General features: G+C 68.7%; 48 protein-coding genes (2 of these 48 running past the window's edge). 25 read left to right on the plus strand and 23 right to left on the minus strand.

What is annotated here, in order from left to right; translation table 11 throughout:
* Positions 1-630, minus strand: partial view of a pyruvate dehydrogenase (acetyl-transferring), homodimeric type gene (aceE, locus tag A6B37_RS07075; protein WP_102770875.1) — the beginning only. The gene continues 2,079 nt to the left of window position 1, outside the view; only the first 630 of its 2,709 coding nucleotides appear in the window; the start codon lies at positions 628-630; its stop codon lies off the left edge, out of view.
* A gap of 355 nt (positions 631-985) precedes the next feature.
* Here aceE and A6B37_RS07080 point away from each other — a divergent pair, with 355 nt between their 5' ends.
* The 6 genes from A6B37_RS07080 to A6B37_RS07105 all read left to right on the plus strand — a co-directional run bounded on the left by A6B37_RS07080 (position 986) and on the right by A6B37_RS07105 (position 7,497).
* Positions 986-2,740, plus strand: coding sequence for a PAS domain S-box protein (locus A6B37_RS07080; protein ID WP_043545732.1), 1,755 nt, complete (start codon positions 986-988; stop codon positions 2,738-2,740).
* Entirely contained in the window at positions 2,737-3,363 is a 627-nt protein-coding gene (locus A6B37_RS07085; protein WP_102770874.1) for a response regulator transcription factor, read from the plus strand. The genes A6B37_RS07080 and A6B37_RS07085 overlap by 4 nt, the downstream gene beginning before the upstream one ends.
* Positions 3,360-4,211 (plus strand): bifunctional methylenetetrahydrofolate dehydrogenase/methenyltetrahydrofolate cyclohydrolase FolD, encoded by an 852-nt coding sequence (gene folD, locus A6B37_RS07090; protein WP_102770873.1) that lies wholly within the window; start codon positions 3,360-3,362, stop codon positions 4,209-4,211. Before A6B37_RS07085 ends, folD begins: the two co-directional genes overlap by 4 nt.
* Positions 4,212-4,351: 140 nt before the next feature.
* On the plus strand, positions 4,352-6,418 hold the full coding sequence (locus tag A6B37_RS07095) for a M3 family metallopeptidase (protein ID WP_111825302.1): 2,067 nt from the start codon (positions 4,352-4,354) through the stop codon (positions 6,416-6,418).
* A 112-nt stretch (positions 6,419-6,530) separates the two neighbouring features.
* A complete protein-coding gene (locus tag A6B37_RS07100; RefSeq protein WP_102770871.1) occupies positions 6,531-7,145 on the plus strand; it encodes an SCO family protein in 615 nt (204 codons plus the stop codon).
* 100 nt (positions 7,146-7,245) lie between these two features.
* Positions 7,246-7,497, plus strand: a complete 252-nt coding sequence (locus A6B37_RS07105) for a GlsB/YeaQ/YmgE family stress response membrane protein (protein ID WP_102770870.1) — start codon at positions 7,246-7,248, stop codon at positions 7,495-7,497.
* Between the two features lie 230 nt (positions 7,498-7,727).
* Here the strand turns inward: A6B37_RS07105 and adeC are convergent, their stop codons facing one another.
* The 3 genes from adeC to A6B37_RS07120 are packed head-to-tail and all read right to left on the minus strand — an operon-like array spanning position 7,728 to position 13,559.
* A complete protein-coding gene (adeC, locus tag A6B37_RS07110) occupies positions 7,728-9,191 on the minus strand; it encodes an AdeC/AdeK/OprM family multidrug efflux complex outer membrane factor (RefSeq protein ID WP_111825303.1) in 1,464 nt (487 codons plus the stop codon).
* A complete protein-coding gene (locus A6B37_RS07115; protein ID WP_111825304.1) occupies positions 9,188-12,349 on the minus strand; it encodes an efflux RND transporter permease subunit in 3,162 nt (1,053 codons plus the stop codon). The genes adeC and A6B37_RS07115 overlap by 4 nt, the downstream gene beginning before the upstream one ends.
* A gap of 13 nt (positions 12,350-12,362) precedes the next feature.
* Positions 12,363-13,559 carry an efflux RND transporter periplasmic adaptor subunit gene (locus A6B37_RS07120; protein WP_111825305.1) on the minus strand — a complete coding sequence of 399 codons (1,197 nt, stop codon included), beginning with the start codon at positions 13,557-13,559 and terminating at the stop codon, positions 12,363-12,365.
* Between the two features lie 323 nt (positions 13,560-13,882).
* Between A6B37_RS07120 and A6B37_RS07125 the strand changes: the two genes are divergently transcribed.
* Positions 13,883-14,788 (plus strand): LysR family transcriptional regulator, encoded by a 906-nt coding sequence (locus A6B37_RS07125; protein WP_111825306.1) that lies wholly within the window; start codon positions 13,883-13,885, stop codon positions 14,786-14,788.
* A gap of 88 nt (positions 14,789-14,876) precedes the next feature.
* Here A6B37_RS07125 and A6B37_RS07130 read toward each other — a convergent pair whose 3' ends face one another.
* Positions 14,877-15,608: an rRNA pseudouridine synthase gene (locus A6B37_RS07130; protein ID WP_102771801.1), complete on the minus strand. Its 732-nt coding sequence runs from the start codon at positions 15,606-15,608 to the stop codon at positions 14,877-14,879.
* A 158-nt stretch (positions 15,609-15,766) separates the two neighbouring features.
* Between A6B37_RS07130 and A6B37_RS07135 the strand changes: the two genes are divergently transcribed.
* The 3 genes from A6B37_RS07135 to A6B37_RS07145 all read left to right on the plus strand — a co-directional run bounded on the left by A6B37_RS07135 (position 15,767) and on the right by A6B37_RS07145 (position 20,447).
* Complete coding sequence (locus A6B37_RS07135) at positions 15,767-16,930, plus strand: GGDEF domain-containing protein (protein WP_111825307.1); 1,164 nt, start codon at positions 15,767-15,769, stop codon at positions 16,928-16,930.
* A 107-nt stretch (positions 16,931-17,037) separates the two neighbouring features.
* Positions 17,038-19,752, plus strand: coding sequence for an autotransporter outer membrane beta-barrel domain-containing protein (locus tag A6B37_RS07140; RefSeq protein ID WP_246842431.1), 2,715 nt, complete (start codon positions 17,038-17,040; stop codon positions 19,750-19,752).
* 68 nt (positions 19,753-19,820) lie between these two features.
* Positions 19,821-20,447: a chorismate lyase gene (locus A6B37_RS07145; protein WP_102770864.1), complete on the plus strand. Its 627-nt coding sequence runs from the start codon at positions 19,821-19,823 to the stop codon at positions 20,445-20,447.
* A 13-nt stretch (positions 20,448-20,460) separates the two neighbouring features.
* Here A6B37_RS07145 and A6B37_RS07150 read toward each other — a convergent pair whose 3' ends face one another.
* Both A6B37_RS07150 and A6B37_RS07155 read right to left on the minus strand, forming a co-directional pair.
* Positions 20,461-22,191, minus strand: a complete 1,731-nt coding sequence (locus A6B37_RS07150; protein ID WP_246842391.1) for a sensor domain-containing diguanylate cyclase — start codon at positions 22,189-22,191, stop codon at positions 20,461-20,463.
* Positions 22,192-22,311: 120 nt separating this feature from the next.
* A complete protein-coding gene (locus A6B37_RS07155; RefSeq protein WP_102770862.1) occupies positions 22,312-22,848 on the minus strand; it encodes a YaeQ family protein in 537 nt (178 codons plus the stop codon).
* 128 nt (positions 22,849-22,976) lie between these two features.
* On the opposite strand from A6B37_RS07155, the gene A6B37_RS07160 reads away from it, so the two are divergent.
* Positions 22,977-23,627: a LysE family translocator gene (locus A6B37_RS07160; RefSeq protein WP_102771800.1), complete on the plus strand. Its 651-nt coding sequence runs from the start codon at positions 22,977-22,979 to the stop codon at positions 23,625-23,627.
* A gap of 9 nt (positions 23,628-23,636) precedes the next feature.
* On the opposite strand, the gene A6B37_RS07165 is transcribed toward A6B37_RS07160, so the two are convergent.
* The 6 genes from A6B37_RS07165 to ggt form a co-directional block, all read right to left on the minus strand.
* The gene (locus A6B37_RS07165; RefSeq protein ID WP_111825310.1) at positions 23,637-24,035 is read right to left on the minus strand and encodes a VOC family protein; all 399 of its coding nucleotides are present in this window, start codon (positions 24,033-24,035) and stop codon (positions 23,637-23,639) included.
* A gap of 37 nt (positions 24,036-24,072) precedes the next feature.
* On the minus strand, positions 24,073-25,929 hold the full coding sequence (locus A6B37_RS07170) for a dipeptide ABC transporter ATP-binding protein (RefSeq protein ID WP_111825311.1): 1,857 nt from the start codon (positions 25,927-25,929) through the stop codon (positions 24,073-24,075).
* A 14-nt stretch (positions 25,930-25,943) separates the two neighbouring features.
* Positions 25,944-26,822, minus strand: a complete 879-nt coding sequence (locus A6B37_RS07175) for an ABC transporter permease (RefSeq protein ID WP_111825312.1) — start codon at positions 26,820-26,822, stop codon at positions 25,944-25,946.
* On the minus strand, positions 26,819-27,763 hold the full coding sequence (locus tag A6B37_RS07180) for an ABC transporter permease (RefSeq protein WP_111825313.1): 945 nt from the start codon (positions 27,761-27,763) through the stop codon (positions 26,819-26,821). The genes A6B37_RS07175 and A6B37_RS07180 overlap by 4 nt, the downstream gene beginning before the upstream one ends.
* A 121-nt stretch (positions 27,764-27,884) precedes the next feature.
* A complete protein-coding gene (locus A6B37_RS07185) occupies positions 27,885-29,396 on the minus strand; it encodes an ABC transporter substrate-binding protein (protein WP_102770857.1) in 1,512 nt (503 codons plus the stop codon).
* 57 nt (positions 29,397-29,453) lie between these two features.
* Positions 29,454-31,082 (minus strand): gamma-glutamyltransferase, encoded by a 1,629-nt coding sequence (gene ggt / locus A6B37_RS07190; protein ID WP_102770856.1) that lies wholly within the window; start codon positions 31,080-31,082, stop codon positions 29,454-29,456.
* A 105-nt stretch (positions 31,083-31,187) separates the two neighbouring features.
* Here ggt and A6B37_RS07195 point away from each other — a divergent pair, with 105 nt between their 5' ends.
* Positions 31,188-32,090 carry a LysR family transcriptional regulator gene (locus tag A6B37_RS07195; RefSeq protein WP_102770855.1) on the plus strand — a complete coding sequence of 301 codons (903 nt, stop codon included), beginning with the start codon at positions 31,188-31,190 and terminating at the stop codon, positions 32,088-32,090.
* Between the two features lie 30 nt (positions 32,091-32,120).
* On the opposite strand, the gene A6B37_RS07200 is transcribed toward A6B37_RS07195, so the two are convergent.
* Genes A6B37_RS07200 through A6B37_RS07210 form a run of 3 tightly spaced genes read right to left on the minus strand, consistent with a single transcriptional unit; the run spans position 32,121 to position 36,545 of the window.
* Positions 32,121-34,292, minus strand: a complete 2,172-nt coding sequence (locus tag A6B37_RS07200) for a phospholipase C, phosphocholine-specific (RefSeq protein ID WP_168202087.1) — start codon at positions 34,290-34,292, stop codon at positions 32,121-32,123.
* Positions 34,293-34,329: 37 nt separating this feature from the next.
* A complete protein-coding gene (locus A6B37_RS07205) occupies positions 34,330-34,524 on the minus strand; it encodes a hypothetical protein (protein ID WP_102770853.1) in 195 nt (64 codons plus the stop codon).
* A 20-nt stretch (positions 34,525-34,544) separates the two neighbouring features.
* Positions 34,545-36,545: a LamG-like jellyroll fold domain-containing protein gene (locus tag A6B37_RS07210; protein ID WP_111825315.1), complete on the minus strand. Its 2,001-nt coding sequence runs from the start codon at positions 36,543-36,545 to the stop codon at positions 34,545-34,547.
* Positions 36,546-36,716: 171 nt separating this feature from the next.
* On the opposite strand from A6B37_RS07210, the gene A6B37_RS07215 reads away from it, so the two are divergent.
* From A6B37_RS07215 to gspN, 9 genes are all read left to right on the plus strand, one after another.
* Positions 36,717-37,166, plus strand: coding sequence for a general secretion pathway protein GspC (locus A6B37_RS07215; protein WP_111825316.1), 450 nt, complete (start codon positions 36,717-36,719; stop codon positions 37,164-37,166).
* 74 nt (positions 37,167-37,240) lie between these two features.
* A complete protein-coding gene (gene gspG, locus A6B37_RS07220; protein WP_102770851.1) occupies positions 37,241-37,669 on the plus strand; it encodes a type II secretion system major pseudopilin GspG in 429 nt (142 codons plus the stop codon).
* Positions 37,641-38,129: a type II secretion system minor pseudopilin GspH gene (gene gspH / locus A6B37_RS07225; protein ID WP_111825317.1), complete on the plus strand. Its 489-nt coding sequence runs from the start codon at positions 37,641-37,643 to the stop codon at positions 38,127-38,129. The genes gspG and gspH overlap by 29 nt, the downstream gene beginning before the upstream one ends.
* A complete protein-coding gene (gene gspI / locus A6B37_RS07230; protein ID WP_102770849.1) occupies positions 38,116-38,517 on the plus strand; it encodes a type II secretion system minor pseudopilin GspI in 402 nt (133 codons plus the stop codon). The genes gspH and gspI overlap by 14 nt, the downstream gene beginning before the upstream one ends.
* Before the next feature lie 2 nt (positions 38,518-38,519).
* The gene (locus A6B37_RS07235) at positions 38,520-39,125 is read left to right on the plus strand and encodes a type II secretion system protein GspJ (RefSeq protein WP_111825318.1); all 606 of its coding nucleotides are present in this window, start codon (positions 38,520-38,522) and stop codon (positions 39,123-39,125) included.
* The gene (gene gspK, locus A6B37_RS07240) at positions 39,122-40,057 is read left to right on the plus strand and encodes a type II secretion system minor pseudopilin GspK (protein WP_111825319.1); all 936 of its coding nucleotides are present in this window, start codon (positions 39,122-39,124) and stop codon (positions 40,055-40,057) included. Before A6B37_RS07235 ends, gspK begins: the two co-directional genes overlap by 4 nt.
* Entirely contained in the window at positions 40,036-41,043 is a 1,008-nt protein-coding gene (locus A6B37_RS07245; protein WP_168202126.1) for a type II secretion system protein GspL, read from the plus strand. The genes gspK and A6B37_RS07245 overlap by 22 nt, the downstream gene beginning before the upstream one ends.
* Positions 41,040-41,633: a type II secretion system protein GspM gene (gene gspM / locus A6B37_RS07250; protein WP_111825321.1), complete on the plus strand. Its 594-nt coding sequence runs from the start codon at positions 41,040-41,042 to the stop codon at positions 41,631-41,633. The genes A6B37_RS07245 and gspM overlap by 4 nt, the downstream gene beginning before the upstream one ends.
* A 1-nt stretch (position 41,634) precedes the next feature.
* The gene (gene gspN, locus A6B37_RS07255) at positions 41,635-42,384 is read left to right on the plus strand and encodes a type II secretion system protein N (RefSeq protein ID WP_111825322.1); all 750 of its coding nucleotides are present in this window, start codon (positions 41,635-41,637) and stop codon (positions 42,382-42,384) included.
* Positions 42,385-42,389: 5 nt separating this feature from the next.
* Here the strand turns inward: gspN and gspE are convergent, their stop codons facing one another.
* Positions 42,390-43,817 (minus strand): type II secretion system ATPase GspE, encoded by a 1,428-nt coding sequence (gspE, locus tag A6B37_RS07260; RefSeq protein WP_102770843.1) that lies wholly within the window; start codon positions 43,815-43,817, stop codon positions 42,390-42,392.
* The gene (gene gspD / locus A6B37_RS07265) at positions 43,814-46,393 is read right to left on the minus strand and encodes a type II secretion system secretin GspD (RefSeq protein WP_102770842.1); all 2,580 of its coding nucleotides are present in this window, start codon (positions 46,391-46,393) and stop codon (positions 43,814-43,816) included. Before gspD ends, gspE begins: the two co-directional genes overlap by 4 nt.
* A 179-nt stretch (positions 46,394-46,572) precedes the next feature.
* On the opposite strand from gspD, the gene gspF reads away from it, so the two are divergent.
* Positions 46,573-47,778, plus strand: coding sequence for a type II secretion system inner membrane protein GspF (gene gspF / locus A6B37_RS07270; RefSeq protein ID WP_111825323.1), 1,206 nt, complete (start codon positions 46,573-46,575; stop codon positions 47,776-47,778).
* Positions 47,779-47,801: 23 nt separating this feature from the next.
* Here the strand turns inward: gspF and A6B37_RS07275 are convergent, their stop codons facing one another.
* The 3 genes from A6B37_RS07275 to A6B37_RS07285 form a co-directional block, all read right to left on the minus strand.
* Complete coding sequence (locus tag A6B37_RS07275) at positions 47,802-48,140, minus strand: P-II family nitrogen regulator (RefSeq protein WP_102770840.1); 339 nt, start codon at positions 48,138-48,140, stop codon at positions 47,802-47,804.
* Between the two features lie 171 nt (positions 48,141-48,311).
* Positions 48,312-50,372 carry an NAD(+) synthase gene (locus A6B37_RS07280; protein ID WP_111825324.1) on the minus strand — a complete coding sequence of 687 codons (2,061 nt, stop codon included), beginning with the start codon at positions 50,370-50,372 and terminating at the stop codon, positions 48,312-48,314.
* 41 nt (positions 50,373-50,413) lie between these two features.
* Positions 50,414-51,739 carry a mechanosensitive ion channel domain-containing protein gene (locus tag A6B37_RS07285; protein ID WP_111825565.1) on the minus strand — a complete coding sequence of 442 codons (1,326 nt, stop codon included), beginning with the start codon at positions 51,737-51,739 and terminating at the stop codon, positions 50,414-50,416.
* Positions 51,740-51,868: 129 nt separating this feature from the next.
* Between A6B37_RS07285 and argH the strand changes: the two genes are divergently transcribed.
* Positions 51,869-53,290 carry an argininosuccinate lyase gene (gene argH, locus A6B37_RS07290; RefSeq protein ID WP_102770838.1) on the plus strand — a complete coding sequence of 474 codons (1,422 nt, stop codon included), beginning with the start codon at positions 51,869-51,871 and terminating at the stop codon, positions 53,288-53,290.
* A 67-nt stretch (positions 53,291-53,357) separates the two neighbouring features.
* On the opposite strand, the gene A6B37_RS07295 is transcribed toward argH, so the two are convergent.
* Complete coding sequence (locus tag A6B37_RS07295; RefSeq protein WP_111825325.1) at positions 53,358-53,822, minus strand: MaoC family dehydratase; 465 nt, start codon at positions 53,820-53,822, stop codon at positions 53,358-53,360.
* A 16-nt stretch (positions 53,823-53,838) separates the two neighbouring features.
* Positions 53,839-54,768, minus strand: coding sequence for a tripartite tricarboxylate transporter substrate binding protein (locus A6B37_RS07300; protein WP_102771797.1), 930 nt, complete (start codon positions 54,766-54,768; stop codon positions 53,839-53,841).
* 199 nt (positions 54,769-54,967) lie between these two features.
* Here A6B37_RS07300 and A6B37_RS07305 point away from each other — a divergent pair, with 199 nt between their 5' ends.
* Both A6B37_RS07305 and A6B37_RS07310 read left to right on the plus strand, forming a co-directional pair.
* A complete protein-coding gene (locus A6B37_RS07305; RefSeq protein WP_111825326.1) occupies positions 54,968-55,870 on the plus strand; it encodes a LysR family transcriptional regulator in 903 nt (300 codons plus the stop codon).
* A 114-nt stretch (positions 55,871-55,984) separates the two neighbouring features.
* Positions 55,985-57,010, plus strand: the 5' portion of a protein-coding gene (locus tag A6B37_RS07310) for a CaiB/BaiF CoA-transferase family protein (protein WP_111825327.1). 144 nt of this gene lie beyond the right edge of the window; the window shows 1,026 of its 1,170 coding nt (coding positions 1-1,026); the start codon lies at positions 55,985-55,987; its stop codon lies off the right edge, out of view.

A 57,010-nucleotide genomic window follows, 5' to 3' on the forward strand; every position in this document is an offset into this window, starting at 1 on the left:
CAGCGGGCCCAGGCCCATCGACACCGTCGGGAACTGCCAGAAGTCCGGCATCAGCTTGGGGTGCGGGTACGAGGACAGGCCCTTGCCGTCGACTTCCTGGCGGAAGTGGTTGAGCTGGTCTTCGGTCAGGCGGCCTTCGAGGTAGGCGCGGCCGTACATGCCGGGCGAGGTGTGGCCCTGGAAGTAGACCAGATCGCCGCCGTGGTTTTCGTCCTCGGCGTGCCAGAAGTGGTTCTGGCCGCAGCCGATCATGGTGGCCAGCGAGGCGAAGGAGGCGATGTGGCCGCCCAGGTCGCCGCCGTCGGGCGGATTGTGCTTGTTGGCCTTGACCACCATGGCCATGGCGTTCCAGCGCACGTACGAACGGATGCGGGCTTCCAGTTCCAGGTTGCCCGGATGCGCCGGCTCCAGGCCGGGCGGGATGGTGTTGACGTAGGCGGTGTTGGGCGAGAACGGGATGTGGGCGCCGGAACGGCGCGCCTCATCGATCAGGCGTTCGAGCAGGTAGTGGGCGCGCTGCGGTCCTTCGCGGTCGAGGACTGCCGCCAGGGCTTCGAGCCACTCCTGGGTTTCTAGGGTGTCTTCGTCGTTGGCGGCCTGCACGGCGCCAGCCTGGGCGAAAGAGGACATCGTGTGTCTCCTGTTGGGTTCGTTCGTGACCACACCCGCTTCTTGTCTGCTCGCGGACATGCCATGGTAGCCGGGATCATCCGGGCTACCATGTCATGCATGGGTCGGGGTGTACAGAGAGCTGCCAGGGGCCCGGTCAGGGGTTCCCTATCAGCCGGCATTCTAAGAAGGAAGGATAACCGGTCGCAAGGAAAATTTCATGTTGCGGTACGGCATTTCATAATATGGAAAATTGACCGGAAGCTGAACGCCATCTTTTCATCCCTTTGGATATGTCCTCCAAAAGGAGGTGTCGATTCCCGGCAATTCACCGCCAATAGGCACTAAAATGCCCGGTCTATCTGGCCCGAATTCCATGTCCAGCGCGCCCAAGTCCAATATACCCACGCCGTTCCACGACCACGCCCGCACGCGCCGACGCGGGGTGTACTGGGTCACGCCCGCCATGGTGCTGATCCTCTATATCTGCGTGATGGCGGTGTTCTTCTGGTTGCAGCGCATCCACGACGACAGCGTCATGTTCGTGACGATCGACCAGGAAATGCGCCAGCAGCGCCTGATCTGGGTGGTGCTGGCGCTGTCCTGCGTGATCGTCATCAGCCTGCTGATGCTGTGGCGCTATACGCGCTTTCGCTCGTCGGCCGAGGCCGCGCTGATCGCGGAAACGGGTTTTCGCCGGGCCATGGAAAACTCCATGTCCACCGGCATGCGCGTGCTCGACATGGAAGGCCGCATCGCCTATGTCAATCCGGCCTTCTGCCGCATGATCGGCTGGAACGAGGCCGACCTGATCGGCCGCAGCCCGCCCTTCCCCTACTGGGTGCCGGGCCGCCACGAGCAGCACCAGCACACGCTGGACGTGCTGATGTCGGGCAAGACGCCCAGCAGCGGCCTGGAAGTCGAGGCCCAGCGCCGCGACGGCTCGCGCTTCACCGCCCGCATGTACGTCTCGCCGCTGCTCGACCCCAACGGCAACCAGATCGGCTGGATGACCTCCATGACCGACATCACCGAACCCAAGCGCATCCGCGAGGCGCTGACCGCCGCGCATGAACGCTTCATGACGGTGCTGGAAGGCCTGGACGACGCCATCTCGGTCACCGCCGACACCCACGACGGCCTGGAGCTGCTGTTCGCCAACCGCACCTACCGCCGCGTCTTCGGCGCCCAGACCGGCGGCCACGACGAGCTGCTGGCCGGCCGCCGCGGCCGCTTCACCGACGAGTCGGTCGAAGTCTTCGCGCCTTCGGTGCAGCGCTGGTTCGAGGTGCACCACCGCATGCTGGCCTGGACCGACGGGCGCCGCGTGCGCATGCAGGTGGCGCGCGACATCACCGAGCGCCGCGTCCACGAAGAAGCCTCGCGCGTGCAGCAGGAGAAGATCCAGCTCACCAGCCGCCTGACCACCATGGGCGAAATGGCCTCCTCGCTGGCGCACGAACTGAACCAGCCGCTGACCGCCATCGCCAACTACAGCATGGGCGCGGTGGCCCTGGTCAAGGCCGGCCACACCAGCCCCAACATGCTGCTGCCGGCGCTGGAAAAGGCCGCCTCGCAGGCCGAACGCGCCGGCAAGATCATCAGCCGCATCCGCGAATTCGTGAAGCGCAGCGAGCCGCGCCGCCAGCGCGTGGCCATCGGCCGCATCGTCGACAACGCCATCGGCTTCGCCGAGATCGACGCGCGCAAGCGCCGCATCCGCATCGACAGCTTCGTGCCGTCGAACGCGCCGGACGTGCTGGCCGACCCCATCCTGATCGAGCAGGTGCTGCTGAACCTGCTGAAGAACGGGCTGGAGGCCATGGAAAAGAGCGAATCCGACGAGCTCAAGGTCGCCGTGATCCTGCACGACCAGCATATCGAAGTGGCCGTGGTCGACCGCGGCCACGGCCTGGCCGAGCCCGAGCGCCTGTTCGAACCCTTCTTCAGCACCAAGACCCAGGGCCTGGGCATGGGGCTGAATATCTGCCGTACCATTATCGAATCGCACCACGGCCGCCTGTGGGCAGACCCCAACCCCGCCGGCGGCACCATCTTCCGCTTTACCCTGCCCTGCGCTGCGACCCAGACGCAGGCCCAGAACGATCAGTCCGAGGAGTTGCACGCATGAACACGCCCCCCCTGTCGAGCACGGTATTCATTGTCGACGACGACGAAGCGGTACGCGATTCGCTGCGCTGGCTATTGGAGGCCAATGGCTACCGCGTTCGCGCCTACGCCAGCGGCGAATCGTTCCTGGAAGACTACGACGCCAGCCAGGTCGGCGTGCTGATCGCCGACGTGCGCATGCCCGGCATGAGCGGCCTCGAACTGCAGGAACAGCTGATCGCCCGCAATGCGCCGCTGCCCATCGTCTTCATCACCGGCCACGGCGACGTGCCCATGGCCGTGTCCACCATGAAGAAAGGCGCGGTCGACTTCCTGGAAAAGCCGTTCAACGAATCCGATCTGCGCGAAATCGTGGCGCGCATGCTGGAGCAGGCGACGCAGCGCGTCAGCAAGCACCAGGCCCAGAAGGACCACGAAGCCATGCTGGCGCGCCTGACCGCGCGCGAGCAACAGGTGCTGGAGCGCATCGTCGCCGGCCGCTTGAACAAGCAGATCGCCGACGACCTGGGCATCAGCATCAAGACCGTCGAGGCGCACCGCGCCAACATCATGGAAAAACTTGAAGTGACCACTGTTGCAGATTTGATGAAAGTGGCCTTGGCCAAACCCGAGGCTCATGCATGACAGCCAGGATTATTGACGGCGCCGCCCTGTCGCAGCGCATCCGCGAAGAAGTCGCCCAACGCGTCGCCGCCCTGGCCGCCAAGGGCACCCGCCCCGGCCTGGCCGTGGTGCTGGTGGGCGAAGACCCCGCCTCCCAGGTCTACGTGCGCAACAAGGTCGCCGCCTGCGAAAAGGCCGGCCTGCATTCCGTGAAAGAGCAGTATCCCGCCGACATGACCGAGGCCGAACTGCTGGCCCGCATCGGCGAACTGAACCGCGATCCGTCCATCCACGGCATCCTGGTGCAGCTGCCGCTGCCCAAGCACATGGACTCGCACAAGGTCATCGAGGCCATCGCGGCCGAGAAGGACGTGGACGGCTTCCACATCAGCAACGCCGGCCTGCTCATGACCGGCCAGCCGCTGTTCCGCCCGTGCACGCCCTACGGCGTGATGAAGATGCTGGAATCCGAAGGCGTGGCGCTGCGCGGCGCCGAGGCCGTGATCGTCGGCGCCAGCAACATCGTCGGCAAGCCGATGGCCATGCTGCTGTTGCAGGCCGGCGCCACCATCACCATCTGCAACTCCAAGACGCGCGACCTGGCGGCGCAGACCCGCCGCGCCGACGTGCTGGTGGTCGCCACCGGCAAGCCCGGCATGATCGACGGCTCGATGATCAAGCCCGGCGCCGTCGTCATCGACGTGGGCATCAACCGCGGCGCCGACGGCAAGCTCTGCGGCGACGTGGACTTCGCTTCCGCCAAGGAAGTGGCCGGCGCCATCACGCCCGTGCCGGGCGGCGTGGGCCCCATGACCATCGCGATGCTGCTGGTCAATACCGTCGAGGCGGCGGAACGGGCCGCGGCCTGACGGCCGGCGCGCCGGCGGCCGCCCTGGCCGCGGCGCCGGTCCTGCGATCTGCCCTTGCGTTCGGGCAGATCGCCCTCACCTGATTCTCATGCCCTTGCCGGCGCCCGGGCGCCGTTCACCCCTTTCCAGCCTGTAACACCATGACCCAGAATCCCCTGCTCGCCCCAGTCTCCGACCTCGTCGATTACGCGGCCGTCAAGCCCTCGCACATCGTGCCGGCCGTCGAGCAGCTGCTGGGCATCGCCCGCCAGGCCGTGGACGCGGCCGCCGACCCGCAACTGGCGCCGACCTGGGAAGCCGTGGTCGAGCCGCTGGACACCGCCTCGGAACGCCTGTGGCGCGCCTGGTCGGTGGCCGGCCACCTGAACGCCGTGGTCAATACGCCGGAGCTGCGCGAGGCCTACAACGCCGCCCTGCCCCTGGTCACCGAATTCTCCACCTGGGTCGGCCTGCACGAAGGCCTGTACAAGCAATACCAGCGCCTGGCCGCCGCCCCCGATTTCGCGTCCTGGACGCCGGTGCGCCGCCGCATCGTCGACATGGCGCTGCGCGACTTCCGCCTCAGCGGCGTGGAGCTGCAGGGCGCCGACCGGGAACGCTACGCCGCCATTTCCGACCGCGAGGCCCAGGCTTCGCAGAAGTTCTCCGAGAACGTGCTGGACGCGATCGACGCCTGGTCGCTGCTGGTCGAGGACGAATCGCGCCTGGCCGGCATCCCGGCCGACGTGCGGGCCGCGGCCCGCGCCGCCGCCGAGGAAGACGGCAAGCCGGGCTGGAAGCTGACGCTGAAGATGCCCTGCTACCTGCCCGTGATGCAGTACGCGCACGACCGCTCGCTGCGCGAGGCGCTGTACCGCGGCTACGGCACGGTGGCCTCCGAACAGGGCGACGCGCGCTACGACAATTCCCCGCTGATCGAAGAACTGCTGGCGCTGCGCGCCGAAGAGTCCGGCCTGCTGGGTCTGGGCACGTTCGCGGCGCTGCGCCTGCAGACCCGCATGGCGCGCGACGCGCGCGAAGTCACCGTGTTCCTGCGCGACCTGGCCGCGCGCGCCAAGCCGTTCGCCGAACGCGACCTGGCCGAACTCAAGGCCTACGCCAGCGCCGAACTGGGCCTGGACGAACTGCAGCCCTGGGACGTGCCCTTTGCCTCGGAACGCCTGCGCGAGTCGCGCTACGCCTATTCCGAGGACGAGGTGAAGCAGTATTTCACCGAACCGCGCGTGCTGGCCGGCCTGTTCGAGGTCATCGAAACGCTTTTCGACGTGCGCCTGCAGGAAACCCCGGTCTCGTCCTGGCATGCCGACGTGCGCGGCGTGCGCGTGGAAAGCCCGGACGGCAAGCTCATCGGCCATCTGTACCTGGACCTGTACGCGCGCGCCGGCAAGCAAAGCGGCGCCTGGGTCGACAGCGAGCGCACCCGCCGGGTCGTGGCCGGCCGTCTGCAGACGCCCATCGCCTATCTGACCTGCAATTTCTCGCGCCCCAACGGCGACAAGGCCGCGGTCCTGACCCACGACGACGTCATCACGCTGTTCCATGAAACCGGCCACGCGCTGCATGCCCTGCTGTCCGAGGTCGACGAGCCGGGCGCGTCCGCGTTCGCCAGCGTGGAATGGGACGCCATCGAACTGCCTTCGCAGTTCATGGAGAACTTCTGCTGGGAATGGGCCGTGGTGCAGAAGCTGTCTGCCCACGTCGACACCGGCGAGCCGCTGCCGCGCGCGCTCTACGACCGCCTGGTCGCCGCCCGCAACTACCAGAGCGGCATGCAGACGGTGCGCCAGATCGAGTTCGCCCTGTTCGACATGCTGATGCACGACCGCGCCACCGGCGCCTCGATCGCCGAGGTGATGGATCTGCTGCAGGAAGTGCGCAAGGAAGTGGCGGTGCTGTTCCCGCCGGCCTGGCACCGGTTCCCGCATGCCTTCTCGCACCTGTTCGCCGGCGGCTACGGCGCCGGCTACTACAGCTACAAGTGGGCCGAGGTGCTGTCGGCCGACGCCTACGAGGCCTTCGAGGAAGCCGCCGCCCTGCAGGCCGGCAACGCGCTGAGCACGCTGGACCCCGCCACCGGCGCGCGCTTCCGGCGCGAGGTGCTGGCGGTGGGCGGCTCGCGCCCGGCGGCGGAATCCTTCGCCGCCTTCCGCGGACGCGCCCCGCGCATCGACGCGCTGCTGCGCCACAGCGGCATGACGCCGGCCTGACCCCACGACGCCACGACGCCTGACGGCCCGCCGCGCGCGGGCCGTTTGTATTTTGCGGTCACGGCTTGCGGGTAGAATCCAGAGGTTTACCCTGCAACCGGCCTTTGGACTCATGCGACACCTTATTTCCGGCCGCGCCTGGCGTGGCCTGCTGCTGGCTTTCTGCGTATTCCTTGCCGCCTGCGGCGAAAGAAACGTCGACTGGACCCTCTACAACGTCAAGGGCCACCTGCCCGACCTGAAATTCTCGCTGTCCGGCGCCGGCGGCAAAACGGTCAGCAGCGACGACCTCAAGGGCAAGACCGTGCTGCTGTTTTTCGGCTACGCCAGCTGCCCCGACATCTGCCCCACCACCATGGCGCAACTGACGGCCGTGCTGCAGAACCTGGGCGACGAGGCCAAGGACGTGCGCATCCTGTTCGTCAGCGTGGACCCGCACCGCGACACGCCCGACATCCTGCAGGCCTACGTCAACGCCTTCAACAGCAACGCCATCGGCGTGACCGGCGACGAAAAGCAGATCGCCGACCTGGCGCGCCGCTACCGCGTGGCCTACCAGATCGAAAAGCCGCGCCCGGGCGACGACGCCGACATGTACGAGGTCACCCACAGCCGCGGCGTGTACATCTTCGACAAGGACGGCAAGGCCCGCCTGCTGGCCTCGGACACCGACAGCGTCGAGGCGCTGACCAAGGATGTGCGCCAGCTGATCGAGCTGACTTCCTGAGCCGGCGCGCGCCGCATACTTGTTGTTACAGCCGGCGCGACCCGGGCATGGGTATCATCTGTGCACACTGCCCCCTTTTACTCTAGTAAGGAGTACGCGCATGAGCATCATCATCATGATCATCGTCGGGTTCATCGTGGGCCTGATCGCCCGCGCCATCATGCCCGGAGACCAGAACATGGGGATCATCATGACCACGATTCTGGGTATCATCGGCGCCGTCGTCGCCGGCTTCCTCGGGCAATCGCTGGGCTGGTACGCCCCCGGCGAACCGGCCGGCTGGATCGGATCGGTCGTCGGCGCGATCATCGTGCTGTTCGTGGTGGGCCTGATCGCCAAGAAACGGGCTTGACGGTATGAATGGATGAAAAACGGGGCTGGTCTTTCGACCAGCCCCGTTTTTTTTGTAGAGGGTGTTGCCGGCTGGCGCCGGCTGACGGGTTTCGCGCGGTGGATGTCCGGGTTCTTGCTTAGCAGGTCTCGCGCTGCACCCATCCTACGCAGGTAGCGCCGCCAATCGTAGGATGGGTGCAGCGCGGCACCCTGCAGCCAAACCCCCCGGACTCGATCGCGCGAAACCCATCAGGACCCCGCCTGCGCGCTCGCGGTGCGTTCCGTCCAGCCCCCGCCCAGCACCTTGTACAAGGTGACCAGGTTGGACAGACGGGCCCGCCGGGTCTCCACCAGCGCCTGCTGCGCGCTGTAGAGCGAGCGCTGCGAGTCCAGCACGCTCAGGTAGTCGTCGATGCCCTGGCGGAAGCGCTGGTCGGACGCGTCATAGGCGCGCTGGTTGGCGGCCACCAGCAGGCGCTGGGCCTCGATCTGCTCGTCCAGCGTGCCGCGCCCGGCCAGGGCGTCGGCCACTTCGCGAAAGCCGGTCTGGATGGCTTTCTCGTATTGCGCGACCTGGATGTTCTTCTGCACCTTGGCCAGGTCCAGGCCAGCCAGCAGCGAGCCGCCGGCGAAGATCGGCATCGTGATCTGGGGCACGAAGCTCCAGGCGCCCGAGCCGCCTTCGAACAGGCCGCCCAGACTGGCGCTGGCGGTGCCGGCCGAGCCGGTCAGGCTGATGGTCGGGAAGAACGCCGCGCGGGCCGCGCCGATGTTGGCGTTGGCGCCCTTCAACTGGTGCTCGGCGGCGCGGATGTCCGGACGCCGCACCAGCAGGTCCGAGGGCAGCCCGGCCGGCAGCGTGGTCGGCAGCATGCCGTCGTCCAGCCGCTGGGCCTGGTCGAGCGCCGCGGTGATTTCGGGCGACAGCGGCTGGCCCACGAGCAGCACCAGCGCGTTGCGGTCCTGCGCGGCCTGCCGCGTGTACTGCGACAGGTTGCGCTGGGCGGTGCGCAGCGAGGTTTCGGCCTGGCTCAGGTCCAGCGCCGTGGACAGGCCCTGGTCGTAGCTCTGCTGGGTGAGCTTGAAGGAATCCTCCTGGCTCTTGAGGGTGTCGCGGGTCAACGCCAGCAGTTCCTGGTCGGCGCGCAGCGTCAGGTAGGCGTTGGCCACCTCGGCGATCAGCGTGAGCTGCGCCGCCGTGCGCGTTTCGTCCAGCGCCAGATAGGTCTCCAGCGCCTGGTCGCTCAGGCTGCGGATGCGGCCGAACAGGTCCAGCTCCCAGGCCGACATCGCGGCGCCCACCTGGTAGCTGTGGCTGGTGGTGGCGCGTCCGCTGGGCGACAGGTCTGCCGGCGTGCGCTGGGCGCTCTCCTGCCCGGCGATGCCGACGCTGGGCATCAGGTCGGCGCGCTGGATGCGGTACTGCGCGCGCGCGGCCTCGACGTTCAGGGCCGCCACCCGCAGGTCGCGGTTATTGGCCAGCGACTGCTCGATCAGCTGCTGCAGCAGCGGGTCTTCGAAGAAGTCGCGCCACCCGATATCGGCCGTGGCCAGGCCGCCCGCGTCGGCCGGCTGGGCCGAGTCGTAGGCCGCGCCGGTGGGATAGGCCGACTCGACGGGCGCGTCCGGCCGTTCGTAGGTCGGGGCCAGCGAGCAGCCCGCCAGGGCCGCCGCCAGGGATACAGACAGCAAGGTTCTCATCGGGTATTTCATTGCGATTGTCCTTCCGTGGCGCTGGCGTCGTGCTCGTCGACGTTTTCGCTCATGCGCTTGACCTTGAACACGCGCAGCATGACCACGAAGAAGGCCGGAACAAAGAAGATGGCCAGGAAGGTGCCGGTCAGCATGCCGCCGATCACGCCCGTGCCGATGGCGTTCTGGCTGCCCGAGCCGGCGCCGGTGGAGATCGCCAGCGGGGTCACGCCCAGGATGAACGCCATGGACGTCATCAGGATGGGACGCAGGCGCTGGCGGGCGGCGTGGATGGCCGATTCCGTCAGGCTGGCGCCGGCTTCGTAGTGCTCCTTGGCGAACTCCACGATCAGGATGGCGTTCTTGGCCGCCAGGCCGATGGTGGTGAGCAGGCCCACCTGGAAGTACACGTCGTTGGACAGGCCGCGCATCATGGTCGCCAGCAACGCCCCGATAATGCCCAGCGGCACCACCAGCATCACCGCCGACGGGATGGTCCAGCTTTCATACAGCGCCGCCAGGCACAGGAACACCACGATCAGCGAAATCGCGTAGAGCGCGGGCGCCTGGGCGCCGGACAGGCGTTCTTCGAACGACAGGCCGGTCCACTCGAAACCCACGCCCACCGGCAGCTTGGCCGCCAGCCGCTCCATTTCCTCCATCGCCGCGCCCGAGCTGTAGCCCGGCGCCGCCTGGCCCTGGATGTTGTACGACGGCACGCCGTTGTAGCGGTTCAGCTTCTGCGGGCCGAAGCTCCAGGTGGCCTTGGAGAAGGCCGAGAACGGCACCATGTCGCCGGCCTTGTTGCGCACGTACCACTTGTCCAGGTCTTCCGGCAGCATGCGCGAGGAAGCCTCGCCCTGCGCGAACACCTTCTTCACGCGGCCGCGGTCGATGAAGTCGTTGACGTACGACGAGCCCCAGGCGGTGGCCAGCGTGGCGTTGATGTCCGACACCGCCACGCCCAGCGCGCGCGCCTTTTCGCGGTCGATGTCGAGCTGGTATTGCGGCGCGTCCTCGATGCCGTTGGGACGCACGCCGCGCAGCACCGGGCTCTTGGCCGCTTCGCCCAGCAGCTGGTTGCGCGCGGCCAGCAGCTTCTCGTGGCCCACGCCGGCGCGGTCCATCAGCTGGAAGTCGAAGCCGGTGACGTTGCCCAGCTCCATCACGGCCGGCGGCGGCACCACGAACAGCTGCGCGCGGCGCTCGGTCTTGGCGAAGTGCGCGTTGGCGCGCGCCGCCACGGCGCCGGCCTTCAGGCTGGCGTCGCCGCGCTCTTCCCAGTCGCGCAGCTTGATGAACAGCATGGAGGCGTTCTGGCCGCGGCCGCCGAAGTTGAAGCCGTTGACCGCGAACACCGACACCACGGCGTCCTTCTCTTCGTTCAGCAGATAGGCGGTGGCGTCGTCGATGACGGCCTGGGTCGCCTGCGCCGTCGAGCCGGCCGGGGCCTGGATCTGGGCGAACAGAATGCCCTGGTCCTCGTCCGGCAGGAAGGCGGTGGGAATGCGCGTGAACATCCAGCCCATGGCGATCACCAGCGCCAGGTAGATCAGCATCAGGCGCTTGCTGCGGTTCAGGCCGCGCGCCACCGTGTTGGCGTAGCCGTTGCTGCTGCGGTCGAAACTGCGGTTGAACCAGCCGAAAAAGCCCTTCTTGGAACCGTGATGGCCCTTGGGAATCGGCTTGAGCAGCGTGGCGCACAGCGCCGGCGTGAACACGATGGCCACGATCACCGACAGCACCATGGACGACACGATGGTGATGGAGAACTGGCGATAGATCACGCCCGTGGAGCCGCCGAAGAACGCCATGGGAATGAACACGGCGGCCAGCACCATGGCGATGCCGATCAGCGCGCCGGTGATCTGCGACATGGACTTGCGCGTCGCCTGCTTGGGCGACAGCCCTTCTTCGGCCATCACCCGCTCGACGTTCTCGACCACCACGATGGCGTCGTCGACCAGCAGGCCGATGGCCAGCACCATGCCGAACATGGTCAGCGTATTGATGGAATAGCCGAACGCCGCCAGCACTGCGAACGTGCCCAGCAGCACCACCGGCACGGCCAGCGTGGGGATGATGGTCGCGCGGAAGTTCTGCAGGAACAGGTACATCACCAGGAACACCAGGATGATGGCCTCGATCAGCGTCTTGAACACTTCATGGATCGACAGGCTGACGAACGGCGTCGTGTCATACGGATAGACGACGTCCATGCCCGGCGGGAAGTAAGGCTTCAGGCTGTTGATGGTGTCGCGCACCGCCTGCGCCGTGTCCAGCGCGTTGGCGCCCGGCGCCAGCTTGACGGCCAGGCCCGAGGCCGGCTTGCCGTTGTAGTAGCTGTCGATGGCGTAGGTCTGCCCGCCCAGCTCGATGCTGGCGACGTCGCCCAGGCGCACCTGCGAGCCGTCGGTGTTGACCTTGAGCAGGATGCGCTCGAAGTCTTCCGGTTTCTCCAGGCGCGACGGGCCGATGATGGTGGCGTTGAGCTGCTGGCCGCGCACCGACGGCAGGCCGCCCAGCTGGCCGGACGACACCTGTACGTTCTGCTCCTTGATGGCGTTGACCACGTCGACCGTGGTCAGGCCGAAGTTCACCAGCTTGGCCGGGTCCAGCCAGATGCGCATCGCGTACTGCGAACCGAACAGCTGGAAGTCGCCCACGCCCTGCGTGCGGCTGATGGGGTCCTGGACGTAGGACGCGACGTAGTCGGCCAGGTCGTCCTTGGTCATCGAGCCGTCGGTGGACACGAAGCCGGCCACCATCAGGAAGTTCTTGGTGGCCTTGGTGACGCGGATGCCCTGCTGCTGCACTTCCTGCGGCAGCAGCGGCTGCGCCAGCGACAGCTTGTTCTGCACCTGCACCTGCGCGGTGTCGGGGTTGGTTCCCTGCGCGAAGGTCAGCGTGATGGACATGCTGCCGTCGGAATTGCTTTCCGAGGAGATGTATTGCAGGCCGTCCAGGCCGTTCATCTGCTGCTCGATCACCTGGACCACGGTGTCCTGCACGGTCTGCGCCGAGGCGCCCGGGTAGGTCACCGCGATGCCGATGGCCGGCGGCGCGATGTTGGGGTACTGGGCGACCGGCAGCCCCAGGATGGACAGCGCACCGGCCATCATCAGCACGATTGCTATCACCCAGGCGAATACCGGCCTATCTATGAAAAACTTTGCCATGCGAGCTCCCTGACTACTGCTTCGCCGCCGCGGCCGCCTGCGGCTGCGCCGCTTGCGGCGCCTTGGCGCTGGCCTCGGTGGCGATCACTTCCACGCCCGGGCGCACCATCTGCACGCCTTCGACGATGACCTTGTCGCCGGCGGCCAGGCCTTCGGTGACCAGCCACTTGTCGCCGATGGCGCGGTCGGTCTTGAGTTCACGCAGTTCGACCTGGTTCTTGGCGTTGACCACCAGCGCCGTCGGAACGCCGCGCTGGTTGCGGGTCACGCCGCGCTGCGGCACCAGCAGGCCGTCGGCGGCGACGCCGTCGGCCAGGCGGGCGCGCACGAACATGCCCGGCAGCAGGCGGCGGTCCGGGTTGGGGAACACCGCGCGCAGCGTGACCGAGCCGGTGCCCGGATCGACCGTGACTTCGGAGAATTGCAGCTTGCCCTGCTGCGCGTATTGCGAACCGTCTTCCAGCGTGAGCGTCACCAGCGCGGCCTGTTCGCCGTCGGCCTTCTTCAGCTCGCCGCTGGCCAGCGCGTTCTGCAGGCGCAGCAGCTGCACGGTGGACTGCGTCACGTCGACGTAGATCGGATCGATCTGCTGCACCGTGGCCAGCGCCCCGGTCTGGTTGGCCGTGACCAGCGCGCCCTCGGTCACCGTGGAGCGCCCGATGATGCCGTCGATGGGCGACAGCACCTTGGTGTAGACCAGGTTGATGCGCGCCGTGTCCAGCGCGGCGCGGGCCGACAGCACGTCGGCGGCCGCCTGGTCGCGCGCGGCGACGGCGTTGTCGTAGGTCTGCTGGCTGACCGCGCGCGTGGCCACCAGCGGCTTGTAGCGCTCGGCCAGCAGCGCGGCCGTCTTCTGCTGCGCCTGGGCGCGCGCCAGCGCGGCGCGCTGGCTGTCCAGGCTGGCCTGGTACAGCGCGGGATCGATCTGGTAGAGCTGCTGCCCGGCCTTGACCTCGCCGCCCTCGGTGAAGAGGCGCTTCTGGACGATGCCATTGACCTGGGGCCGGACCTCGGCCACCCGGAAGGGCGAAGTCCGGCCCGGCAGTTCGGTGGTCAGGGAAACGGGTTGGGTGGCCAGGGTCACCACGGTCACCTGTGGCTTGCCTGCCTGGGGGGCCTCTTGCTGCTTGCCGCAGGCCGCCAGTGTAAGTGCCGATGCCGTCAGCGTGGCGATCGCCGCGCCGCGCCACATAGCGCTGTTCTTATTCATAGATTGCATTCCCGATTTCCAAAAAATTACCCATGCCGCACCCGCTGCGCGGGCCCTGCGGCCCGTAGGCGTCGCCTGCCGGGCGGGCCCCGGAAGAAAACGCGTCCCCGGGACCGCTGTCGCGCGGTCCGCGTGGATTGGCCGGATGGATTTGCCTAGAACACGCAGGCTGGGCTTTGTCGCATTGCTGCATTGCAGAACTCGCATTCTGCGTTATCCCGCCCGAGAAACAAAGAGTCATCTAGAGAAAACTTCATTCCATATATGGGACAATTTCCAAGCCCTTGATATGACAGAATTCCGCCATGAAACGCTTGCAAGGCATGGAACTTTTCGTCGAAGTCGCGAAAACCCGCAGCTTCAGCCGCGCCGCGGCCACCCTCGGGGTGCCCAAATCGACGCTTTCGCGCCAGGTCGCCGACCTGGAGCGCTCGGTCGGGCTGCGGCTGCTGAGCCGCACCACCCGCAAGGTCGAGCTGACCGACGCCGGCCGCCTGTACTTCGAACGCTGCCAGCGCATCGTGGCCGAGGCGCAGATCGCCCACGAGGAACTGCAGAACCTGGTGGACACGCCGGCCGGGCCGCTGCGGGTCAACATGCCCGCGGATTTCGGCACGGACTTCCTGGCTGAATCGTTCATGGAGTTTTCCCGCCGCTACCCCGACGTCACGTTTTTCCTGGACCTGGCCAATCCGGACCACGCTTCGCGCGTGTTCCAGACCTGCGATGTTTCCATCGAGATCGGCGAACTGCCCGACTCGACGCAGATCGCGAGGCTGCTGGGCATGCTGCCCGCCTACCTGTACGCCTCGCGCGAATACCTGGAGAAGCACGGAGAACCCCGGCACCCCAGCGACCTGACCCGCCACGAGTGCATCGAGTTCCGCGCCGAAGGCGCAGGACGGGTGACCCGCTGGCCGCTGACCGACGGCATTCAGCACATCGAATTCACGCCGGGCAACCGCTTTTCCGTCAACGGCGTGGCCATGGCGCGGCGCCTGGCCATGCTGGGGGCCGGCATCGCGGTGCTGGTGGGCGGCCAACTGGCCGAACAGCAGTCGGGCCAGTTGCAGCGTGTGCTGCCGGACTGGCAACTGGGGCCGTTTCCGGTGTATGCGGTGACCGAGACCCGGCTTCTGCCCGCCAAGACCCGGATCTTCATCGAATTCCTGATGGAGCGCCTGGGAAGCAGCGGGCAGGCGAAGGATACTCCCGGTTTGATGACATAAGCCTGTGCCGGAAACAGACTGAAAAAACTGGCGGGCCCCGACTACAGATGTCGGCGCACACGACCAATCGGGCCGCGCGGCCCGGCGTTCAGAAACGCTCGTCTTCGCGCAGGTAGCGCCATTGCCCCAGCGGCAGGTCGCCCAGCGCCACGCGCCCGATGCGCACGCGCTTCAGGCCCACCACCTTCAGGCCGACCAGTTCACACATGCGGCGGATCTGGCGTTTCTTGCCTTCGCGCAGCACGAAACGCAGCTGGTCGCTGTTCTGCCAGCGCACCTGCGCCGGGCGCAGCGGCTTGCCATCGAGCGACAGGCCGTGGTTGAGCAGCGCCAGCCCGTTCTCCGACAGGCTGCCCTGCACCCGCACCAGATACTCCTTGTCCACGCTGGAGTCCTCGCCGATCAGGTGCTTGGCGATGCGCCCGTCCTGCGTCAGCACCAGCAGGCCCTGCGAATCGATGTCCAGCCGGCCGGCCACCGCCAGCCCGTCCAGGTGGCCGCGCTCGAACCGGCGCGGTTCGCGGTCGCCGGCATAGCGCGACCGGGCGTCGATCAGCGCGACCGCGGGCGTATAGCCTTTTTCGGCCTGGCCCGACACATAGCCCACCGGCTTGTTGATCAGAATCGTGACGCGCGCGGTCTGGCGCGCCTGCGCGGCGCGCTCCAGCGTAATGACCTGATCGGGAAAGGCCCGGGCGCCCAGCTCGGACACCACCACCCCGTCCACGCGGACCCAGCCGCGCTCGATATAGGCGTCGGCCTCGCGGCGCGAACACAGTCCACGCTCAGACATGAGCTTGGAGATACGTACTTTTTCCATGGGCGGCATTGTAAGCGCAGGCCCGAGGCGGCCAAACCCGGTCCAGTGCCCGCATCGCTTGCAATCCTTGACGGTTGGCCGCTAGCGATACATTGCTACACACTGTAATCTTTTCCGACACAACATTTGCTGCATCCGTTCCACGGTCTCACCCGTCTATGCCCGCAACCCTGCTTGAATGGTCCGTGCCCGCGGCGATCCTGATGTGCGCCATCGGACTCTGGGCCGCGCGCATGGTGGGCTTCAATACCGTCCGGTGGGGCAGCGCCCTCGCCTGCCTGGGCACCGGGTACGCCGTCATGCTCGTGCCGGCCAACGCGCTTTCCCCTTACAAACAAGTGGTCGAGGACGCGTTCATTCTGGGCGGCGTCATATTGGCCTGTCGCGCGCTCCAGAGCCGTCGCCGCGCACCGCCCTCTCCCTACATCGATATTGCGGTCCTGCTGGCCTCGACGGCGATGGTGATCGTCTCGGTCGTCCTGTTCTCCAGCGCAAAACTGGAGACGTTCTTCGTCCAGGCCTGTTGCGCGCTCATGATCTGGCGGGCCACTGTCTCCTTTGCAAGGCAGGTCGCGACCACGTCGGACAAGGTGCTCACCGCCGCGTTTCTCTTCATCGCGCTGGTGCTGACCGGACAGTGCATCCTGTATATCGCCGCGCCGACGCCTGTCGCCATGGACGAATGGAGGACGTCCGTCTGGGGAACCCTGATCCAATACACGGGGCTGCTGGGGAGCATCGTCCTGACGTTCGCGGTGTTCATCGCGACGAGCTACGACGCCATAGAGAAATACCGCCAACAAGCCCATACCGACGCGTTGACAGGCCTGCTGAACCGACAGGGCCTCGATGGTCTTTTCACCACCGTCGCCAGGTCCGCCACGCCGACCGCGTTGATCATGGCGGACATCGATAATTTCAAGCGCATCAACGATGTCTTCGGGCATCCGTTTGGCGACATGGTGCTGGCGCGATTTGGCGGCCTGCTCAGAACGGCGGCAGAGGCAGGGAATTTCGCCGCCCGGCTGGGCGGAGAAGAGTTCCTGGTGCTGCTGCCGGGAACCAGCCTGGAGCGCGCCGCCGCAGTCGCCGAGGAGATCCGCGCGAACTTCGTGGCGCAGCGCTGGACGCCGCACGCGCCCAATTCGCGTTTCACGGCCAGCATGGGCGTGACGCTGGTACAGGCGGGGGAACCATTGGCCCACGCCTTGAAGCGCGCGGACGACCTGCTCTATGCGGCAAAGCGGAAAGGACGGAACTGCACGGTCGCCGGCGCCGCGCTTGGCCTGTCCGCGCCGGTCGACGCGGGTAATTACCTATGAAAACGGCGCGCCGCGTGCCGTATCGATACCGATAAGGTTCTCAATTATTTCGGGGAGGATTTGCCGTGGTCGCAGCGAGTTGCAATGGCGCGGGGTGGTCGAAATGGATAATCCTGGTCGCCTCCGCGACCGGCTTCGCAACCGCCTCGAACGCTCAAACAGTCTCCGGTACGGGGGACGTGCAGCCCGGGACGGTCCAGACGCCGGACTGGTCTGTCGGGGGCGATCTGATCGTTGGCAATTCCCTCACCGGGACCTTGACCATCAGCGATGGCGGAACCGTCCGCAACGACTGGGCATTCATAGGCAATCTCAATGGCGGCGTGGGCACGCTGACGGTGTCAGGCCCGTCGACCTGGACCAGCCTCGGCCCGGTATATGTCGGTACCGACCCCGGCAGTAACGGCACGCTCCGCATTCTGGACGGAGGCGTGGCGCAAAGCGCATCGGGCAGCATCGGCTCCGCCGACGGCAGCATCGGAAGCGTCGTCGTTTCCGGACCGGGGTCGGCCTGGAACCTCGCTCCGGTCAGCGCGTTCGACATCGGCGGGGCCGGCCGCGGCACGCTGCAAATCGACAACGGCGGCGCCGTGCATAGCGGTCAGGGGATCATCGGCTGGGACGCCAGCGGCGATGGACGCGTCACGGTATCGGGCCGCGCATCGGTCTGGGCCCCCCTGAACAACATCTACGTCGGTTTCTACGGAACCGGGGATCTGCGCGTCCAGGATGGCGCCGCCGTGCACACCGAAGGCTCGACCGGGCCCGGCGCCGCGGCGACGGTCTACATCGGGGCAGGCGCAGGCGGCGTCGGCACGGTGACCGTATCCAGCGCGACGGCCGACATCTCGACGCTCTTGGCAAGCGACCGCATCGAAGTCGGCTCGGAAGGCACGGGCGCCCTCACGATCGAAAAAGGCGGGCTGGCGGTTGCAGCGAGCAATACGTGGGTCGCCATTGCCGGCACCGCCACCGGCACGCTGAACCTGACCGGCGATGGCAGCGGCCGCGGCGTGCTGGAAACCGGCTCCGTGATCAAGGGCGCCGGCAACGCCGCCTTCAACCTGGATGGCGGCGTCCTGCGCGCCAATCGTGACGAACGCGACTTCCTGAAAGGCTTCGCCACGCAGGCCGTGGGCGGCGAAGGCGCATGGTTCGACACGAACGGACACGACGTCGGCGTGACGACCGCTTTCTCCGGAAGCTCGCGCTTCACCAAGCTGGGCGCGGGCACGCTGACCTTGTCGGGCAACAGCGCCGCGTTCATGGGGACCACCGATGCCCAGGCCGGAACGCTGCAGGTGGATGGCACCCTCGGCGGACCGGTCAATGTGTTCGCGGGCGCGCGGCTCACCGGCACCGGGCGCGTGGGCGCGACGGCCAACCGGGGCACGATCGCGCCGGGTCCGCGCAGCGGCTTCGGCACCCTGACGATCGCCGGCGACTATGCGGCGCAAGGCGGCAATCTGGAAGTCCGCACGCGGCTTGGCGCCGACGATTCGCCGACGGACAAACTGGTGATCACGGGCGACAGCGCCGGCACGACGCCGGTCACGGTGAAGAACATGGGAGGCGTTGGCGCGCAGACCCGGCGAGGCATACAGGTCGTGCAGGTCGATGGCGTCTCGGCGGGACAATTCGACCTGGCCAACGGCGACTACGTCATCGCGGGGCGTCCGGCGTTGGTGGCGGGCGCCTATGGCTATGTGCTGCAACAGGATCAGGCTGACGGCGGCTGGTATTTGCGGTCATCCCTGACCGATCCAGGCTCCCCGCCGACCGATCCCGGCGCGCCCCCTACCGATCCCGGGGCGCCGCCGGCCGGCCCCGGCGCCCCGCCCGCCGGCGGCGGTTCGCCGGGCGCGGAGCCTCCCCTGCTTTATCAGCCCGGCGTGCCGGTCTATGAAGCCTATGCCAATACGCTGCTTCACCTGAGCCGGTTGCCCACCCTGCGCCAGCGCGTCGGCAACCGCGTCTACGATCCCGCGGACGCGCGCCGCAACGGCGTATGGAGCCGCCTGGAGGGCACGACGAGCCGGCTCGAACCTTCTGTGTCCACCACGGGCGCGCGGCAGGACATCGATAGCTGGAAGGCGCAATTCGGCGTTGACCGCATCCTGGCCGGTCAGGCAGAGGGCTCCCGTCTGGTGGGCGGCCTGGCCTTTCATTACGGCAAGGCCGACACGCGCGTGTCGTCGGCGTACGGCGACGGCGCGATCGACACCACCTCCTATGGCCTGACGCCGACGCTGACCTGGTACGGCGACAATGGCGTCTACCTCGATACCCAGGCCCAGGCGGCGTGGTTCGACAGCGACCTCGATTCCCGGCTGGCCGGCACGCTGAAGAAGGGCCGCAAAGCCCAGAGCTACGGGCTGGGCGTCGAAGCGGGCAAGGCTTTCGGATTGGCAGAGGGACTCTCCCTGATCCCGCAGGCGCAACTGACATACGCCGCGACCCGCTTCGACAGCTTCAACGACAAGTTCGGCGCGCATATCGAAAGCGACAAGGGCGACAGCTTGCTGGGCCGCCTCGGCATCGCGCTGGACTACAAAAGCAATTGGCAGACAGCCGGCGTGAACAGGTCATCGAACGTCTACGGCGTCGTCAACGTGAAACATGAATTCCTGGATGGAACGCGTGTGCGCGTGGCCGGCGTGCCGGCGGCGAGCCGTATGGCGCGAACCTGGGGCAGCATGGGAGCGGGAGCGGACTACCGTTGGGGAGAGCGCTACGCGATCTACGGCCAGATCGACGTCGATGCGGACTTTTCGGGCAGCTATATTGCCACCGCGACGGCGGGTTTCAGGATGATGTTCTAGGGCTGGACAGGCTGATGGGCGCGCGCAACAAACCCTGTGACCCACCGCTGTTGGCATAATACGCAGCCATGACAAGCCTAGCAGTCCTTTCCCCTCCCCTTGCCCCGGGCTGGCTGGCGGCCGCCCCGCCGCTGTTGCCCGCCGCCATGCGGCACTGGTTGTTCCGTCCCGGCGCGCTGACCGCCGGCCTGCGCCAGGTCGGCCAGGTCCGCCTGCGGGTGCTGGCCGAGTACGCCGACGGCGCGCCGGCCGACGAGGCGCGCGCCATGCGCATCGCGCCCGGCAGCCCGGTCTGGGTGCGTGAAGTCCTGATGTCGATCGACGGCGTGGACAGCGTGCCGGCCCGCAGCCTGACGCCGCTGACGGCCTCGCACGGCGCCTGGCAGGGTATGCGGCGCCTGTCGACGCGGCCGCTGGCGGACATGCTTTATCACGACCGCACCGTGATCCGTTCGCCCTTTGCCTGCCGCCGCCTGGCCGCGCCGGTGCCGTTTTATGCGACGGCGCTGCGGGCGCTGGGCGTCGCGCGCCACGACATCGGCGCCGCCGGCGTCTGGGCGCGGCGCTCGGTGTTCTGGCGCATGGGCCAGCCGCTGCTGGTGGCCGAGTGCTTCCTGCCCGGCTTCTGGACGCTTACCGCCGGGCGCACGCCCCCGCCCCTGCAGGCGCATCAACGCACGCCGGGCGCGCGCTGAGGCGCACCCGGCGCTATCGCGAAAACACCGAGGGCGCGGATTCGATGCGGTTGCGCCCGAGCTGCTTGGCGTTGTAGAGCGCGCGGTCGCTGCGGCTCAGCGCCAGTTCGGCGGCTTCGTCCATGGTGTGCATGGTGGATATGCCGATGCTGACGGTCAGCGGAATGTGCCGCCCGCCGGCCTGAAACGGGGCGTCGGCGATGCGCTGCTGCACCCGCGCGGCGAAGGCGTGGGCGCGCTCCATGTCGGTGTCGGGCAGCACCACGGCGAACTCCTCGCCGCCTATGCGCCCCACCAGATCCACGGCCCGCAGCTGGCCGCGCAGCGTATTGGCGAAGTGGCGCAGCACGCCGTCGCCGATCGCATGGCCCCAGGTGTCGTTGATCTGCTTGAAATGATCCAGGTCGCACATCAGGACGGCGGCGCAATCGCTGTTCTGCCGCTTGATCCGGGCCAGCTCCGCCTCGATGCGCGACATGAAGTGGCGGCGGTTGGGCAAGGTGGTCAGGGCGTCGGTGGCGGCCAGTTCGCGCAGCTCGAAATCGGCGCGCTTGCGGTCGGTGATGTCGGTGACGAAGCCGTGCCAGACCACCGAGCCGTCGGGCGCGGTGCGCGGGCTGGCGTCGCCCTGGCGCCAGCGCAGGCCCTGGCGCGGCAGGCAAACGCGGAACTCCTGGTGCCAGTGCGTGCGGGCGGCGGCGGCGGCCTGCAGCGAGGCGTGATAGGCGGGCAGGTCGTCGGGATGGACGCGCTGCTCGATGGCGGCCGCGCCTTCCTGGACGTCCTGGGGCGTCAGTTCGAACATGTCCCAGATGCCTGCGCTGACGTAGAGAAAGCGCGCCGGTCCGCCCTCGGACCGCTGGCCGCACTGGAACACCATGCCGGGCACGGCGTCGGTCAGGTTCACCAGCAGGTCGGCCGTGCGCTGCAGCCGCTCCGACATGGCCCGCATGGCGCTGATGTCGGTGGTGGTTCCCATCATGCGCAGGGCCCGGCCCTGCGCGTCGCGGCTGACGACCTTGCCGCGGCTGCAGATCCATTTGTAGCTGCCGTCCTTGCAGAGGATGCGGTGCTCGACCTCGTAGCTTTCGGTCTTGCCCTCGAAATGCGCCTGCATGGCCGCGCGCACGTAGTCGGCGTCGTCGGGGTGCAGGCGCTTGTACGCATCCTCGATGCGGTTGGTGAGTTCGGATTCGCCGTAGCCCAGCAGCGCTTTCCAGCCGGCCGAATACGTGATCTCGCCGGTCACGACATTGCGGTCCCAGACGCCGGTGCCGCTGCCGGCCACGGCCATCGACAGGTTGCGGGCCTCTACGCGCCAGCTGTCTTCGGCCGCCCGTTCGGCGGCCAGCGCCCGGCGCTTTTCGACCGCCGAGGCCGCCAGCGCGGCGTAGTCTTCCAGGGACTGGCGGTCTTGCGGGCCGAATTCGCGGGCCTGCCCATGCAGCAGCCGGAACGTGCCCATCTGGCGGCCATCCTCGTCCAACAGCGGGCATTCCGCAGCGAAAGCGGGTTGCGCGGCCGCGGGCGGCGCGCCGGCCTGGGCCTGCCAGAGGCCGTCGGCGTCGCTGCAGGCCACCAGCACCATGTCCACGCCGAACTGGCGCCGGGCCAGCCGGGCGAGCCGGTCCAGCGGGCCGTCCGGCTCGGGCTGCGCCTTGCCCGCGCCGGCGGCGGGCGCGGGACCAGGTGCGCAAGGAAAATCACCTGTAGCAGGCATTTCGGACCATCGCAGCAAGTTCATCGACGCGGTCATGTGCCGGCCGCGGATGACATTTTGTCACGTCCAGCACCAAAATGGCATTGTTTTACACGTTGCGCCGTTCGCGCCGCGATGGCCCCGTCCGCGGGGCGGGGAACGTCGTTAACGCCAGACTTCCGGCTCGATGCTGACTTCGCCCTTGTCGGCCGAGAAGTACACCACGCCGTCCGAAATATTGGCATTGAGCTGCATGGTGCGCTCGGCCAGCCTGGCCAGGGCCTTGGCCTGATCCGACGGCAGGTTGACGACCTTCAGATTGCGGGTGCGCTCCAGCTTGTTCTTGACGCCGTCCCACCAGATCTTGCTGGCCGAGCCGCCGTAGCAGTAGACGATCACCTCTTCGGCGCGGCCGCAGGCCCGCAGGATGCGGCGTTCTTCCGGCTGGCCGACTTCGATCCACAGCTTGACCGCGCCGGTCAGGTCCTTGGCCCACAGGTCGGGTTCGTCGGTCTCGCTCAGGCCCTTGGTGAAGCTCAGGTCCTCCTGCGCATGCAGGGCGAAGGCGACCAGGCGCACCATCATGCGCTCGTCGGTCTCGGAGGGGTGGCGGGCCACCGTCAGCGCGTGGCTGCCGTAATAGTGGCGGTCGGTGTCGGCGACGTTGAGTTCGGCCTTGTAGATCGTGGCGCGCAGGGCCATGGCGGGAATCCGTTGAATGAAGCGTATGACTGAAGGCCGCCATGATACCGCCTGCCGGCGCGCGCCCGCGGCGGCGCTACACTGGCTTTTGCCGCGGCGCCCGCCGCCCGCTTCCTTCCGAGCCGCCCATGACCGCCACCGCCGCCCTGCTCGCCTTCACCCTGGCCGCCGCCATCCTGACCGTCACTCCCGGCATGGACAGCGCGCTGGTGCTGCGCACCGCCGCCGTCGAGGGCGGCCGGCGGGCCTTCATGGCGGGCCTGGGCGTGGCCACGGGCTGCCTGGTCTGGGGCGCGGTCGCCGCCTTCGGGCTGGGCTCGCTGCTGCTGGTCTCCAGCCTGGCCTACGACACGCTGCGCATCTGCGCGGCGCTGTACCTGTGCTACCTGGGGCTGCGGCTGCTGTGGGGCAGCTTCAGGCGCGGCGGCGGCATCGCCGAAGCCGGACTGCGGGCCGCGCCGGCGTCGGCCCCGGCGGCCAGCGCCGGCGGCTGGTTCGTGCGCGGCTGCCTGACCAACGTGCTCAATCCCAAGGTCGGGATTTTCTACATCACTTTTTTGCCGCAGTTCATCCCCGCGGGCGCCGACGTGCTGCGCTTCAGCCTGCTGCTGGCCGCGATCCACGCCGTGCTGGGCGTGCTGTGGTTCGCCCTGCTGGTGGCGGCGACCCGGCCGCTGGCGCGCTGGCTGTCGCGGCCGGCCGTGATGCGCGGCCTGGACCGCATGACGGGCGCGGTCTTCATCGCGTTCGGATTGAAGCTGGCGCTGGAGAAGCGCTGAAGGCGCGCGTCAGTCCTCCGCCGGCCCGTGGCAGGCGACGCACAGCTTGTTGCCGTCCGGGTCGCGGAAGTACGCGCCATAGTAGTTGGCGTGATATTGCGGCCGCAGGCCCGGGGGGCCCTCGCAGCGGCCGCCGTGTTCGAGCGCGGCCCGGTGCGCCTGGCGCACGGCTTCTCGCGATGGCGCCATGAAAGCCGTCATCTGCCCGTTGCCGGGATGCGGCGCCCGGCCATCGTACGGCCGGCAGATCACGAAGGACGGACGCTGGCCGCCCGCGCTATGCCATCCCGCCCAGGGGCGGTGCCGGTCCAGGAATCGCAGCTCCAGCCCCAGGGTGTCCATCAGCGCGGTGTAGAAGCCCAGCGCGCGCTCGAAGTCGGTGACGCCGACGAATACGTGGGAAAACACGGTATGGCTCCTTGGTGGACTGGCATACGCCCATGCCTCAATACACCCCTACCGGATGCTGCGCCACGAAATGCCCCTCGCCCACCGCCACCAGCGGCCGGACCAGCGGGTCGTCGCCCAGCTTGCGCACCGGGCTGGGGATTTCGTCGACCAGCAGCGAGCGCTCGCGGTGGCGGCGCTGGGGATCGGCGATGGGTACGGCCGCCATGAGTTTCCTGGTGTAGGGATGCTGCGGGTTCTCGAAGATGGCGCGGCGCGGGCCGATTTCGACGATCTGGCCCAGGTACATGACGGCCACCCGGTGGCTGACGCGTTCGACCACGGCCATGTCATGCGAGATGAACAGGAACGACACGCCCAGCTCGCGCTGCAGGTCCAGCAGCAGGTTGACGATCTGCGCCTGGATGGAGACGTCCAGCGCCGAGACGGATTCGTCGGCGATCACGACCTTGGGGTTGAGCGCCAGAGCGCGCGCGATGCAGATGCGCTGGCGCTGGCCGCCGGAGAACTCGTGCGGATAGCGGTCGATCATCTCGGGCAGCAGCCCGCATTTGTCCATCAGCCAGCGCACCCGGTCCTGCGCTTGCCGGCCGCGCGCCACGCCGTGGATCAGCAGCGGCTCCATGATGGAATAGCCCACCGTCATGCGCGGATCGAGCGAGGCGAACGGGTCCTGGAAGATGAACTGGATGTGGCGGCGCAGCGTCTGCATGGCGCCGCCGCGCAGCGCGCCGATGTTCTGGCCGTCGAACTCGATGGAGCCGCTCTTACTCTTGACCAGCTGCAGCAGCGAACGGCCGGTGGTGGTCTTGCCGCAGCCGGATTCGCCCACCAGCGACAGGGTTTCGCCGGGATACAGGTCGAAGCTGACTTTCTCCACGGCGTGCACGCGTTTCTGGACCCGGCCGAATATGCCGCCGGTGATGTCGAAGCTGGTGGTCAGGTCGCGCACTTTCAGCACCGGGCCGTTGTCGCGGCGCACGGTGGAGGCCGCCGCAACCGGCTGGCTCGCGGCGGGTTCCGGCGCCGGCGCGTCCACGCGCAACAGCGGGAACGGCGCGGGCTCGTCGGTGCCCTGCATGGCGCCCAGGCGCGGCACGGCCGACAGCAGTGCGCGCGTGTAGGCGTGCTGCGGGCGCGCGAAGACCTCGTCCGAACCGCCCTCTTCCACCTTGTCGCCGCGGTACATGACCAGCACGCGGTCGGCGACCTCGGCCACCACGCCCATGTCGTGGGTGATGAAGATCACCCCCATGTCCATTTCTTCCTGAAGCTGGCGGATGAGCTGCAGGATCTGGGCCTGGATGGTGACGTCCAGGGCAGTGGTGGGCTCGTCGGCGATCAGCAGCTGCGGCTTGCACGAGAGCGCCATCGCGATCATGACGCGCTGGCGCATGCCGCCGGACAGCTGATGCGGATAGCGGTCCAGGATGGCGCGGGCCTCCGGGATGCGCACGCGCTCCAGCATGCGCAGGGTCTCGGCGCGCGCCGCGGCCGCGTCCAGGCCCTGGTGCAGCTGCAGCGCCTCGGCGATCTGGCTGCCGGCCGTGAAGCTGGGATTGAGCGAGGTCATCGGCTCCTGGAAGATCATCGCCACGTCCGCGCCGCGCACGCGCTGCAGCAGCGAATCCGGGGCGTTGAGCAGGTCCAGCACCTCGCCGTTGCGCCGGCGCAGCAACATGCCGCCGTTGACGATGCGCCCGCCGCCGTATTCCACCAGGCGCATCAGCGCCAGCGAGGTGACGGACTTGCCCGATCCGGACTCGCCGACGATGGCCAGGGTTTCGCCGCGGTCGACGTGGAAGGAGACGCTGCGCACCGCTTCCACGGTGCGCTCGGGGGTCTTGAAGCGCACGGTCAGGTCGTTGACCTGGACGACGCGTTTGGGGTCCATGGTTGCCATATCGATTACTTGTCCTGGCGCGGATCGAGCGCGTCGCGCAGCCCGTCGCCCAGCAGGTTGAAGCCCAGCACCGCGAGGAAAATGGCCGACCCGGGGAAGATGGACATCCACGGCGCCTGGGTCATGAAGTTCTTGGCCGTGTTGAGCATCGAACCCCAGGACGGGTTGGGCGGCTGCAGGCCCAGGCCCAGGAAGGACAGGCTGGCCTCGGCGATGATGGCGGTGGCGATGGTGATCGTGGCCTGCACGATCAGCGGCGGCATGACGTTGGGAAACACGTGCCGGGCGATGATGCGCAGGTCGGAGGCGCCCAGCGCGCGGGCGCTCTGCACGTAGTCCTCGTTCTTGACGGCCAGCACCTGCCCGCGCGTCAGGCGGATGAACTTGGGCGCGGCCGACACGCCGATGGCGATCATGGCGTTGGTCAGGCTGGGGCCGAGAAAGGCCGCCAGCGCGATGGCCAGGATCAGGAAGGGAATGGCCAGCAGCGCCTCGGTGGCGCGCGAGATGACGCTGTCGGTCCAGCCCCCGAAATAGCCGGCGGCCAGGCCGAACGGCACGCCCGCGACCAGGGCGATCAGCACCGACACCAGGCCCGCCATGAGCGAGGCGCGCGCGCCGTAGACCATGCGGCTGAAGATGTCGCGGCCCAGCTCGTCGGTGCCCAGCCAGTAGGCCGCCGACGGCGCCTTGCGGATGGTGGTGAAGCTGGTCTGGAACGGATCGTGGCTGGCGATCAGCGGCGCCAGCGCGGCCAGCGCCACGAACACCAGCACGATGCCCAGGCCCAGCATGGCGATGCGATTGCGTTTGAACTTGGCCCAGGCGCGATTGCGGCTGCGGGGCGGCGTGACGGCTGCGGCCGTTGCAGGAAATGCGCTCATGAGTGCCTCAGGCGGGGATTGACCAGGATGTACAGGATGTCGGCCAGCAGGTTCATCACGATGAAGCCCACCGCGACGCAGAGCACCACGCCCTGCACCACCGCGTAGTCGCGCGTGAAGACCGCGTCGACCACCAGCTTGCCGAATCCCGGGATCGTGAAGACCTGTTCGGTCAGCACGGCGCCGGCCAGCAGTTCGCCGAACAGCAGGGTCACCAGCGTGACGATGGGCATGAGCGCGTTGCGCAGCGCGTGGCGCAGCACCACGCTGCGCGGCGACACGCCCTTGGCGCGCGCGGTGCGCACGTAGTCGGCCGACAGCGCCTCCAGCATGGCCGAGCGGGTATGGCGCATCAGGTAGGCCGCGATCGCCGTGGACAGCACCAGCGCGGGCATCAGCATGGTCTTCATCGAGAGCCAGAAGTCCTCGGACGGCGACACGTAGCCCGAGGCCGGCAGCAGCCGCCACTGCACCGACACCACCATGATGAGGATGATGCCGAGCCAGAAATTGGGTATGGACATGCCGGACAGCGCCGCGATGTTGGCGCCCATCTCGATGGGCTTGCCTTTGCGCACGGCGGCCAGGATGCCCATGGGGATGCCGATCAGCAGCGCGAAGAACATGGCCATCGCGGCCAGTTGCAAGGTGACGGGCAGCTTCTGGCCGATCAGCGTGGTGACGGGCACGTCGGTGCGCAGCGATTTGCCCAGGTCGCCCTGCAGCACCTGGCTGGCCCAGGCCGCGTACTGCATGGGTAGCGGATCGTTGAGCCGGTATTTTTCGCGCAGGTAGTCCAGGACGGCCGGGTCGCGTTCTTCTCCGGCCAGCGTCAGCACGGGATCGCCGGGCAGGATTTTTTGCAGCATGAAAACGATCATCGACACCAGTATCAAGGTCGGTATCGCGACGATCACGCGGCGCAGGATGAGTTTAAGCATAGGAAAACCGGGAAACGGGAGCAGCGGCAGGCGCTTGCCGCGGAGCTTGCGGCTGCCACGAAGAATAACCGGACGCGCGCTGCGCGTCCGGCTCGGGCGGCCTCGGACAGCCGCCCCGCGGTCACTTCTTCGCGAAGCTCACGCCCTTGAGACGGACCATGCCGTCCGGATAGGGCGTAAAGCCCTGGACCTTCTTGGCCAGCGCGAACGGCCAGGGCTGGTAGTAGTTGTAGACCCCGGGCAGCTCGTCCTGCAGGATGGTCTGCGCCTGGTCGTAGATCGCCTTGCGCTTGGCCGTGTCGGGCACGGTGCGCGCCTCGTTGAGCAGCTTGTCCACTTCCGGATTGCAGTAATGGCCGTCGTTGAGCGCGCCCTTGCAGGTCACGAAGGCGTGGATGTTGCCGTCCGGATCGACCCGGCCCGACCAGCCCAGCATCACGATCTGGAAGTTGCCGCCGGACGCCTCTTTCTGCAGCGCCGCGTACTCGGTGGGACGCAGCGACAGGTCGAAGCCGGCCTCGGCGGCCATGGCCTGGACGATCTCGGCGATGGACGAGGTGGTGGTGTTGTTGCCGAACACGAGTTCGGCCTTCACCCGTTCCAGGCCGGCCTGCTTGAGCAGGGCCTTGGACTTGGCGACGTCGCGCTGGGTCGGCGGGAACTTGTCGCTGTGGTAGGGGCTGGCCGGCGGGAACGGCTGCTGGGCCGGCTCGAAAATGCCGCCGCCGGCGACTTCGCTGATGGCCTTGCGGTCGATGGCGTACTGGAACGCCTGGCGCACCAGCTTGTTCTTGAACGGATTGTCCTCGGCGCGCTTGCCGTTGGCCACGTTGAACATGAACTGCTGGAAGCCCAGGCCGGCTATCGGCGCGAAGGTCAGGCTGGCGTCGTTCTTGACCTGCGGCACGTCGGAGGGGTTCAGGCGCTCCAGCATGTCCAGGTCGCCGGCGCGCAGGTTGGACAGGCGCACCGTGGTGTCCGGAATGGGCAGGAAGGTGACGCGCTCGAACGCGAAGTCCTTGGCGTCGTAGTACTGGTCGAACTTCTCCAGCACGATGCGGTCGTTCTGGATGCGCTCGACAAACTTGTACGGGCCCGAGCACACCGGCTTGCGCCCCACCGCCGCCACGTCGTCGGTGAAGGTCTTGGGCGAGAGCATCATGCCGGCGCGGTCCGACAGCTGCGCCAGCAGCGTGGCGTCGGGTTTCTTCAGCGTCAGCACCAGCGTGGCGGCGTCCGGCGCCTCGACCTTCTCGACCGAGGCCAGCTCGCCCTTGCGCAGGCTGTCCGGCAGGCTCATGGCGCGTTCCAGGTTGGCCTTGGCCGCGGCGGCGTCGAACTTGCTGCCGTCATGGAACAGCGCGTCCTGGCGCAGCTTGAAGGTCAGCACCTTGTTGTCGGGGCTGAACGACCACGAGGTGGCCAGCTGCGGCACGAACTGCAGCTTGGGATCGATGTCGATCAGCTTGTCGCACAGCGAGGTGAAGACGATGCGGCCGACGTAGGTGCGCGCGCGGTGCGGGTCCAGCACGTCGGGATCTTCCTGCAGGCCGATCCGCATGTTCTGCGCGCCGGCCGCGCCGGCGGCCAGCGCCAGCAGGCTGGCGCCCAAGGTCAAGGTCAAGCGTTTCATTGTGTTTTTTCCCCTTGTGTCGGCGCGGGCGTACGCGCCGCGTACGCCCGCGCTGGTTCAGAAGCCCACGGCCTGGCCGTCGCGCCGGCTGTCGCTGGCGGCCACGTAGCCCAGCTCGTTGTCGCTTTCGGACATGCGCCAGATGAACTGGCCCGCGCCGAAGTCCATGTAGGGATCTTCGACGGACTTCAAAGCATGCCCGAGGTCTTTCAGGCCCGCAACCGTCGCGGCCTTCATATTGGTCTCGATGTCCAGCGTGAAGTCGCGGTTGACCTTCCAGCGCGGCGCGCAGCAGGCGGCCTGCGGGTTCTGGTGGTAGTCGATCATGCGGACCACGGTCTGCAGGTGGCCCTGGGGCTGCATGTCGCCGCCCATCACGCCGAAGCTCATGACGGGCTTGCCGCCCTGGGTCAGGAAGCCCGGGATGATGGTGTGGAACGGACGCTTGCCGCCTTCGACCACGTTGGCCGATTGCGGGTCCATCGAGAAGCCCACGCCGCGGTTCTGCATGCTGATGCCGGTGCCCGGCACCACCACGCCCGAGCCGAAGCCCATGTAGTTGGACTGGATGAACGAGATCATCATGCCGCTCTCGTCGGCCGCGGTCAGGTAGATGGTGCCGCCGGCGTGCGGACGGCCGGCCTCGAAATGCGTGGCGCGGTCCAGGCGGATCAGCTTGGCGCGGCTGTCCAGGTAGGCGTCGGACAGCATCTGCTCGGGCGTGACCTGCATGGAACGCGGATCGGACACGTACTTGTACAGGTCGGCGAAAGCCAGCTTCATGGCTTCGATCTGCACGTGCTGCGACTGCACCGAATCGACCGGCATGCCGGCCATGTCGAAGCGCTCGACGATGCCCAGCGCGATCAGCGCGGCAATGCCCTGCCCGTTCGGCGGGATCTCGTGCAGCTCGTAGCCGCGGTAGGACTTGGAGATCGGCTTGACCCACTGCGGACGGTAGTTGCGCAGGTCTTCCAGCGTCATGGCGCCGCCGCACTCCTTGCTGAAGGCGGCGATGCGCTCGGCCAGCTCGCCTTCATAGAAGTCGCGGCCCTTGCTGGCGGCGATGCGGCGCAGCGTGTAGGCGGCGTCCGGGAAGCGGAAATGCTCGCCCACCTTGGGCGCGCGGCCCTCGGGCAGGAAGGCCTGGGCGTAGCCGGGCTGGTCCTTGAGTTCGTCGGCGGCGGCCGCCCACTTGTGCGCCACCACCGGCGGCACGGCGTAGCCGCGCTCGGCGACCTCGATGGCGGGCTCGAACAGCTGCTCGAACGGCAGCTTGCCCAGCTTTTCATGCAGCGCGGCCCAGCCGGCGACCACGCCCGGCACCGTCACGGCGTCCCAGCCGCGCTTGGGCTGGACGGCCAGGCCGTTGGGGCCCACGCCGTGCCTGCGCTTGAAGTACTCCACGTTCCAGGCGGCCGGCGCCACGCCGGAGGAGTTCAGGCCGTGCAGCTCCTTGCCGTCCCAGACGATGGCGAAACAGTCGCCGCCCAGGCCGCAGGACACGGGTTCGACCAGGACGATGGTGGCGGCCGCCGCGATCGCGGCGTCCACGGCGTTGCCGCCCTTGAGCAGCATGCGCAAGCCGGCCTGCGCCGCCAGCGGATGCGACGTGGAGACCACGTTGCGGGCGAACAGCGGGATGCGGACGGAAGGATACGGGTTGCCCCAGTCGAAGGCTTTCATGGTGCGAATCTCATAACGGGTTGGTGTGCATGGACCCAGGCGAAAGTACTCTTGTGATCTAATTAAATCAATTTGATTTTTTGTTCCGTCATAAAAAGTTTTTTTATGAGTACGATCCGCTTCCTACGGACGTTCCTGGCGGTGGCGCACCACGGCTCTTTCTCCGAAGCCGCCGAGCAGGTGGCCCTGACCCAGGCGGCCGTCAGCTTCCAGATGCGCTCGCTGGAGGCGGAACTCGGCCGCGAATTGTTCGACCGCAGCGGCCGTCTTGCCATTCTTAACGCAGCCGGCCGCGAATTGCTACCCGAAATCAAGCATTTGCTGGATCTGTACGACCGCATGCGGCGCCCGCCCACCGTGCCGGGCGAACTGGCCGGCTCGGTCGCGGTGGGCAGCATCGTGTCCTGCATGGGCACCTTGTCCAAGGTGGTGTCGGGCCTGAAGAAGGTTCATCCCAAGCTGGACGTGCGCATCCTGTCGGGCAAGGCCAGCGAGCTGGCCGGCAAGGTCGAGGACGGCGAACTGGACGCCGCCTTCCTGGTCGAGGCCGGCCGCAAGATGGCGAGCACCCGCTGGACCCCGCTATATGAAGAAGAACTGGTCGTCATCGCGCCGCGCTCGGCGCGCGGCGCCGACGCGCGCCAGGTGCTTGCGGCCAACCCCTTCCTGCGTTTCGACCGGACCCAGCGCACCGGCCTGCAGATCGACCGGCTGCTGCGGCGCCTGGCGGTGCCGCTGAACGAATTCCTGGAACTGAACGCGATCGAGACGCTGGTGGAACTGGTGCGCCAGGAGGTCGGCGTCACCCTGCTGCCCCTGATCCACGGCTCCAACTGGCAGCAGAGCCCGGAACTGCGGATTCTGCGGCTGCCGCCGGACCTGGGCCCGATGGCGCGGGCGATCGGCATGCTGGAGCGGCGCGAACACGCCCGCCAGGGGATTACGGCGGCGATCTGCGCGGGATGCGCGACGGCGTTTCGCGGGAGTGTGGGGCCGACGGCCGCCTGACGACGGCCGACGGCCCCGCGCCTGGCAACCCTACAGCGCCATCGCCGGATCGGTCACCGACGGTCTGCCGGTTTCCACGCGGCCGGCGAAGCGGCGCAGGTAGGCCGGGTCTTCGGCCAGGCGCGCCGTGAAGTCGTACCAGCTGTGGCTGTCCGCCAGCGCCCAGTGCTGCTCGACCTCGCCGCCGGCGGGCACGGTGAACTCCCAGCGCTCGCGGTTGGCGTAGTAGGCGTTGGGCGCGACTTCGAAGGTGCACGCGCTCTTGCCGCCGTTGATGAAGCTGACGTAGACGTCGCCGTTGGCCACGTCGTAGCAGACGCGGATCTCGGCGGCCAGCTCGGACGTGCGGGCCAGGGCCAGGTCGCCGGCGAAGTGGCGGTGGTAGCCGTTGGGCCCGAGCACCCACAGGTCGTACTTGCCGCCATCGGCCGCCGCGTCCCAGCTGCCTTCGAGCTGCTTGCCCGGCTCCACCGTGTAGCGGCGCGGCAGGCGGTCCAGGTTCAGGCGGTCATAGACGTGGAACACCGCCGCCTGCTTGCCGGTATTGGCGAACACCAGGCGCATGGCGCCCATGTCGGGCTGCGCGCGGGCGCTGGTGTGCAGCTCGTAGGGCAAGGGGCGCGAATGGCGCATGCCCGGCTCCTGCACCGGCCTGGCCTGGGTGCTGGGGTCCGGCAGCGGCACGGCGTTCAGGGCTTCCTGCGCGCGGCGCTTGTCGTCGGACTCGGAACGGGTCTGCAGGTTCAGGTTGGGCAGCTTCTCGTCATTGGGGTTGACGAAGTTGAAGGCCGAGGTCAGGTCGCCCAGCACCGCGCGACGCCACGGGCTGATGTTGTCTTCGGCCACGCCGAAGCGCGCTTCCAGGAAACGCAGCACCGAGGTGTGGTCGAAGGCCTGGGAGTTGACCCAGCCGCCGCGGCTCCACGGCGACACCACGTACATCGGCACGCGCGGGCCGGGACCGTAGACCCGGCCGTCGGCCGCGTCCTGGGCCGAGGGACGCGTGTGGCGGTCGAGGTCGGTGTTGACGGTGGAGGCGCCGGCCATGGAGCCGTCCGGGTTCAGCGAAGGCGCGGCCGGCGGCGGTACGTGGTCGAAGTAGCCGTCGTTCTCGTCGAAGTTGATGAGCAGCACGGTCTTGCTCCAGACCTCCGGATTGGCGGTCAGCGCGTCCAGCGTCTCCTGGATGTACCAGGCGCCCTGGATCGGACTGGACGGGCCGGGGTGCTCCGAATAGGTTGCCGGCGCCACGATCCAGGACACCTGCGGCAGCGTGCCGTTGGCCGCGTCCTCGCGCAGCGCCTGCAGGAAGCCGCCGTCCGGCATGGTGTTGGCCACGCCCTTGTAGAGCGGATTGGTCGCGTCGTCCGACGGCGCCCAGGCCGGGTAAGGCGAGCCGTTGGCGTTGTTGCCGGCCAGTTCGTTGGCGCGGCGGAAATTGCGAAAACCCGCCAGCGAGTTGTCGGTGAAGTTGTCGGGCAGGTTTTGGTAGACCTTCCAGCTCACGCCCGCTTCCTGCAGGCGCTCGGGATAGGTTTTCCAGTTCCAGCCGGTGGACGAGGCGCCCAGCGAATCCCATTGGTTGCGGGTGGAGGGGCCGTTGCCCTGGGCCAGCGGATCGTTGGTGCCGGTCCAGAAGAACAGGCGGTTGGTGTTGGTGCCGCCGTGCGAGGAGCAGTGATAGGCGTCGCACAGCGTGAAGGCCTCGGCCAGCGCGAACTGGAACTGCACCTCTTGCTTGCGGTAGTAGCCCATGGACTGGTTCTGCTTGTAGCGCGGCCATTGGTCCATGCGGCCGGCGTCCCAGGCCATCTGGGCGTCCAGGTAGTCGTGCGGGGTGCCGGCCACGCGCTGGGCGTTGCCCTGCGTGCTGTCCAGGTGATACGGCATCACCACGCGCGCGCCGTTGCTCTGCTCCCAGACCGAGCGGTTCTCGGGCAGCGGAATGGTGATGCGGTCGCCGAAGCCGCGCACGCCCTTGAACGTACCGAAGTACATGTCGAAGGAGCGGTTTTCCTGCATCAGGATCACCACGTGCTCGACGTCGTTGATGGTGCCGGTGCGGTTGTTGGCCGGGATGGCCAGTGCGCGGCGGATGGCCGGCGGGAACATGGACAGCGCGGTCAGGCCGGCGGTCGAGGCGGCGGCGGTGCGCAGAAAGCGGCGCTTGCCGGCGTGGACCTGGTCTTTGTCGGACGTCACGGTTTTTCTTCCTATGTGTTGGGTGGGCTGGCGCGGCTCAGGGCGCGCAACGCAATTCGGGCTTGGCCGGCGTGGGCGGCACGGGGGTCGGCGTTTCCGGCTGGCCGCCGGTGCCGGGAGGCTCGCTGCCGCCGCTATCGCCGTCATCGCCGCCGCAGGCGGCCAGCGTGGCGCTCAGCATCAGCACCGCGCCCAGGCGCAGGAACCCGCGCAACATCGTGGATTGGTTCATCGTTTTCTATCCTTGGAACATCAGGGAAACAGTTCGGAGACGGACTTGCCGGACATGGCCAGGGACTTCACTTCGTCTTCCGTGAGCGCCCGCGACCAGAAGGCCAGGTCGTCGAAATACATCGTGTAAGGGCCGTTGGAATACGTGCCGCGGCCGTCTTCGTTCAGGCCCAGGTGCGGGCCGTAGACGCCGGCGATCTGGCCGAGGTCCACCGCGCCCGTGCTGATGGTGCGAGAGGAAAAACCCAGCTCGCTGTCGTAGACCGACGCGGTCATGGTGCGCGCCGTCTTGTCGACCGTCATCGCGATGTAGACCGGCTTGTTGGGCGTGAACTTCACGCCGTTGATGTCGACCCGCCGGCCGCCGCCGGCCAGGTTGAAATACAGCACCGGGCCGGACCATTGCGCGATGGTGATGCCGGGATTGCCGCCGGAGTTGTAGTCCTTGTTGCCCACGATGGAGCGGTCGTTGGCGGCGCCGTCGGACTGGTACCAGAAGCCGATGGTGAAGGCCTGGACCGCGTCCAGTTTGCCGGCCGGATAATCCAGCTTGAAGGCGCCCAACGGCGCGGCGCTGCGCTCGTTCTTGAACATCTTGCCGAACACACCCACGTCGGCATAAGCCGGCGCCTGGGCGCCGTCGAACGGCGTGATGGCGCCGCCGCCGGCGGCCACGTCGGTAAGATTGCCTTCGAACGGGAACAACATGGACAGCTCGGTACGCAGCGAGGCCAGCAGCTCGGGCGGCTTGACGTAGTTCACCGTGGTGCGCGCCGCGGTCGTGGACTCGCCCAGGGTCACGCTGTAGGTCACCTCGTGCAGGCCCGATGCGTCGAAGACCAGGTTCTCGTCCACGTACCCGGTGTCCGCGCCCGGCACGCGCGCGATCTCGACGCCGTCGCGGCGGATCACGGCGTCTGCGGTAGGTTCGCCCACGCGTGTCCAGCTGAGCGTGACGCTCTTGTTGTTGATGGCCGTGCGCGCAGACAGGTTGCGCAGTACCAGCGTGTCGGAAAGCGACGTGCCCGCCATGTCGTAGCCGGCCGCAGGCGGCAGCGCGCCCAGGTGCTCCAGCACCGTGGGCGCCACGTCGGCCGCGCTGGGCAGCGCATACCAGTTGTTGTCCCACAGGCCGTCGACGACGGCGTCGTCGGCGTTGCCGCCCAGCAGCGACGGCTGGTTGGCCGCCAGCACGATGGTCTTGGTCGACGAGAACGGACGGCTGTCGACGACGCCGTTCTGGGTCAGGCCGTAGCTGGAGGCCACGACCACCAGCCAGTTCTCGCCGGGATGGTCGGCTTTGCGGTCGGCGATCTGTTTGGTCAGTTCGCCGATGGCGCTATCGGCCTGGCGGATGGCCGTGTCGTAGGCGCCGCCGAATCCGGATTCGGAGGCCACGCGCGCCGGCGCGCCGAACTGCGCCACCACGACGTCATAACCTTCGGCGATGCGGTCGCGCGCTTGCGTGGCCACGCAATCGTCGCCGCCCGCGCAATCGGTCAGGGCCTGCAGGCTGCCGTCGTCGCGGTCCTTGGCGAGCAGCCCGGCGACCACGCTGGAATTGAACGCCGCGGCGGTGCGCGCCTCGGGCCTTGCCGACTTCACGCGCTGGAACAGCGTGGGCGTCTTGATGGGCTGGGTCTGTTCGGAGAAGCGCACGCCGTGCTGGTCGGCCCACTGGCCGGTCAGCAGCGTGGCCCAGCCGGGCGCGGGCAGCGTGGGCTGCTGCGTGGGCGCGCCGGTCACGCCGCCGGTCCAGGCGCGGGTGACGGTGAGCTGGCCGATGTTGGACAGCGACCGGTCGGCCACGCCGCGGCGCATCGCGTCATAGGTCAGGCCGTCCACGCCGATGAACAGCACCTTGTCGGCGCGGGTCTGGTCGGGCTCGGTCACCGGCGGCTGTGTGGGCGGCGTGGTCGGCGCCGAGGTATCCTCGCTGTCGTCGTCGCTGCCGCCACAGCCGGCCAGGACACTGGTCGCCAGCAGCGTGGCGCACCATCTTCTCCAATCGCGTATCTGCATGCTCTTCTTCTTGCCTCATGAACGGGGTTTGTGTTGCCGCACATGGTGGCCGGCGAACGTGAACCGGCCGTTAAGCAAGCAGGAGAAAGGCTGATCGACGGATCAGGATTTTTTTTGTGTCATGAAACCCCGCTATAGTCGGCGCATCGATTCATGGCCTCGCCATCACCCATGCCCCTGTCCCTGCGTTTCGCCCTGCCCGCCGCGCCCGCGGCGCTACGTATCGCCGCCATCCTGGCGCTGGCCGCCGGCATCGGCGTGTGGGCGTCCATCCTGTTGGCGCCGCGGCCGGCCTCGTTGCCGCCGGCCGTGTCGGCCGCCGCCGCGCCGCGCGCCGTCGACAACGGCCCCGTCGCGCTCTGGTTCGGCAAGGACGAGGCGATGCGCACGCAGATCAGCGTGCTGGGCGTGATCGCGGCGGGGCCGGACGGCGCGGCCGTGCTCAGCATCGACGGCGGCCCGCCGCTGGCCTGGCGCGTCGGCGACGAAGTCGCGCCAGGCATCGTGCTGCGCGAGGTCGCGGCCGAAACGATCACCGTCGAGCAGGCCGGGCGCGCCAGCCGCCTGCCGGCCCCTGCGGCGCCGCCCGCGCCCGCGGGCATCGTGCGGGCCAACGGCTGAAAACCCGCCCGCCAATATTGCTGTCATATTTCATGACCACAATCCTCCGCTTCTACTGAAGACCGGAGTTCAAAGTGCGTCAGTTTCCGCGCGGGCCAGCCCGCCAGCAGGGTTTCACCCTCATCGAGATCATGGTGGTGATCGTGATCATGGGGATTCTTGCGGCGTTGATCGTTCCCCGCGTGCTCGACCGTCCCGACCAGGCCCGCCAGGTCGCCGCGCGCCAGGACATCGCCGGCGTGATGCAGGCGCTCAAGCTCTACCGCCTGGACAACGGCCGCTATCCCACCACCGCCCAGGGCCTGCGCGCGCTGGTCGAAAAGCCCGAGGGCGCCAACAACTGGCGCGGCTACCTCGACAAGCTGCCCAACGACCCCTGGGGCCATCCCTATCAATACCTGAGCCCCGGCGTCAAAGGCGATATCGACGTGTTCTCGTTCGGCGCCGACAACAAGCCCGGCGGAGAGAACGGCGATGCCGACATCGGCTCCTGGGAACTCTGAACGCGGCTTCACGCTGGTCGAAGTCCTGGTCGTGCTGGTGATCGTCGCCATCGCGGCCAGCATGGTGAGCCTGTCCGTCGGCCGCGGCGAGAACCCGCTGCGCAACGACGCCCAACGCCTGGCCGACGCCTTCTCGGTGGCCCAGAGCGAGGCGCGCAGCGACGGCCGTCCGATACGCTGGCTGGCCGGCGCCGAAGGCTGGGCCTTCGAGCGCCGCGGACGTTCCGAAAACATCAGCGCCGACGAAGACGCGCCCCTGCCCGTGGACCGGCTGGAGCGCGACGCGGTGCTGCGCCCGCGCGCCTGGTCGGCCGGCCCGGTGCAGCTGCAGCTCGCGCCGGACCGGCCGCTGGTCTTCAACACGGAATGGGTCGCCTCGCCCATGACGCTGACCTTGCGCGCGGCAGGCGCGCAGGTCGTGCTCGAGCGCGACGCCGCCGGACGCTATGAGATCCGCTGAACCGCCCCGCCGCCCGGGCCGCGAACGCGGCTTCACGCTCATCGAGGTGCTGGTGGCGCTGGCCATCATCGCCGTCGCGATGGCCGCCGCGCTGCGCGCGACCGGCGTCATGGCGGCCAACAACCGCAACCTGCAGGACAAGACGCTGGCGCTGCTGGCGGCGCAGAACGCGCTGGCCCAGCTGCGCCTGGAGCAGACGCTGCCGCGCGCCGGCACGCGCAGCATGCCGTGCGCCCAGGGCGGCCGCGCGCTGCAATGCGAACTGGAGTTCACCAATTCGATGAACCGCAGCTTCCGCCAGGTGGCCATCCGCGTGCGCGACGCGTCCTCGCCGCGGCCCGACGCCGTCCTGCTGCAGCTCGACGGCCTGTTGTCCGGCGTGCGCTAGCCATGCGTAGACCGCTGCGATCCCAGGCCGGCTTCACGCTGATGGAAGTGCTGGTGGCGCTGGCGCTGATGGCGCTGGTCAGCCTGATGGCCTGGCGCGGCCTGGCCAACGTATCCAACGCCCGCGACCGGATCGAGGAACAGACGCAGGATATCGACGCCATCGTGCGCGCGCTGGGCCAGATCGCGCGCGACGTGGAGCTGTCCTATACCGGGCCTGCGTTCGAGCCGGCCGGCCAGGACGCGCAGTCCTACACCGCCGGCCTGCGCCTGCTGCGCCGCGCAAGCGGCGGCCAGACGCTGGAGCTGCTGCGCCCCGACCCCGACGGCAACGGCCTGTGGCAGCAAGTGCACTGGCAGGTCCGCAAGGACGGCCTGTGGCGCGCCAGCGGGCCGTCCGCAGCGCGCGGCCCCCTGCCCGCGCCGGACGGCGGCGTCCTGCTGCTGCCGGGCGTGCGCGCGCTGGAACTGCGCGCCTGGGTACCGGGCACGGGCTGGGTCGACAGCAACGCCAGCCTGGCGTCGCCGCCGGCCGGCATCGAGATCACGCTGGAACGCGGCGCGCCCCAGGCGCCGCAGCGCTTCAGCCGCATCCTGGAGCTGCCATGAGCCCGTCCGTCCGCGAACGGGGCGCGGCGGTCATCAGCGCGCTCATCATCGTCGCCATCGTGGCGGCGCTGACCACCAGCCTGTTCCAGCGCCAGACCGCCAGCACGCGGCGGGTCGAGAACGAGCTTGCCCGCGTGCAGGCCCGCGCCATGCTGGCCGGCGGCATCGACTGGGCCAGACTGGTGCTGCGCGACCACGGCCGGCGCGAAGCGGTCACGCGCGGCGACCAGATCTGGGCCACGCCCATCCTGGACACGCGCATCGAACGCCCCGGCGACGAGCGCGTGGCGGTGTTCGCCGGCCGCATCGAGGACGAACAGGGCAAGTACAACCTCTACAACCTGGCCAGCAACGGCGTGCCGCAGCCGCAGCAGGAAGAGGTGCTGCGCCGCCTGCTCAAGCTGCTGCAGCTGCCCGACGCGCTGGCCGCGCAGATCATGGACATCATCGCGGCCGCGCAACCGCCGGCCCCGGCGCCCGACGCCGCCGGCGCGCCCGCCGCCGCGCCCCATGCCCGCGCGCCCCTGCCGCGCGGCGTGGACGAGATCGCGGCGCTGCTGGCGTTGGACCCACCGGCGCGCGCGGCGCTGCGCCGCACGATGACGGTGCTGCCGGCGGCCACGCCGGTCAACGTCAACACCGCGCCGCCCGAGGTCATCGCCGCGCTGGTGCAGGGCATGTCGCTCAGCCAGGCGCAGTTCCTGGCCGGCGAGCGCGACCGCGGCAACTGGTTCAACAATGCCGGCGACTTCGCCAACCGCCTGGCCGGCACCGGCGTCGAGACCGCCGCGCCGACGGTGGCCACCAAGAGCGACTGGTTCATGGCCAGCGGCACCGTCGTCTACGAACGCGCGCGGATCTCCATGCAGGCCCTGATGCGCAGCGCCCCGCCGGCCGCGCCCGACACCCTATGGACAAGAGAAAACCCTTGAAGAACATGCTGCGCATCGCGCTGCCCGCCCTGGCCGAGTTCGGCGAGGACTCGCCCCTGCCCTACGCCTGGTTCGACCGGCGCGGCCGCTGCGCGCGGCAGGGCGAACTCGCTTTGCACGCGCTGGGCCACGCCTATCCGCAGGCCGCCTGCGAAGCCGTGCTGCATCCGGCGGACGTGATCGCCACCAGCGTGCAGATCCCGGCCGTGCCGCGCGCGCGCTACGCCGCCGCGCTCCACGCCGCGCTGGAGCCGCTGGTGCTCAGCGACCTGGACGCCCTGGCGATCGGCTTTGGCCCGCGCGCCGCGGACGGCCGCGTCGAACTGGCCTGGGCGGCGCGCGAACCCGTGCGCCGCGCGTGGAGCCTGTTGAACGCCCAGGGCCTGCGCGTGCAGGCGCTGATCGCGCCGCAGACGCTGGGCGCCGACGCGGGGCCGCTGCGCGAACCGGCCGATCCGCGCTGGCAGGCGCCCTCGCCTTCGTGGTCGCTGGCCATGCCGCAGCTGGCGCCGGCGCGCGCCTCGCGCTGGCGCGGCGTCTGGCGCTGGGGCGCGGCGGCCGCCGCGGTATGGATAGGCGGCCTCAATCTTTATGCGTCGCAACTGCGCGCCGAAGCCGACGCGCTGGACGAAGGCATGCGCCGGCAGGTGCTGGCCGCCTTCCCGGAGCTGCCCGTGCTGCTGGACCCGGCGCGCCAGGCGCGGCAAGGCCTGGACGCGCTGCAGGCCGACCGCGGCGCGCACAACGCCGCCGACTTCCTGCCGCTGGCCCGGGCCGCGGCCCAGGCGCTGCCTTTCGCGGCCGACAAGGTGGCGCGCCTGGGCTACGCCGACCAGGCGCTCACGCTGCAGCTGGCCGACGCCGGCGAGCAGTCGCAACGCGTCGCCGAAACTCCCGCGCTGATCCAGCAGGCTGCCGCCCTGGGCCTGAAGCTGGAACGCACCGACTCCGACCACACCTGGCGCATCCTGCGCGCCCAGCCATGAATACGTTCTCGCACCGCCTGCATGCCGCTTGGCAATCCGCCCGCAAACCCGTGGACCCCTTGCTGGCGCGCGCGCGCCAGCGCTACCAGGCGCTGGTCCCTCGCGAACGCCGGCTGCTGGCGGGCGCTGCGCTGCTGCTGGGCGCGGCGCTGGTGTTCGTCACCCTGATAGAGCCGCCGTTGAACACGATGCGCAAGCTCCACGCCGAACTGCCCGCGCTACGCGCGCAGGCCGCCACCGTCGCCGACCTGACCGCCCAGGCCCAGGCGCTGCGGCGGCGCGCCGCGGCCCCGGCCGCCGCCCTGCCCGCGCCCGCCGAACTGGGCGCGTCGCTGGAACGCGCCGGCCTGCCCGCCGCGCAATGGACGCTGGGCGAACCCGAAGCCGGGCCCGGCGTGCTGCTGACCCTGAAAGAAGCGCCCGCCTCGGCGCTGCTGCGATGGCTGGACGGCGGCGCCCGCGACTGGGGCCTGGCGGTGCAGCAGGTGGAACTCACGCGCGCGGCCAATGCCTACGGGCGTCCGCTGCCGGGCCTGGTCAATGGCAAGGTGGTGCTGGTCTTGCCCGCGGCGGCAAAAGGCAGGAACTGACATGGCTGCACCGCGCTTTTCCCGCCGGAACGCCGCGCTGCTGTGCGCGGCCGCCGTCTGCGCGGCCGCCGCCGGCGCCGCGGTCTTGCCCGCGCGCTGGCTGCTGGCCGTGCTGCCCCACGATGCGCCGCTCACGCTGGCCGACGCCGCCGGCACGCTGTGGCGCGGCAGCGCCTGGATCGCGCTGGGCCCGCCCGGCGCGCGCCGCATGCTGCCCCAGCCGCTGCAATGGCGCTGGCGCTGGGACACGCTGGCGCTGGAAATTTCCCATCCCTGGCTGCAAGGCGCGCTGCAGGCGCGCCCGGCCTGGAACGGCCTATCGCTGTCGGCCCAGTCGCTGCGCGCGCCCGCCTCGACCCTGGCCGCGCTGGGCGCGCCGTGGAACACCATGGCGCCCCAGGGCACGCTGGAAATCGCCTGGCAGCCGCTGCGCCTGGGCGCGGCGCTGCCCGCCGGCCCGCTGGCCGAAGTGCGCTGGCGCAACGCCGCCACCGCGCTCGCGCCGGTCGCCAGCGTCGGCACCTACGTGCTGCGCGTACAGGGAGGCAAGAACGGCGCCGCGCTGACGCTCAGCACCGAGAACGGCCTGCTGGACGTGACCGGCCAGGGCAGCGCCACTGGCGGCGGGCTGCGCTTCCAGGGGCAGGCGCGCTACGCGGCTTCGGCGGGTGAGGCGGAGCGGGCCGCGCTGGAGGGCTTTATGTCGATGCTGGGACGGCGCTCGGGGGATGTGGTGAGTTTCGGGGTGTAACTGCCTCACGCGTCGCGCGTGACCCGCAGGATTTCCTCGGGCGAGGTCTGTCCGCCGTCGACCCAGCGCTGGCCGTCCTCGCGCATGGTCCGCATTCCTGCGGCCGCCGCCGCCCGCCGCAGCTCGCGTTCGTCGCTGCCTTCGTGGATCAGGCGGCGCGCCTCGTCGTCGACGGTGAAGAGTTCGTGGATGCCGGAACGGCCGCTGTAGCCGGTGTGGTTGCAGGCCGCGCACCCCACCGGATGGAACACGCGCGCGCCGTCCTGCGTCGTCGGCCGCTTGCATTCCGGGCACAGTTTGCGCACCAGGCGCTGGGCCAGCACGCCGAGCAGCGACGAGGCCAGCAGGAACGGCTCCACGCCCATGTCGGTCAGGCGAGTCACGGCCGAGACCGAATCGTTGGTGTGCAGCGTGGCCAGCACCAGGTGGCCGGTCAGCGAAGCCTGCACCGCGATCTGGGCGGTTTCCAGATCCCGGATTTCGCCGATCATGATGACGTCGGGGTCCTGCCGCAGGATGGCGCGCAGCGCCAGCGCGAAGCTCATGTCGATCTTGGCGTTGACCTGGGTCTGGCTGATGCCGGGCAGATCATATTCGATCGGGTCTTCCACCGTCAGGATGTTGCTGGTGGCCGCGTCCAGCCGGCTCAGCGCCGCGTACAGCGTGGTGGTCTTGCCGCTGCCGGTGGGTCCGGTCACCAGCACGATGCCGTGAGGCTGGCGGATCAGGCGGTCGAGCTGCGCCAGCACGCCCGGGGCCATGCCCAGGCGCTCCAGCTGCAGCCGCCCGGCTTCCTTGTCCAGCAGCCGCAGCACGGCGCGCTCGCCGTGGCCGGTGGGCAGGGTCGAGACGCGCACGTCGATGGGCCGCCCGCCCACGCGCAGCGCGATGCGGCCGTCCTGCGGCAGGCGTTTTTCGGCGATGTCCAGGTGCGCCATGATCTTGATGCGCGAGATCAGCGCCGCGTGCAGCGCCTTGCGCGGCGAGACCACGTCGCGCAGCGTGCCGTCGACGCGGTAGCGCACCACCGAATGGGTCTCGAACGGCTCGATGTGGATGTCGCTGGCGCCGTCGCGCGCGGCCTGCGCGAACAGCGCGTTGATCATGCGGATCACCGGCGCGTCGTCCTGCGCCTCCAGCAGGTCCGCGACCTCGGGCATGTCCTGCAGCAGCCGGTCCAGGTCGATCTCGTTTTCGGCCACGCCCATGACCGAGGCGGCGTCCTCGGAATGGCTGTAGGCCGCCGTCAGCAGCGTCTCCAGCGCCTCGTCGTCGACCTCGGCCACGGCGATATCGCCGTGGCAGCGCCGGATCTCGCGCACGGCCCATTCGGGCGTGCGCGGGCTGACGGTCAGCTGCGCCCGCCCGCCCCGCAGCGACAGCACCGCGCGCTGCGCGCGGGCCCAGGCGTAGGGCAAGGGATGCGCGCTCATAATTGCGAAACCACTTCGCTCTTGAATCCCAGTTCGCGCAGCAGCGCGGTGGCCGTGGAAATGGTGCCCGGGTCCTTGGCCACCTGGCTGCGCACCACGTAGCCCATGCCGCCGGGGCCGACCTGCACGTAGGCCTGCAGGCCGCTGGCCCGCACCCGCTGCACGATCTTGTCGGCGTCGCTGCGCGCCTCGACCGAGGCGAACTGCAACGTGGCGCTGCTGCGGTCGGCCTCGGCGTAGAGCGACTCGGGGTCCACCGCCACGCTGACCCCGCGCGGCAGGTTCACGCGGATCGGCAGCGACGGGTCCGTGGGCTGCGCCGGCGTGGGGTACTGGCGCACCGCGAAGGACTCGACCGTCACGGGCGGCGGGCGGCGCATGGTCTCGGCCAGCTGCTCCGGGCGCATGTCGTAGGCGTTGTTGGACACCGACGGCGCCGAGCCCGGCGACGGCAGCAGCGGCGCCTGCATGTCGGGCAGCAGCCAGTGCTTGCCCGGCTGCGCGCCGGCCTGGGCGCGGCGCATGTAGTCGTAGCGGTCCATGGTGACGCTGGCGCTGCGGCGCGCGTCGCGCACCACGTAGGGCCGCAGGAACACCATCAGGTTGGTCTTGGTGCGCTTGCGGGTGTCGTAGCGGAACAGCGCGCCCAGCACGGGAATCGAGCCCAGCCCCGGCACGCTGTCCGACGACAGCGAGACGCTGTCTTCCAGCAGGCCGCCCAGCACGATGATCTGGCCGTCGTCGATCAGCACGCTGGTGTCGATGGCGCGCTTGTTGGTCACGATGCCGGTGGTGGCCGAGGAGCGGGCCTCGTCGATGCTGCTGACCTCCTGGTAGATGTCCAGCTTGACCGCCCCGCCCTCGGAGATCTGCGGCCGGATGTTGAGCTTGAGCCCCACGTCCTCGCGTTCGATGGTCTGGAACGGGTTGCTGCTGCCGTTGCTGCCCGAGGTCACGTACTGGCCCGTCACGAAGGGCACCGTTTTGCCCACCAGGATGCTGGCCGATTGATTGTCCAGCGTCATCAGGTTGGGCGTGGACAGGATGTTGGCCTCGCCCGTGTTCTGCATGGCGCGGGCCAGCACGCCGAGGTTGATGATCTCGTTGCCGAGCACGTCCACCGTGCCCTTGACCACGCCCAGGCTCAGGCCGTTGGCCAGCGCGTCGATGGTGGTGGGGCCGCCGCCGGTGATGCCGCTGCCGCCCAGGTTGGTGCCGCCGATGAAGCTGCTGCCGCCGTTGCTGATGCTGCCGCCGCCGGTCATCCACTGGATGCCGAACTCGGCGGCCTTTTCCGCGCTGACCTCCACGATCAGGCTTTCCACCAGGACCTGCGCGCGGCGCTGGTCGAGCTGGTCGATGACTTCGCGCAGACTGCGGTACAGCGGTTCGGGCGCGGAGATGATGAGGGAATTGGTGGCGGGATCGGCCTGGATGGTGGCGCCGCCGGCCGAATACGACACGGCCTGCGTGCCGGTGTCCTCGCGCGCGATGCGCTCCTGCTCGCCCGACAGGCCGCCCTTGCCCGAATTCGATCCGCCGGACATGCCCAGGCCGGACTGCGGCGCGCTCGTGGCCGAAACGTTCTGCGCGCGCGCGCCGGACTGCCCCGCCGCACCCGCGCCGCCGGCCGCGCCCGGCGCGGAATTGGCCTGCCCCGCCAGCAGGCCGCCCAGCACTTCGGCGATGCGCGTGGCCTGCGCGTTGCGCATGTACACCACGTGCAGATTGCCGGCGCGGTTCTGCTGCGCGTCGAGCTTTTCGATCAGGTCGCGCGCCAGCCGCGTGCGCGCCGGGCTGCCGGCGCGCACCAGCACGCTGTTGCTGCGCGGGTCGGCCACGATGGCGATGCGCTGCGTGGGATCGCTGCTTTGCGTATCCAGCAATTGCGAAGCCAGCACGGCAATATCGGACGCGATCCCGGAGCGGATCGGCACCACGTCGGTGTCGATGGAGCTGGGCACGTCGATGCGGGCGATGACGGCCGCGATGCGCTCCAGGTTGTCGGCATAGTCGGTCACGACCAGCGTGTTGTTGCCGGGATAGGCGTTGATGGGGTTGTTCGGCGGCACCATCGGCCGCAGCACCGGCACCAGATTGGCCGCGTTCTCGTACTTGAGCGGGAACACCCGGGTCAGCATCTCGCCGCCGGCCCGCTTGGCGAACGCCGCCACCGGCACCGGCCCGGGCGGCGCGCCGGCAGCCGGCCGGGTCCCGCCCACCACCGCGCTGCCCTGCAGCTTGGCGTCGGCCTCGGGCACCACGCGCGTCACGCCGTCGACATCGACGATGGCAAAGCCCTGCAGGCGCAGCGCGCCGGTCAGCATCGCCAGCGCCTGTTTACTGTCCACCGGACGGTCCGACACCAGCGTGAGCTTGCCCTTGACGCGCGGGTCCACCAGGAAATTGCGCTGCGTGAACAGCGACAGCGCGCGCAGCACTGCGGGGATGTCGGTGTCGACGAAATTCAGGCTGACGCGGTTGTCGGTCTGCTGGGCGTGAGCCGTGCCGGCCGCGGGTCCGAGTTGGCTTGCGGCAAGCAGAACCGCAAGGCTGAGTGGCGCGAGGTAACGCATGACGGGATCGGTGCCTGGTACGTGAAATCGGGGTGAAAAAACGTGAAAGCGCGTCGGAGTATACGGGGTGACACTGCAACACTACGGTCATAATCCAGAGGCAAGGTGACGGCCTGGAAACCCTTTGAATACGGGCCTTTCGCGCGATCGGACGCGCGCGCGGCCGACGCTTTGCCACCATGCCATCCTTTCGTTACGAAGCCACCGACGCGCTCGGAAAAATCGTCCGCGGCACCATCGACGCAGACACCGAACGCGGCGCGCGCAACCAGTTGCGCGGCCGCGGCCTGCTGCCGCTGTCGACCGCGCCGGCGGCGCGCGCCGAAGGGCTGGGCGCCTCGCTGCGCGCGCGCCTGTCGGACGCCGACCTGGCCTGGATCACGCGTCAGCTCGCCAGCCTGCTGGCCGCCAGCCTGCCGCTGGACGCGGCCCTGAGCGCCACGCTGGACCAGGCCGAGAAAAAACACATCGCCGCCAGCCTGGGCGGCGTGCGCGACGACGTGCGCGCCGGCCACCGGCTGTCGGTGGCGCTGGCGGCGCGGCCGCGCGATTTCCCCGAGATCTACCGCGCGCTGATCGCCGCCGGCGAGGAATCCGGCGACCTGGCGCAGGTGATGGAAAAGCTGGCCGACTACATCGAAGAGCGCAACGCCCTGCGCAGCAAGGTCATGACCGCCTTCATCTATCCGGCAGTCGTGGCCTGCGTATCGGTCGTGATCGTGATATTCCTGCTGGGCTACGTGGTGCCGCAGGTGGTGTCGGCGTTCAGCCAGGCCAAGCAGGAACTGCCGCTGCTGACGCGCATCATGCTGTCGCTGTCGGATTATGTGCGCGAATGGGGCGTGGCCACCGGCGCGACGCTGGCCGCGGCCATCGCGCTGTGGCGCTATGCGCTGCGCGCCCCGGCGGCGCGGCGCGCCTGGCATGCGCGCGTGCTGCGCATGCCGCTGGCCGGGCGCTTCGTGCTGGGCGTGAACGCGGCGCGCTTCGCCTCGACGCTGGCGATCCTGTCGGGCAGCGGCGTGGCGCTGCTGACGGCGCTGGAGGCCGCGCGCCGCACATTGGGCAACGACGTGCTGCGCCAGGCGGTGGACGACGCCGCCGCGCGGGTGCGCGAGGGCGCGGCGCTATCGTCCTCGCTGGGTGCGCAGAAGGTGTTTCCTTCGCTGCTGGTGCACCTGATCGCCAGCGGCGAAAAGACCGGCCGCCTGCCCGAGCTGCTGGACCGCGGCGCGCAGAACCTGTCGCGCGACCTGGAGCGGCGCGCCATGGCCATGACGGCGCTGCTCGAGCCGGCGCTGATCCTGCTGATGGGGGGATTCGTGCTGCTGATCGTGCTGGCCGTGATGATGCCGATCCTGGAGATGAATCAGCTCATCCGGTAGCGGGTAAAGGCCGCGGGCTGAAACTACAGCGCCGCTTCGTCGCTTTCGCCGGTGCGGATGCGGATGGCCTGTTCCACGGGGGTGACGAAAATCTTGCCGTCGCCGATCTTGCCGGTGCGGGCGGCCTTGACGATGGCCTCGATGGCGGCCTCGACCTGGTTGTCCGGCAGCACCACCTCGACGCGGATCTTGGGCAGGAAGTCCACCACGTATTCGGCGCCGCGATAAAGCTCGGTATGGCCTTTCTGGCGGCCGAAACCCTTCACTTCGGTCACGGTCAGGCCGCTGACGCCGACTTCGGCCAGCGCTTCGCGGACTTCGTCGAGCTTGAAGGGTTTGATGATGGCGGTGACTTGTTTCACGTTTGTCGTCCTGGATTTTCGATCTGTTGCGGCGCCCGGCCGCCGCGGGGCGGCCAGGCGCGATGGATAAGAGAATACCACCGGCCAGGCCGGCGTCAGCGGGGGCTGCGCGGGGAGGGAAAACCCGCCCGCCTAGGGCCTGTGCATGGCTCCTTTTAGTGTGAACAGGCCCTAGGGCTCCTGGTCGGGAATGCGCTCGGCGTCGCGCATCCACACCACCGACTCGGAGTCGCTGGGCGCGCGCCAGTCGCCGCGCGGCGACAGCGAGCCGCCCGAACCGACCTTCGGGGCGTTCGGCACGCAGGTGCGCTTGAACTGGCTGAGGCGGAAGAAGCGATCCAGGAAGATCTTCAGGTTGCGCTTGATGGCCGCCAGGTCGTACTGGTTGCGGACCACGTGCCCGCCCTCGGGCCAGGCGCCCGCGTCGCGGTCGCGCCAGGCCGCCAGCGCCAGGAACGCCACCTTGGTGGGCGCGAAGCCGTAGCGCAGCGTGTAGTACAGGTTGAAGTCCTGCAGCTCGTAGGGACCGATGGCGTCTTCGCTCTTCTGCCCGGGCTTGTCGTCGGCGCCGCCCGGCACCAGTTCGGGGCTGACGTCGGTGCCCAGCACGTCCAGCAGCACCGCCGCGCCTTCGTCGCCCAGGCGGCCGGATTCGGCCACCCAGCGCACCAGGTGGGTGATCAGCGTCTTGGGCACGCTGGCGTTGACGCTGTAGTGCGACATGTGGTCGCCCACCCCGTAGGTGCACCAGCCCAGCGCCAGCTCGCTCAGGTCGCCCGTGCCGATGACGATGGCGTTGCTGAAATTCGCCAGCCGGAACAGGTGGTTGGTGCGCTCGCCGGCCTGGACGTTCTCGAACGTGATGTCATAGACCGGCTGGCCTTCGGCGTAGGGATGGCCCAGGTCCTTGAGCATCTGCAGGCAGCTGGGGCGGATGTCGATTTCGGAGGCGGTGCAGCCCACCACCGCCATCAGCCGGCGCGCCTGCTGCAGCGTACGGGTGCTGGTGGCGAAGCCGGGCATGGTGACGGCCAGGATGTTGGAACGCGGCAGGTCCAGCGCGTCCATGGCCTCGGCGCAGACCAGCAGCGCGTGGGTCGAATCCAGCCCGCCGGAGATGCCGATGACCACCTTGGACATGCGGCTGGCCGACAGGCGCTGGACCAGGGCCTGGACCTGGATGTTGTAGACCTCTTTGCAGCGGGCGTCGCGGCGGCGCGGGTCGGCCGGCACGTAGGGAAAGCGCGCCACGCGCCGCTCCAGCGGCAGCTCGGAATCGTCCAGCGGCGGGCGCACCGGCACCGGCACGCTGCGGAACTTGCGCACTTCTTCCTGGTGGCGCCGCGCCGACTGGCCGAAGGTGGTCTGACGCATGCGCTCGCGCGACAGGCGTTCGAGGTCCACGTCCGAGAAGATCAGGTGGGAATGGCCGAGGAAGCGCTCGGATTCGGCCAGTAGTTCGCCGTTTTCGTAGATCAGGGCCTGGCCGTCCCAGGCCATGTCGGTGGAGGATTCGCCGCGCCCCGCCGAGGTGTACATATAGGCCGACAGGCAGCGCGCCGACTGCTGCGCCACCAGCTGGTGGCGGTATTCCGACTTGCCGATCACGATGTTGGAGGCCGACAGGTTGACCAGCACCGTGGCCCCGGCCAGCGCCGCGAACGAGGACGGCGGGATGGGAACCCAGACGTCCTCGCAGATCTCGACGTGGAACTGGAACAGCGGCAGCTGCTCCATCTGGAAGATCAGCTCGGAGCCGAACGGCGCCGTCTGGCCCAGCAGCCGGATCTCGGACACGGCGGCGCAATCGGCCGCGCTGAACTGGCGGGCCTCGTAGAACTCGCCATAATTGGGCAGGTAGGTCTTGGGCACCACGCCCAGCACCCGGCCGCCGGCGGCCACGACGGCGCAGTTGAACAGCTGGTGGGCCACGCGCAGCGGCGCGCCGACGATGATCGCGATATCGAGCTCGGCGGTGGCCGCCACCACCTGGCCCAGGGCCGCCTCGCAGGCGTCCAGCAGGGCCTTCTGGTGGAACAGGTCGTCGCAGGTATAGGCCGACAGGCCCAGCTCGGGAAACGCCGCCAGCACCGCGCCGCCCTGGGCGGCCTGCTGCGCCAGCGAAATGGTCTGGGCGGCGTTGAAGGCCGGATCGGCGACGCGGCACTCGGGCACGCCCACCGCGACCCGGGCGAAGCCGTGGGAATACAGGTTGAAGAACGGGTTCGACATCAGCTAGGGGCCTATGGACGGCTGTGGGAACGGATGAGCGATTATCTCACCTGCTGCGGCATCCTGGCGTCGGGCAGCCCGCGCTCGGCCGAGGCCGCCAGCGCCGATTGCAGCGCGCCCTCGCGCAGGTTGCTGCCCATCGCGCCGATGTCGGCGCCGGAGGGCTGCTGGTACAGGCGCAGCCCCAGCTCGGGCATGATCGCCAGCAGGTGGTCGAACACGTCGCCCTGGATGCGCTCGTACTCCACCCAGGCGGTCACGGCGGTAAAGCAATAGACCTCGATCGGGATGCCCTCGGAGGTCGGCTCCATCATGCGCACCATCATCGCCATGTCCTGGCGGATCTCGGGATTCTGCTTCAGATAGGCCAGGGCGTAGGCCCGCAGGGTGCCGATATTGGTCAGGCGGCGGCGGTTGGCCGGCACGCTGGCCAGCTCGCCCATGGTCTGGTTGGCGTGGGCGATGTCGTGCGTCTTGGCCTGCAGGTAGTCGTGCAGCAGGCGAAAGCGCATCAGCTGCTGCGCCTCTTCCTCGGCCAGGAAGCGCACGCTGGCCGCGTCCACCCGCAGCGTGCGCTTGATGCGCCGGCCGCCGGATTCGAACATGTGGCGGTAGTTGCGGTAGCTTTCCGAGAACAGCTTGTAGGTGGGCACGGTGGTGACGGTGTTGTCCCAGTTCTGCACCTTGACCGTATGCAGCGCGATGTCCTTGACGAAGCCGTCGGCGTTGGCCTGCGGCATCTCGATCCAGTCGCCGATGCGCAGCATGTCGTTGCTGGTCAGCTGGGTGCTGGCCACCAGCGACAGCAGCGTGTCCTTGAACACCAGCAGCAGCACCGCCGACAGCGCGCCCAGGCCGGAGATCATCCACAGCGGCGAGCGGTCGATCAGGATGGAAAGCACCAAAACGGTGCATATCGCCATCAGGACGAGCTTGCCGATCTGGATATAGCCCTTGATGGAGCGGGTCTGCGCCCGGGTGGTGGCCGAATAGGTGTCCTGCCAGGCGCTCAGCACCCCCGAGAGCGCGATGAACACGCAGATCCACGCGCCAGCATGCGCCAGCCGCCCCACGATCTCCACCGCCCGCTCGACGTGCGGCACCAGGCCTATGCCCATCGACACCACGGCGAACGGCACGGCGTACCAGAGGTTCTGGTAGGCGCGGTGGCGCAGCAGCGCCTTGTCCCAGTCGCGCCTGCCGCTCAGCACCAGCACCCGGTGCGCCAGCAGCAGCACCACCCGCGCCACCACCCACTGGATGAACAGCGCCGTCAGGATCAGCACCCCGATGCCGATCAGCGTCTGCGCCCAGGGCTCGCGCGGCAGATGGGCGTCCATTTGGGTGACCAGTTGTTCCCATTCCATGGGCATAGGCTGTATTCCTGCTCGTTATTCTTGAAACCAGTCCGAATTATCCGACAACCGGGCCGGCCGGAGGTTCACCCCGGCCGCCTTGGCCGCCGCCATGCGCAAGGCTTTATAATTCGGGCCATCATGGCAAACACTCCCTCCCCCGATCAAAACCAGTTCGCCAACAAGGCGCAGGCCTGGTCCGCCCGGTTCTCGGAACCGGTTTCCGAACTCGTCAAGCGCTATACGGCGTCCGTGGATTTCGACAAGCGCCTGGCGCGCTTCGACATCCAGGGTTCGCTGGCGCACGCCGACATGCTGGCCGCCCAGGGCATCATCGGCGCCCAGGACCTGGCCGACATCCAGCGCGGCATGACCCAGATCCTGGCCGAAATCGACGCCGGCAGCTTCCAGTGGCTGCTCGACCTCGAAGACGTGCACCTGAACATCGAGAAGCGCCTGGTGGAACTGGTCGGCGACGCGGGCAAGCGCCTGCACACCGGCCGTTCGCGCAACGACCAGGTCGCCACCGACATCCGCCTGTGGCTGCGCGCCGAAATCGACACCCTGCAGGACCTGCTGCGCCAGCTGCGCCACGCCCTGGCCGCGGTCGCGCTGGAGAACGCCGCCACCATCATGCCGGGCTTCACGCACCTGCAGGTCGCCCAGCCGGTCACCTTCGGCCACCATCTGCTGGCCTACGCCGAAATGTTCGGCCGCGACGCCGAGCGCCTGGCCGACTGCCGCCGCCGCGTCAACCGCCTGCCGCTGGGCGCCGCCGCGCTGGCCGGCACCTCGTTCCCGATCGACCGCGAACGCGTGGCCCGGACCCTGGGCTTTGACGGCGTGTGCCGCAATTCGCTGGACGCCGTGTCCGACCGCGACTTCGCCATCGAATTCTGCGCCGCCGGCGCGCTCATCATGACGCACGTCTCGCGCCTATCCGAAGAGTTGGTGCTGTGGATGAGCCCGCGCGTGGGCTTCATCGACCTGGCCGACCGCTTCTGCACCGGCAGCTCGATCATGCCGCAGAAGAAGAACCCCGACGTGCCCGAGCTGGCCCGCGGCAAGACCGGCCGCGTCAACGGCCACCTGGTGGCCCTGCTGACCCTGATGAAGGGCCAGCCCCTGGCCTACAACAAGGACAACCAGGAAGACAAGGAAGGCCTGTTCGACACGGCCGACACGCTGCGCGACACGCTCACCATCTTCGCGGACATGGCCGGCGGCATCAAGGTCAAGGCCGAGAACATGCGCGCCGCGGCGCTGCAGGGCTTCGCCACCGCCACCGACCTGGCCGACTACCTGGTCAAGCGCGGCGTGCCGTTCCGCGACGCCCACGAAGTGGTGGCGCACGCGGTGCGCGACTGCGAACAGCGCGGCTGCGACCTGGCCGACCTGTCGCTGGCCGACCTGCAGGCCTATCACGCCAGCATCGGCGAGGACGTGCACGAGGTCCTGACCCTGGAAGGCTCGGTCGCCGCGCGCAAGCACGTGGGCGGCACCGCGCCGGAACGCGTCAAGGAAGAAGCCCAGCGCGTGCTGCAGGAAACGGCCGCGGGCTGATTCCTCCGCCGCCTGCTTGCAGCAAAAGGCCCCCATCATGGGGGCCTTGTCGTATCCGCATCCGGCGCTACTGCGCCTCGCGCTTGCGCAGCAGGTACTTCTGCACGCCGTCCATCACGGTTTCGTCGCGCTGGTTGCGCACCAGGCTTTGCATGACCAGCACGCCGGTGCTGCGCCCGGGCGCCAGCTCCGACACCGTCAGCGACGAATAAAGCGTGTCGCCGACATATACCGGCTTGAGGAAGCGGCTGCTCTGTTCCAGGAAGGCCTTGAGCGAATCCTCCACCATGTGCGGGAACAGGCCGGCGCCGGCGGCCGTCTGGATCGCCACCTGGAATCCGTGCGCCAGCATGTGGGGCATGCCGTGGGCGCGGCAGTATTCGACGTCGTAGTGCACCGGATGGTTGTCGCCGCTGGCGAGCTGGAAGGCCGCGAACAGCGCGTCGGTCATGGTGCGCGAAGGCAGCACGAAGACCTCGCCGACCTCGAAGTCCTCGAAATAGCGCTGGGCGCACAGTTGATGCTTGGGCATATCGGGTTTCCTTATCCTAGTTGGCGCTCATGTTGGCGGCGCGGGCGACTTCGCTCCACTTTTTCAATTCGCTTTGCAGGAACGCCGATAATTCCGCCGGCGTCGTGTCCGGCTGCAGCACCAGGCCCATGTCGTAGGCGCGCCGCTTCAGGTCGGGATCGGCCAGCGCGGCGCGCAGCGTGGCGTTGAGCTTCTCCACGATCGGGGCCGGCGTGCCGGCGGGCGCGAACACGGCGTTCCAGGTATAGGCTTCGTAGCCGGGCACCGCGTCGGCGATGGGCGGGGTGTCCGGCGTCTGCGGCAGGCGCTGCGCCATGGAGGTGGCCAGCAGCCGCACCGTGCCCGCCTGCACTTGCGCAAGGCCCGTGGGCGCGCTGTCGATCATGAATTCCAGGTGCCCGCCGATGACGTCCGCCATGGCCGGCGCGCTGCCGCGGTACGGCACGTGCATGGCGCGCACGCCCGCCATGTAGTTCAACAGTTCGCCGCCCAGATGCGGCGCGCTGCCGATGCCGGCCGATCCGTAATTGACCTTGCCCGGGTTGGCCTTGAGGTAGGCCATGAACTCCGGCAGGGTGCGCGCCGGCACGTTCTTGTTCACCACCAGCACCAGCGGCGCCTTGGCGGCCAGGCCCACGGGCGCGAAGTCCTCCACCGTGCGGTACGGCAGGCTGGCGTGGATGCTGGGATTGACCGCGTGCGCCACCGTGGTCAGCAGCAGCGTGTAGCCGTCGGCCGGGGCCTTGGCCGCGGTCTCGGTGCCCACCAGCGTGCCGGCGCCGGTGCGATTCTCCACCACCAGCGTCGCGCCCAGCTTGCGGCTCCAGCTCTCGGCCAGCGCGCGGGCGAAGGTGTCGGTGGGCCCGCCCGCCGCATACGGCACCACCAGGCGCACCGGTTTGGCGGGATAGTCCTGCGCCGACGCGGCGCCGGCCCCGGCCAACATGCCTGCGGCGATGGCGGCGCCCGCCAGGGCGCGCCAGGGAAATCCATGCTTCATGCCTGTCTCCATAGGTCTTGTGTGTGCGGCACAATATAGAGACGAGGCCGAACCCAGGACCAGTCGAAAGTTTCTTATCCGGCTTAGAGTCCTTCTAACAGCGGCCCGCCCCGGCGCTTTCGCCGCCCGCAACCCAGGTGCCCTCTTGCGTTACGAACTGACCGACCTGCGCGTGTTTGTCGCCATTGCCGAAGCCAAAAGCCTCACCGGCGGCGCTTCCGAACTGCACCTGACGGCGCCGTCGGCCAGCTACCGGCTCAAGAACCTGGAACAGGCCATGGGCGTGCCGCTGTTCGTGCGCACCCAGAAAGGCATGTCGCTCACCGCCGCCGGCATGACCGTGCTGCGCTACGCGCAAACCATCCTGGGCAACGTCGAACGCCTGCAGGCGGAAATGCGCCGCCATACCGACGGCGTCGAAGGCAATATCCGCGTCTACGCCAACAGCAGCACGCTGAGCAGCCTGCCCGGCGCGCTGAGCCGCTTCCTGGCCGCCTACCCCAACGTCAACGTCAACCTCGAAGAGCACCTCAGCGAGGAGACCGTGAAGGCGGTGCTCGACGGCCGCGCCGACGTCGGCCTGGTGGCCGGCGCGATCGAAATGCGCGGGCTGGAATACATCAGCTACGGCCAGGACGAGCTGGTCTTCATCGTGCCGCCGCGCCATCCGCTGACGCTGCACCCGCGCGTTTCGCTGGAAACCGCGCTATCGCACGACCTGGTCGCCATCGGCCGCAAGACCAGCAATTTCCTGTACCTGCAGCAGATGGCCGAACAGATGGGGCTGGAGCCCCGCGTGCGCGTGCACGCGCCCAACTTCGACGCCGTGCTGCGCTGCGTGCAGGAAGGCGCCGGCATCTCGCTGGTGCCGCGCTCGGTGGCCGCCCCGGCGCTGGCGCAGGGCAAGGTCGAGTGCGTGCAGATCGAGGAGTCCTGGGCCGTGCGCGAACAGCGCGTCGTGATGCGCAGCCAGGACGCGCTTCCGGGCTACGCGCAGGCCTTCGTCAGCTACGTGACGCAGGCCGATCCCGCGCCGGACGACGATTAGAAAACCTCGAATCCCGCTTTGAAAATATCGACTGGCCGCGCGCGCGCAGGGCATCCCATAATGCTTTGCCGCCGCCGGGTCCGGCACGCGCCCCGGCCTACTCCCCAGGACGATATGACCGCAGCATCCCGCCCCCTAGACGGCATCACCGTCGTCGCGCTAGAGCACGCCATCGCCGCCCCCTTCGCCAGCCGCCAGCTGGCCGACCTGGGCGCGCGCGTCATCAAGATCGAACGGCCGCAGGCCGGCGATTTCGCGCGCGGCTACGACGACACCGTGCACGGCCAGTCCTCGTTCTTCGTGTGGGCCAACCGCGGCAAGGAAAGCCTGGCGCTGGACACCAAGGCGCCCGGCGCGCCCGACGTGCTGCGGCGGCTGCTGGCCCGGGCCGACGTCTTCATCCAGAACCTGGCGCCCGGCGCCGCGCGCCGCATGGGCCTGGATCATGAAACGCTGCTGGCGGAATTTCCCAGGCTGATCGTGTGCGACATCTCCGGCTACGGCGACGACGGCCCCTACCGCGACAAGAAGGCCTACGACCTGCTGATCCAGGCCGCCGCCGGCCTGATTTCCCTGACCGGCACGCCCGAGGCCCCGGCGCGCACCGGCATCTCCATCGCCGACATCGCCGCCGGCATGTACGCGTATTCCGGCATCCTGTCCGCGCTGATCCAGCGCTCGCGCACCGGCGCGGGGCTGCGGGTCGAGGTCACCATGCTGGAGGCGCTGACCGAATGGACCGCCTACGCCCTGAACTTCGCGCACTACGGCGGCACGCCGCCGGCCCGCAACGGCGTGGCCCATCCCGCGATCGCGCCCTACGGCCAATACCTGGCGGGCGATGGCAAGCCGGTGATCTTCGGCCTGCAGAACGACCGCGAATGGCGCAGCTTCTGCGCCGAGGTGCTGCTGGACCCGGCGCTGGCCGACGACGAACGCTACGCCACCAACGTCCAGCGCGTGCGCAACCGCGAAGCGCTGGACGCGCGCATCGCGCAGTGCTTCGCGCCGCTGTCGCGCGAGGAAGTGCTGGCCAGGCTGGACCGCGGCGGCATCGCCAACTCCGCCCTGAACACCATGCACGAAGTCTGGGACCATCCCCAGTTCGCGGCGCGCGGCCGGTGGCGCGAGGTGGCCACG

The sequence above is a fragment of the Achromobacter sp. HZ01 genome (assembly GCF_003267925.1).
Taxonomy (GTDB): domain Bacteria; phylum Pseudomonadota; class Gammaproteobacteria; order Burkholderiales; family Burkholderiaceae_B; genus Achromobacter; species Achromobacter pulmonis_A.

Bases quoted from the DNA above. Each gene is read 5' to 3' on its own strand.
- A6B37_RS07235 (WP_111825318.1), top strand. From the start codon at position 38,520: ATGCGTAGACCGCTGCGATCCCAGGCCGGCTTCACGCTGATGGAAGTG.
- A6B37_RS07120 (WP_111825305.1), bottom strand. From the start codon at position 13,559: ATGAATAAGAACAGCGCTATGTGGCGCGGCGCGGCGATCGCCACGCTG.
- A6B37_RS07205 (WP_102770853.1), bottom strand. From the start codon at position 34,524: ATGAACCAATCCACGATGTTGCGCGGGTTCCTGCGCCTGGGCGCGGTG.
- A6B37_RS07195 (WP_102770855.1), top strand. From the start codon at position 31,188: ATGAGTACGATCCGCTTCCTACGGACGTTCCTGGCGGTGGCGCACCAC.
- A6B37_RS07130 (WP_102771801.1), bottom strand. From the start codon at position 15,608: ATGGAAAAAGTACGTATCTCCAAGCTCATGTCTGAGCGTGGACTGTGT.
- gspM (WP_111825321.1), top strand. From the start codon at position 41,040: ATGAATACGTTCTCGCACCGCCTGCATGCCGCTTGGCAATCCGCCCGC.
- A6B37_RS07080 (WP_043545732.1), top strand. From the start codon at position 986: ATGTCCAGCGCGCCCAAGTCCAATATACCCACGCCGTTCCACGACCAC.
- A6B37_RS07215 (WP_111825316.1), top strand. From the start codon at position 36,717: ATGCCCCTGTCCCTGCGTTTCGCCCTGCCCGCCGCGCCCGCGGCGCTA.
- A6B37_RS07135 (WP_111825307.1), top strand. From the start codon at position 15,767: ATGCCCGCAACCCTGCTTGAATGGTCCGTGCCCGCGGCGATCCTGATG.
- A6B37_RS07160 (WP_102771800.1), top strand. From the start codon at position 22,977: ATGACCGCCACCGCCGCCCTGCTCGCCTTCACCCTGGCCGCCGCCATC.
- gspD (WP_102770842.1), bottom strand. From the start codon at position 46,393: ATGCGTTACCTCGCGCCACTCAGCCTTGCGGTTCTGCTTGCCGCAAGC.
- A6B37_RS07125 (WP_111825306.1), top strand. From the start codon at position 13,883: ATGGAACTTTTCGTCGAAGTCGCGAAAACCCGCAGCTTCAGCCGCGCC.
- gspI (WP_102770849.1), top strand. From the start codon at position 38,116: ATGAGATCCGCTGAACCGCCCCGCCGCCCGGGCCGCGAACGCGGCTTC.
- gspK (WP_111825319.1), top strand. From the start codon at position 39,122: ATGAGCCCGTCCGTCCGCGAACGGGGCGCGGCGGTCATCAGCGCGCTC.
- A6B37_RS07180 (WP_111825313.1), bottom strand. From the start codon at position 27,763: ATGCTTAAACTCATCCTGCGCCGCGTGATCGTCGCGATACCGACCTTG.
- A6B37_RS07150 (WP_246842391.1), bottom strand. From the start codon at position 22,191: ATGAACTTGCTGCGATGGTCCGAAATGCCTGCTACAGGTGATTTTCCT.
- gspF (WP_111825323.1), top strand. From the start codon at position 46,573: ATGCCATCCTTTCGTTACGAAGCCACCGACGCGCTCGGAAAAATCGTC.
- A6B37_RS07185 (WP_102770857.1), bottom strand. From the start codon at position 29,396: ATGAAACGCTTGACCTTGACCTTGGGCGCCAGCCTGCTGGCGCTGGCC.
- A6B37_RS07155 (WP_102770862.1), bottom strand. From the start codon at position 22,848: ATGGCCCTGCGCGCCACGATCTACAAGGCCGAACTCAACGTCGCCGAC.
- adeC (WP_111825303.1), bottom strand. From the start codon at position 9,191: ATGAAATACCCGATGAGAACCTTGCTGTCTGTATCCCTGGCGGCGGCC.
- A6B37_RS07105 (WP_102770870.1), top strand. From the start codon at position 7,246: ATGAGCATCATCATCATGATCATCGTCGGGTTCATCGTGGGCCTGATC.
- A6B37_RS07245 (WP_168202126.1), top strand. From the start codon at position 40,036: ATGGACAAGAGAAAACCCTTGAAGAACATGCTGCGCATCGCGCTGCCC.
- A6B37_RS07175 (WP_111825312.1), bottom strand. From the start codon at position 26,822: ATGAGCGCATTTCCTGCAACGGCCGCAGCCGTCACGCCGCCCCGCAGC.
- A6B37_RS07115 (WP_111825304.1), bottom strand. From the start codon at position 12,349: ATGGCAAAGTTTTTCATAGATAGGCCGGTATTCGCCTGGGTGATAGCA.
- folD (WP_102770873.1), top strand. From the start codon at position 3,360: ATGACAGCCAGGATTATTGACGGCGCCGCCCTGTCGCAGCGCATCCGC.
- A6B37_RS07280 (WP_111825324.1), bottom strand. From the start codon at position 50,372: ATGTCGAACCCGTTCTTCAACCTGTATTCCCACGGCTTCGCCCGGGTC.
- gspE (WP_102770843.1), bottom strand. From the start codon at position 43,817: ATGAGCGCGCATCCCTTGCCCTACGCCTGGGCCCGCGCGCAGCGCGCG.
- A6B37_RS07145 (WP_102770864.1), top strand. From the start codon at position 19,821: ATGACAAGCCTAGCAGTCCTTTCCCCTCCCCTTGCCCCGGGCTGGCTG.
- gspN (WP_111825322.1), top strand. From the start codon at position 41,635: ATGGCTGCACCGCGCTTTTCCCGCCGGAACGCCGCGCTGCTGTGCGCG.
- A6B37_RS07300 (WP_102771797.1), bottom strand. From the start codon at position 54,768: ATGTTGGCCGGGGCCGGCGCCGCGTCGGCGCAGGACTATCCCGCCAAA.
- argH (WP_102770838.1), top strand. From the start codon at position 51,869: ATGGCAAACACTCCCTCCCCCGATCAAAACCAGTTCGCCAACAAGGCG.
- A6B37_RS07085 (WP_102770874.1), top strand. From the start codon at position 2,737: ATGAACACGCCCCCCCTGTCGAGCACGGTATTCATTGTCGACGACGAC.
- A6B37_RS07285 (WP_111825565.1), bottom strand. From the start codon at position 51,739: ATGGAATGGGAACAACTGGTCACCCAAATGGACGCCCATCTGCCGCGC.
- A6B37_RS07170 (WP_111825311.1), bottom strand. From the start codon at position 25,929: ATGGACCCCAAACGCGTCGTCCAGGTCAACGACCTGACCGTGCGCTTC.
- A6B37_RS07295 (WP_111825325.1), bottom strand. From the start codon at position 53,822: ATGCCCAAGCATCAACTGTGCGCCCAGCGCTATTTCGAGGACTTCGAG.
- A6B37_RS07210 (WP_111825315.1), bottom strand. From the start codon at position 36,545: ATGCAGATACGCGATTGGAGAAGATGGTGCGCCACGCTGCTGGCGACC.
- A6B37_RS07100 (WP_102770871.1), top strand. From the start codon at position 6,531: ATGCGACACCTTATTTCCGGCCGCGCCTGGCGTGGCCTGCTGCTGGCT.
- gspH (WP_111825317.1), top strand. From the start codon at position 37,641: ATGCCGACATCGGCTCCTGGGAACTCTGAACGCGGCTTCACGCTGGTC.
- ggt (WP_102770856.1), bottom strand. From the start codon at position 31,082: ATGAAAGCCTTCGACTGGGGCAACCCGTATCCTTCCGTCCGCATCCCG.
- A6B37_RS07095 (WP_111825302.1), top strand. From the start codon at position 4,352: ATGACCCAGAATCCCCTGCTCGCCCCAGTCTCCGACCTCGTCGATTAC.